This window comes from Marinifaba aquimaris (assembly GCF_013328345.1).
Lineage (GTDB): Bacteria > Pseudomonadota > Gammaproteobacteria > Enterobacterales > Alteromonadaceae > Marinifaba > Marinifaba aquimaris.
The window spans coordinates 1-57,671 of record NZ_JABULX010000014.1; the positions used below are offsets into that span (position 1 = coordinate 1).

General features: G+C 41.3%; 42 protein-coding genes and 1 rRNA gene (1 of these 43 running past the window's edge). 22 read left to right on the plus strand and 21 right to left on the minus strand.

From position 1 onward, the window contains the following. Positions 1-150: 150 nt before the first annotated feature. The 7 genes from rrf to HR060_RS10135 all read left to right on the plus strand — a co-directional run bounded on the left by rrf (position 151) and on the right by HR060_RS10135 (position 8,895). Positions 151-265, plus strand: a 5S ribosomal RNA gene (rrf, locus tag HR060_RS10105). A 398-nt stretch (positions 266-663) separates the two neighbouring features. Then, positions 664-1,140, plus strand: coding sequence for a hypothetical protein (locus tag HR060_RS10110; RefSeq protein WP_174200178.1), 477 nt, complete (start codon positions 664-666; stop codon positions 1,138-1,140). Between the two features lie 452 nt (positions 1,141-1,592). Continuing rightward, positions 1,593-2,111 (plus strand): diguanylate cyclase domain-containing protein, encoded by a 519-nt coding sequence (locus tag HR060_RS10115; protein ID WP_174200179.1) that lies wholly within the window; start codon positions 1,593-1,595, stop codon positions 2,109-2,111. Positions 2,112-2,340: 229 nt separating this feature from the next. Further along, positions 2,341-2,649 (plus strand): DUF3630 family protein, encoded by a 309-nt coding sequence (locus tag HR060_RS10120; RefSeq protein ID WP_174200180.1) that lies wholly within the window; start codon positions 2,341-2,343, stop codon positions 2,647-2,649. 139 nt (positions 2,650-2,788) lie between these two features. Continuing rightward, the gene (locus tag HR060_RS10125) at positions 2,789-5,671 is read left to right on the plus strand and encodes an EAL domain-containing protein (protein WP_174200181.1); all 2,883 of its coding nucleotides are present in this window, start codon (positions 2,789-2,791) and stop codon (positions 5,669-5,671) included. A gap of 97 nt (positions 5,672-5,768) precedes the next feature. Next, positions 5,769-8,180, plus strand: a complete 2,412-nt coding sequence (locus HR060_RS10130; protein ID WP_174200182.1) for a putative bifunctional diguanylate cyclase/phosphodiesterase — start codon at positions 5,769-5,771, stop codon at positions 8,178-8,180. Between the two features lie 61 nt (positions 8,181-8,241). Further along, positions 8,242-8,895 (plus strand): leucine-rich repeat domain-containing protein, encoded by a 654-nt coding sequence (locus HR060_RS10135; protein WP_174200183.1) that lies wholly within the window; start codon positions 8,242-8,244, stop codon positions 8,893-8,895. Positions 8,896-8,897: 2 nt separating this feature from the next. Here HR060_RS10135 and HR060_RS10140 read toward each other — a convergent pair whose 3' ends face one another. The 5 genes from HR060_RS10140 to rraA all read right to left on the minus strand — a co-directional run bounded on the left by HR060_RS10140 (position 8,898) and on the right by rraA (position 13,514). After that, complete coding sequence (locus HR060_RS10140; RefSeq protein ID WP_174200184.1) at positions 8,898-10,172, minus strand: alginate export family protein; 1,275 nt, start codon at positions 10,170-10,172, stop codon at positions 8,898-8,900. A gap of 2 nt (positions 10,173-10,174) precedes the next feature. Then, a complete protein-coding gene (locus HR060_RS10145) occupies positions 10,175-10,918 on the minus strand; it encodes an anti-sigma factor (protein WP_174200185.1) in 744 nt (247 codons plus the stop codon). Next, complete coding sequence (locus tag HR060_RS10150) at positions 10,903-11,472, minus strand: RNA polymerase sigma factor (protein ID WP_174200186.1); 570 nt, start codon at positions 11,470-11,472, stop codon at positions 10,903-10,905. Before HR060_RS10150 ends, HR060_RS10145 begins: the two co-directional genes overlap by 16 nt. Positions 11,473-11,595: 123 nt before the next feature. Continuing rightward, positions 11,596-12,876, minus strand: coding sequence for a COG4315 family predicted lipoprotein (locus tag HR060_RS10155; RefSeq protein WP_174200187.1), 1,281 nt, complete (start codon positions 12,874-12,876; stop codon positions 11,596-11,598). Between the two features lie 128 nt (positions 12,877-13,004). Continuing rightward, positions 13,005-13,514: a ribonuclease E activity regulator RraA gene (gene rraA, locus HR060_RS10160; protein WP_174200188.1), complete on the minus strand. Its 510-nt coding sequence runs from the start codon at positions 13,512-13,514 to the stop codon at positions 13,005-13,007. A gap of 176 nt (positions 13,515-13,690) precedes the next feature. Between rraA and HR060_RS10165 the strand changes: the two genes are divergently transcribed. Then, the gene (locus HR060_RS10165; RefSeq protein ID WP_174200189.1) at positions 13,691-14,194 is read left to right on the plus strand and encodes a phosphatase PAP2 family protein; all 504 of its coding nucleotides are present in this window, start codon (positions 13,691-13,693) and stop codon (positions 14,192-14,194) included. A gap of 22 nt (positions 14,195-14,216) precedes the next feature. After that, a complete protein-coding gene (locus HR060_RS10170) occupies positions 14,217-15,281 on the plus strand; it encodes an MJ1255/VC2487 family glycosyltransferase (protein ID WP_174200190.1) in 1,065 nt (354 codons plus the stop codon). Between the two features lie 85 nt (positions 15,282-15,366). Here HR060_RS10170 and gpsA read toward each other — a convergent pair whose 3' ends face one another. The 4 genes from gpsA to HR060_RS10190 are packed head-to-tail and all read right to left on the minus strand — an operon-like array spanning position 15,367 to position 17,615. Next, positions 15,367-16,380: an NAD(P)H-dependent glycerol-3-phosphate dehydrogenase gene (gene gpsA / locus HR060_RS10175; RefSeq protein WP_174200191.1), complete on the minus strand. Its 1,014-nt coding sequence runs from the start codon at positions 16,378-16,380 to the stop codon at positions 15,367-15,369. Further along, on the minus strand, positions 16,381-16,896 hold the full coding sequence (secB, locus tag HR060_RS10180) for a protein-export chaperone SecB (protein ID WP_174200192.1): 516 nt from the start codon (positions 16,894-16,896) through the stop codon (positions 16,381-16,383). A gap of 32 nt (positions 16,897-16,928) precedes the next feature. Continuing rightward, a complete protein-coding gene (gene grxC / locus HR060_RS10185) occupies positions 16,929-17,183 on the minus strand; it encodes a glutaredoxin 3 (RefSeq protein ID WP_174200193.1) in 255 nt (84 codons plus the stop codon). Positions 17,184-17,186: 3 nt separating this feature from the next. Continuing rightward, on the minus strand, positions 17,187-17,615 hold the full coding sequence (locus tag HR060_RS10190; protein WP_174200194.1) for a rhodanese-like domain-containing protein: 429 nt from the start codon (positions 17,613-17,615) through the stop codon (positions 17,187-17,189). A 255-nt stretch (positions 17,616-17,870) separates the two neighbouring features. Here HR060_RS10190 and gpmM point away from each other — a divergent pair, with 255 nt between their 5' ends. The 5 genes from gpmM to HR060_RS10215 all read left to right on the plus strand — a co-directional run bounded on the left by gpmM (position 17,871) and on the right by HR060_RS10215 (position 22,702). Further along, the gene (gene gpmM, locus HR060_RS10195; protein ID WP_174200195.1) at positions 17,871-19,421 is read left to right on the plus strand and encodes a 2,3-bisphosphoglycerate-independent phosphoglycerate mutase; all 1,551 of its coding nucleotides are present in this window, start codon (positions 17,871-17,873) and stop codon (positions 19,419-19,421) included. Positions 19,422-19,519: 98 nt separating this feature from the next. Then, positions 19,520-20,647 (plus strand): murein hydrolase activator EnvC family protein, encoded by a 1,128-nt coding sequence (locus HR060_RS10200; protein ID WP_174200196.1) that lies wholly within the window; start codon positions 19,520-19,522, stop codon positions 20,645-20,647. 131 nt (positions 20,648-20,778) lie between these two features. Further along, complete coding sequence (locus HR060_RS10205; RefSeq protein WP_174200197.1) at positions 20,779-21,318, plus strand: DUF4136 domain-containing protein; 540 nt, start codon at positions 20,779-20,781, stop codon at positions 21,316-21,318. A gap of 141 nt (positions 21,319-21,459) precedes the next feature. Further along, the gene (locus HR060_RS10210) at positions 21,460-22,230 is read left to right on the plus strand and encodes a divergent polysaccharide deacetylase family protein (RefSeq protein ID WP_174200198.1); all 771 of its coding nucleotides are present in this window, start codon (positions 21,460-21,462) and stop codon (positions 22,228-22,230) included. Positions 22,231-22,240: 10 nt separating this feature from the next. Beyond that, positions 22,241-22,702: an EVE domain-containing protein gene (locus HR060_RS10215; protein ID WP_174200199.1), complete on the plus strand. Its 462-nt coding sequence runs from the start codon at positions 22,241-22,243 to the stop codon at positions 22,700-22,702. Between the two features lie 2 nt (positions 22,703-22,704). Here HR060_RS10215 and HR060_RS10220 read toward each other — a convergent pair whose 3' ends face one another. From HR060_RS10220 to HR060_RS10235, 4 genes are all read right to left on the minus strand, one after another. Continuing rightward, entirely contained in the window at positions 22,705-24,990 is a 2,286-nt protein-coding gene (locus HR060_RS10220) for a putative bifunctional diguanylate cyclase/phosphodiesterase (protein WP_174200200.1), read from the minus strand. A 134-nt stretch (positions 24,991-25,124) separates the two neighbouring features. Beyond that, a complete protein-coding gene (locus HR060_RS10225; RefSeq protein ID WP_174200201.1) occupies positions 25,125-26,210 on the minus strand; it encodes a hypothetical protein in 1,086 nt (361 codons plus the stop codon). Between the two features lie 37 nt (positions 26,211-26,247). Next, positions 26,248-27,615, minus strand: coding sequence for an L-serine ammonia-lyase (locus HR060_RS10230; protein WP_174200202.1), 1,368 nt, complete (start codon positions 27,613-27,615; stop codon positions 26,248-26,250). A gap of 156 nt (positions 27,616-27,771) precedes the next feature. After that, positions 27,772-29,670: an alkaline phosphatase D family protein gene (locus HR060_RS10235; protein ID WP_174200203.1), complete on the minus strand. Its 1,899-nt coding sequence runs from the start codon at positions 29,668-29,670 to the stop codon at positions 27,772-27,774. A 382-nt stretch (positions 29,671-30,052) separates the two neighbouring features. On the opposite strand from HR060_RS10235, the gene HR060_RS10240 reads away from it, so the two are divergent. The 4 genes from HR060_RS10240 (at position 30,053) to HR060_RS10255 (ending at position 41,919) form a co-directional block, all read left to right on the plus strand. Continuing rightward, positions 30,053-30,979: an efflux RND transporter periplasmic adaptor subunit gene (locus HR060_RS10240; protein WP_174200256.1), complete on the plus strand. Its 927-nt coding sequence runs from the start codon at positions 30,053-30,055 to the stop codon at positions 30,977-30,979. A gap of 2 nt (positions 30,980-30,981) precedes the next feature. Then, positions 30,982-32,079: an efflux RND transporter periplasmic adaptor subunit gene (locus HR060_RS10245; RefSeq protein WP_174200204.1), complete on the plus strand. Its 1,098-nt coding sequence runs from the start codon at positions 30,982-30,984 to the stop codon at positions 32,077-32,079. A 2-nt stretch (positions 32,080-32,081) separates the two neighbouring features. Further along, on the plus strand, positions 32,082-35,159 hold the full coding sequence (locus tag HR060_RS10250; RefSeq protein ID WP_174200205.1) for an efflux RND transporter permease subunit: 3,078 nt from the start codon (positions 32,082-32,084) through the stop codon (positions 35,157-35,159). A 241-nt stretch (positions 35,160-35,400) separates the two neighbouring features. Then, on the plus strand, positions 35,401-41,919 hold the full coding sequence (locus tag HR060_RS10255) for a response regulator (protein ID WP_174200206.1): 6,519 nt from the start codon (positions 35,401-35,403) through the stop codon (positions 41,917-41,919). 72 nt (positions 41,920-41,991) lie between these two features. On the opposite strand, the gene HR060_RS10260 is transcribed toward HR060_RS10255, so the two are convergent. Both HR060_RS10260 and HR060_RS10265 read right to left on the minus strand, forming a co-directional pair. Continuing rightward, the gene (locus HR060_RS10260; protein WP_174200207.1) at positions 41,992-44,331 is read right to left on the minus strand and encodes a TonB-dependent receptor; all 2,340 of its coding nucleotides are present in this window, start codon (positions 44,329-44,331) and stop codon (positions 41,992-41,994) included. A 159-nt stretch (positions 44,332-44,490) separates the two neighbouring features. Then, complete coding sequence (locus HR060_RS10265; RefSeq protein ID WP_174200208.1) at positions 44,491-45,486, minus strand: CobW family GTP-binding protein; 996 nt, start codon at positions 45,484-45,486, stop codon at positions 44,491-44,493. Positions 45,487-45,798: 312 nt separating this feature from the next. Here HR060_RS10265 and HR060_RS10270 point away from each other — a divergent pair, with 312 nt between their 5' ends. Then, complete coding sequence (locus HR060_RS10270) at positions 45,799-47,202, plus strand: diguanylate cyclase domain-containing protein (RefSeq protein WP_174200209.1); 1,404 nt, start codon at positions 45,799-45,801, stop codon at positions 47,200-47,202. An 85-nt stretch (positions 47,203-47,287) separates the two neighbouring features. Here HR060_RS10270 and ssb read toward each other — a convergent pair whose 3' ends face one another. From ssb to HR060_RS10285, 3 genes are all read right to left on the minus strand, one after another. Beyond that, positions 47,288-47,968, minus strand: a complete 681-nt coding sequence (gene ssb, locus HR060_RS10275; RefSeq protein WP_174200210.1) for a single-stranded DNA-binding protein — start codon at positions 47,966-47,968, stop codon at positions 47,288-47,290. 98 nt (positions 47,969-48,066) lie between these two features. Next, the gene (locus HR060_RS10280) at positions 48,067-50,235 is read right to left on the minus strand and encodes a putative bifunctional diguanylate cyclase/phosphodiesterase (RefSeq protein ID WP_174200211.1); all 2,169 of its coding nucleotides are present in this window, start codon (positions 50,233-50,235) and stop codon (positions 48,067-48,069) included. A 131-nt stretch (positions 50,236-50,366) separates the two neighbouring features. After that, entirely contained in the window at positions 50,367-50,930 is a 564-nt protein-coding gene (locus HR060_RS10285; protein ID WP_174200212.1) for an NUDIX domain-containing protein, read from the minus strand. A 115-nt stretch (positions 50,931-51,045) separates the two neighbouring features. Between HR060_RS10285 and tesB the strand changes: the two genes are divergently transcribed. Beyond that, a complete protein-coding gene (gene tesB / locus HR060_RS10290) occupies positions 51,046-51,903 on the plus strand; it encodes an acyl-CoA thioesterase II (protein ID WP_174200213.1) in 858 nt (285 codons plus the stop codon). 119 nt (positions 51,904-52,022) lie between these two features. Then, on the plus strand, positions 52,023-54,731 hold the full coding sequence (locus HR060_RS10295; protein WP_174200214.1) for a CHASE domain-containing protein: 2,709 nt from the start codon (positions 52,023-52,025) through the stop codon (positions 54,729-54,731). Between the two features lies 1 nt (position 54,732). Here the strand turns inward: HR060_RS10295 and HR060_RS10300 are convergent, their stop codons facing one another. Beyond that, positions 54,733-55,581 (minus strand): DUF72 domain-containing protein, encoded by an 849-nt coding sequence (locus tag HR060_RS10300; RefSeq protein WP_174200215.1) that lies wholly within the window; start codon positions 55,579-55,581, stop codon positions 54,733-54,735. Between the two features lie 125 nt (positions 55,582-55,706). After that, positions 55,707-56,246, minus strand: coding sequence for a hypothetical protein (locus tag HR060_RS10305; protein WP_174200216.1), 540 nt, complete (start codon positions 56,244-56,246; stop codon positions 55,707-55,709). A gap of 270 nt (positions 56,247-56,516) precedes the next feature. On the opposite strand from HR060_RS10305, the gene HR060_RS10310 reads away from it, so the two are divergent. Next, positions 56,517-57,572 carry an RDD family protein gene (locus HR060_RS10310; protein ID WP_174200217.1) on the plus strand — a complete coding sequence of 352 codons (1,056 nt, stop codon included), beginning with the start codon at positions 56,517-56,519 and terminating at the stop codon, positions 57,570-57,572. 1 nt (position 57,573) lies between these two features. Here the strand turns inward: HR060_RS10310 and HR060_RS10315 are convergent, their stop codons facing one another. Continuing rightward, positions 57,574-57,671 carry the 3' end of a M28 family peptidase gene (locus HR060_RS10315; protein WP_174200218.1) on the minus strand. The gene runs 838 nt beyond the window's last position, so only the last 98 of its 936 coding nucleotides appear in the window; its start codon lies off the right edge, out of view; its stop codon occupies positions 57,574-57,576.

Genomic DNA, 57,671 nt, shown 5'->3' on the forward strand with positions numbered 1-57,671 from the left:
TCAGAAGTGAAACCTAATAGCGGCGATGGTAGTGTGGGAGGTCCCATGTGAGAGTAGCACACTGCCAGACTCCTATTTTGAAAACCTGACTTATGTCAGGTTTTCTTCGTTTAAGCGCTTTCATTTTTCTTAAACGAATTACAGTTTTTGTCTAGCGACCATAGCGTTAGGGTACCACCTGAATCCATCTCGAACTCAGAAGTGAAACCTAATAGCGGCGATGGTAGTGTGGGAGGTCCCATGTGAGAGTAGCACATTGCTAGACTCCTCTTCTAAAGCCCGGTACAGAGTACCGGGCTTTTTTGTTTTTACTTTCAGTATTAAATCTTCAAATTTTTAAGTAGCGTCTATCTTTAACTGGATAATTACTAGGACCGGATGCTTAATTTTGGTGTTATCAAACCTCAAGGCACTATTGAGCGATTTAAGGCTTTGGCTGCTTACCTTTGTTATCTTCATTGGCTTATCAATTACAGAATACTCACTGGAAAAGAGACATTTAGAGTCTGAGCTTAATAAGATGAGTGATGGGCTGATCACGGTCAGTAAATTCACTGAAAACCGTATGACTCAAATGAAAAATGGCGATTTTTTATTTAGAGAAATTGGCGCAACAGGACAGCTACCAATACAGGAACAAATTAAGTTCCAGCTAAACTCTAAGTGTATATTAGTCGACCAAGAAAAATCAATACAGAAAATGCTGCTAGCGTGCCAACGGTTCCTTTAATTGAGGTTGCTGCTTTGGGTATAGACGCTAAGTTAAGGTTATTAAACTACTGCCTAGCTATTAATGAATTAGCTGGACTTAAAAACGATTTTGCATTGATAGAACGTGATTTGTTTTTTGTCGTTAAGATCAATCATCCTGTTGCGCTTAAACAGAAGCTATCTGTACAGGATGATTATATTGCCGATCATTCTGGGCTAATGTTTTCCAGAATTGCCCCTGTACGCGCTTTGATTTCAGAGCAATTCACCTTAAGACGAGTCGGTAATGAGATCCATCCTGATATTAGTACTAATATCGTTTCGAGAGACAACTTGCTTTCCAATATTGACAGCTACTTTCCTTTAAACAATAAAAATGAAGTTTTCACTGGATTTGCTGTAAAGGATGCAACTATTGATGAGTTTTAGCCTTACGATCTGCAAATTAGAGATTTACTCGATAATGTCACTATTAATCGAGTCTGGTTGATTAAACAATCTGTTATCTATCTAGTATTAAGTTTGATTTCGGCTTTAATGCTTTCGAGAGTACTGAAGGTAATTAACAGTCACTTCGAGATAAGAAATAAGTTGTTTGAAAATGGCTTTTGTATCTTGCATCAGCGCAGTCAAAGTGAGCTACTTGAGTTAGCTGATTCCAATCTTTTTACTCATAGAAAGTTTAGCCAAGTTGAAATTACTTTGTTTAATCAAAACCTTCGAAAAAAATTTTGATTAAAAAATGCAGCTTTTTGCCGTATCAGTTTACTTAATCGAGAGTATATGTTTTTAATTACGTCTATTTCTCAGCCTAAGGTTTCCAATGAGTTTATTTCTGCTTTACTCATTCACGATACAACGGTGACAGAAACGGTTGTATCGTGAATGAAAAGATCTATAAGTATGATCAACTAACCGGTTTACCGAATAGAGTTGAAATTGAAGAACTGCTTAAAGAGTTACAAGAAGAAGATCGTTTGTATGTCTTTGCCAGTATCGAATTAGATCATTCTAAGACGCTTAACGATAATTTTGGCCACCAATTTGAAGATTTAGTACTGCAGACGTATTCTAACTTTCTACAAAATAATTTTGAGTTGAAAGAAAACGATAGGATCTTGCGTTTAGGTGGTGAGGAGTTTTTGCTGCTTCTAGAGTTAGATAACATTGTTGGCTATAACGCTTTTGCTGAGTCTATCGCACGTAGGTTGAATAGCTTCAACAAAGAAAGTATTTCTGCCAGTGCAGTTGTCATGGTTTGGGATACTAAAGATACTGGGTTTGACCAGCTATATCCTAAGGTTGACCAGTTGCTTTACAAAGCAAAAGAAGCAGGGCGAAAGCGTGTTTGTTACTTAGATAATGATGGCAATGAACAATTTGTGATAGCCGATTTATAGCCTGTACCGTCATTCAATTTATTCATCACTTAGTAGTCGCTGGTCACCGATTATATTGTGACAACCTCCAGCAAAACTGGCTTAATGACTCGACTGGCATAAAAATGGATTGTCTTCATTTATGTTAGTGTTCAAACGGATATCAATTGTTGATTATGAGTTAGCGCGATAAAGTATCTCCGAGTACAATCGACTATCCCATATCAAGGATAATTTAACCGGAGAATTCATGTCGCAGTTAATATTAAAAACCGACTCATTTTCACAATATCAAGGGGAAGATAACGCTTATCCAGAAGTATTATCTTTTGCATTTGAACAAGAAGTCGATTGGGATGAGGCTGAACTGCTGTTGAGTATCTGGTTAAGACAACAAGCATTCGAAGTTCAGGAGTTTATTCTAGGAGCAGATAGGCTCTGCTGGCGCTTAACTTTTGCAGGTTACGCGTGTTTATTTAATGCCGAACTTTTAACTCAATCATTTTGGTTTGAGTTTGAAGACAAGATCACACTTGAAGCATTTAAGATGGCGTTCTAAGTGACTTTAGTTCATTTTTTAACAGCTAATTTACCGTGTTTTGTTAGATAAAATTATGTAGATAAACACGTGAAAACAAGCACTTTTTTCTATGTTCAGCTATTTTTATTGAATAGACTTTTTTGAGGTGGTTTTATTGATGGTGAGAATATGCAAGTTTTCAGTTGTGCTATACACCATTATTACTTTATTCACCCTGCCTTTATTTGCTTCAGAGTTTAAGCCTGCAACGACGAGCCTTACATCAAACGAACAGCAGTTAATCGATAATGATTTTATCTATATTGAAACAGATAAAGATTTGTCTATTTCTGAAGTCATGTCCAATCGGCAATTAATTGATTGGCAAGATATCTCAGCAAACCAAGCACTGATGTTAGATCATCAACAAGCTTATTGGTTTGTTTTCAGGTTAAGCAATGCATCAGCGGAATCTCAATTTCGCTATTTAGTGCTCGCCGAAACCACCTTAGAGTTTGCTCAACTATATGGGCTAGACTTAACAAATCGACCAAGTTTGATTGCAGAAGCTGGTTTTTCACAATCGCTAGAACAAAGAGAGCTAGCTGACAGTAAGTTAACTTTTCCGATTTCATTGAAACCTGCCGAGAGTAAAACATTTTTACTTAGAGTCGAGCACGATGCCTTTTTTAAGACCGAATTAAGACTCTGGCAAGCAAAAGCGCTAATACAACACAACAGTATCTTAAATATTGCTGTGGGCTGCTTTTTAGGCGTGTTATTAATCATGAGTTTATATGCCCTCATGGTGTTCAAAGCCACACGTGATATTTGTTTTGTTTTTTACGCTGGGTTTTGTATTTGTTTTCTTGTTTTCTACGCCGGTTATTCTGGGGTAATTCAGCATTTATGGCCAACAAAAAGCCTTGTAGTATTGAAACAAGCAACCTTGGTTTGCTTGGCGTTAGCAGCCAGCTTAGTGTGTTGGTTCAACATTCATTTCCATCAAATCAAACCACAACAAATTTTATTACATAAGCTTTTTTCCGTGTTGGCGATAACAGGGATCTTGATGGCCTCTACTGTTTGGCTTTTCCCGCATGTAGTGCAACTTGGTATTTTAGTTTTCCTAGTGATTAGCTGTTGTTTGGTCTCGCTTTATGCCGCTTTATCTGCATGGAAAAATACCATAGAACACAGTCTTAATGTTGTTATTGCGTGGTCAATATTATTGTTTGTTGCTGTGGTGACATCTGCTGAGCTCAGTGGTTTAGCCGCGAATATCAAACGAGTTGATTATTTTATCGTACTTACTCACTTTGTTAGTTTCTCACTACTGTTCGGCAACTTGATGCACAGAGTGAAGAGCAGTCAGTTACAAAGCTTGACGGCTAAAGAAAAAGCGATGCAGCACTATCGTATGTTCCACGATATTTACCAGCATGCAGTAGAAGCACATTACACAACGACAGAACACGGTGAAATAGTAAGAGTTAATGCCGCATTTGTTGAGGTACTGGGCTATGACAGCTATCACCAGTTGGTTGATGAAAATCCAAACATCGCTGATTTCTATTTAGAACTCAAAGATAGAGAAGCATTATTAAAGCGTGCCAAGCAAGAACAGAAAGTCTTGGGTTACCAGTCTCAATGGCGTCGTCGCGATGGGCGAAATATCTGGGTCTCTATCAACCTTAGATACGAAGAAGGCACCATGGATGGAAATGTACTTATTGGCTCTTTTATGGATGTTACTGAAAGCAAACGCGCGGAACGTCAGTTAGAGTTTATGGCTACACACGACTCGCTAACTGGTTTGTTAAACAGACGAGAATTTGAAAAGCGTTTAAATGCCGCCTTAATCGATTGTGATGAAAACACCAGCCATACCTTGCTCTATATGGACCTAGATCAATTTAAAGTGGTGAATGATACCTGTGGCCACAAAGCTGGGGATATTTTATTAAGGCAACTTACCGAAGAACTGCGCGATGTAATGGATGATAAAAATACGATTGCTCGACTCGGCGGTGATGAGTTTGGTGTTCTGCTTTACGATATGGTTGATGATGAAGCCTTTGTTTATGCCTACAAGTTAAAACAAGTTGTGCAAGATTTTAGGTTTGTCTGGGATCGTCGCGTTTTTACTATAGGCATTAGTATAGGTATGGTTGAAATTAACGACGCATACCTGTCTATCGATGAGGTTTTAAGTATTGCTGATACTGCGTGTTTTACTGCTAAAGAAAAAGGCCGCAATCGGATTCACTCGTATTCTGAGTCAGATGAGGACGTTAAACGACACCACGCTGAAATGGAACGCGTCACGCAAATTAATCAGGCATTAGAAGCCAATGCTTTTTATCTTGAATACCAAACCATTTACTCTATTCACCATGTTGAAGGCTTACACTACGAGCTTTTAATCCGCATGAAAGGGCCTGATGGTTCTGTGGTATCGCCTGGCGAGTTCTTACCTGCTGCAGAGCGTTATAATTTAATGTCGCACATTGACCGTTGGGTTATAAATCATTACTTCAATTGGTTAGCGATGCATCCTGAACACATGGATAAATTAGATAAAGCATCGATTAATTTATCGGGTCCTTCTTTAGCTGATGAAGATATGCAGATGTATATTTTGCAAGCTTTTGAGCGTTACCACATTCCTTATAATAAGATCTGTTTTGAGATCACAGAAAGCTTGGCCATTACTCAGCTTGATCGCACTTTGAGCTTTATCAAAACTTTTAAAGGTTTGGGTTGTAAGTTCTCGTTAGATGATTTTGGTAGTGGCTTCTCATCCTATGGCTATTTGAAAAATTTACCAGTCGATTATTTAAAAATTGATGGTAGTTTTGTCAAAGACATGTTGCTTGATCCGATAGATAGAGCAATGGTGAAATCTATCAATGAAGTTGCTAAGGCGATAGGTATGGTGACCATAGCTGAGTTTGTTGAATCAGAGGAAATTCTGGCTGAATTAAAAGAAATTGGGGTCGATTATGCACAAGGTTATGTTATTAACCGACCTCAGGCATTGTCGAATCTCATTGAATAATGGACTAAATTCTCGCGGTGGTGAATTTTAGTGAGTTAGGGTTATTTAGATTTTTGAACTAGGCTTTATTCAAATAATAAATTGAATTCAGAGTCTTATGCTGTCCATCTCTAAGTTGATTTATCGACTGTCATTACTATTACTGACAATTTTTCTTGCTAGCTCACAACTTAGTGCTGCAGAACTACAGTGGCGGACGAATCCAACTGAAACCTGGCAGCCACTTCAATCTCAGCAGTTTCATCTTTCACACGAGCAGCCTATTGAACTTAAAGTGAGTTTAGAACGCGCTCGTTATTTTTTGATCGATAGTAACAAAGTACACATTCAAGACTTGAGCGAGCAAGTTGCTTTGCCTTTAGCAACTAATTCAGGGCAGGTGTATCAGTTAATTGCGCAACAAACTTACCACCTTAAACTAACTAGTTTGGTTCCTACCGAAGTAAGTATACAAATACTGACAACAGAGCAGCTGATTGCCTATCAAGGTCAGAGAACCTGGCTTTGGGCTGTTATGTGCTCAATTGTTGTTGTACTGGCGTTATATGCGGTGATCAGTGGACGACTGTGGCAAAGACAAAACCATTATTTATTTTTGGCTGTGGCTTTGGCGTTATTAGCCTTTTTGGGTTACGAGTCGGGATATTGGGCAAAACTGCTTAACATTCCAATGAGTGAAAATTCAGCATCAGGTTTTTCATTATTTGGCTTATTGCTGGCTGCAGCCTACCTGGCACTTCATCGAACCTTACTCGTTGGGCAAACATTTGAGCCTTGGTTAGATAAAATATTAACTTATAGTTTGGCCCTACCTCTGCTTGCTGCACTAGCTTGTTTGTTTTTACCTGCGAATGTGGCTTATCAAATGATGCTTTGGTTAATGCTAACCTGCCTTTTTATTGGTTTAGCATCGAGTTTATTGACCGCCCCAAAGAGTATTTCAGATGTTTCATTTCACGGCTATACAGCAAGTTGGGCAATCGTATTACTGGTTTGGCTGGTATTTATTGCCGAATCTTTATTGGCCGTCTTCTTAATTGATGATTATTGGTTGAGCTGCGCTTTTGTCATGCATGCGTTTGTCATGTTATTGATGTTGGCTGAGTGGCGTATGGGGCAAGTGAAAAAAACCATTGCTAAATATACAGCTCAGCACAACAAGCAGCAACAGAGTGTCTATGCTGCAACGCATGATCAACTCACGGGGTTACCTAGTCAGTTAGCCCTTGCTAACTATTTTGATACTTTAATTAGTAGAGATGATCACCAAGCGCTTAACTTGGTTGTCTTCAAAGTGAAAGACTTCCAACATATCAATCAAAGCCTAGGCTTTATTACAGGTGATACGGTATTAGTGCAAATTGCGAAACGGTTAAACCTGTTTTTAGCTGAGCGCAGTGATGTGGTTTGTATTGAAGCTCTGGAATACGATAATCAAGCTTTGGTTTCACTGGGCGGAGTGAGGTTCGCGTTTCTGGCTAAGGCTGAAAAAAATAGCCCGTTATTGAAAAGTTTAAATAAAAAAATCAATGCAATTTTACCTGAACCTATAGTGATCGAATCTCAAGTATTTGATTTTGATGGCTGCTTTGGCTGTGCTGAGTACCCTAAACAGGGGATTCAATTTGAGGATTTACTGCATAAGGCTAATACGGCTTTAGAGCATGCTGCACTGAACCATTTAGTCGTAGCGCAGTATCAAGATGAGTTAGAGTTGATCACAGCTTCACAAAGAGAACTGGTAATTAACCTAAAGCAAGCTATCGAAGCGGGGCAACTGAAACTGTTTATTCAGCCTATTTTTGATATCAACACTAAAGCCATTATTGCTGCCGAAGCGCTGATTCGATGGCGACACCCTGAACGTGGTTTAATTAAACCCGCTGAATTTATTGAATTAGCTGAGAAAAGCCAAGTTATTTATACCTTAACTCGCTGGGTCATGGCTCAGGCTGTTAAACGGGTTGCCACCTGGTTAAGCCAAGGCATTAAAATAAAAATATCGGTCAACTTATCGAGTAAAGATTTACTCCAGCCTGAAATTGTCGACTACATCAGCCAACAACTTGCCACAAATCAAGTGGCGCCAGAGTTACTCAATTTAGAAATAAAAGAAGCGGCACTACTTGAAGCGCCTGACAAAGCTTACCAAACTATCATACAACTCAATGAGTTAGGGGTAACAGTGGTCATTGATGATTTTGGACAAGGGTTATCTTCATTGGCCTATATTCGTAAGTTGCCGATTGCGGGTTTAAAAATCGACGCGCAAACCGTTGCTAGTCTATTCCAAGGTGATCGTTCACGCACGATAGTGGCGGTGATTATTGATATTGGAAGAAACCTTGAATTAGACGTGATTGCAGAAGGAGTAGAAGACAATGATGTGCAGCATAAATTGATGGAAATGGGTGTCACTCAAGCACAAGGCTTTTTATACAGTAAACCATTTGAAATTGAAGGTTTTATTGCTTGGTATAAACGCTGGAGTAGTGGCAGTTTAAGTTAAATATTGCTATCGATGTAAAATATAGTTAAAACAGTAGGATAATAATAAAAATAGATTTGCCATGAGATTTTACTTCTTTCAGTTCACGTTTTTTATTTTCGCCTTATTTTTCTGTTCACTCACTTTGGCTAAAGCTGTTCAAATAAGTGCTATTGCGGACCCTTCATTAGCAAAATGTATTCAAACTCAGCTAGGTAAGCAGAACGTTTCTGATTTGGCTTTGCTGACCAAACTAAAATGCCATAAAAAAGGTATCAAAAACCTAGCTGGTATCGAACAATTAGCAGCATTAAAAACACTGTCTCTGTTTGGCAATGACATTGAACAAGCCGATTTACGCCCTTTAGTGCAATTAGAACACCTTAATCTTGCGAATAATCAACTGAAAAAAGTGCAACTAACAGGTTTGGCAAAGCTGCAAAAACTCTACTTATTCAAGAATAAACTCACTACTGTCGACTTTACTAGCTTGGCTGAATTAACCCTGCTTAGAATGAATAATAACGCTTTAACGCACTTGTCTATTGAACCTTTGGTTGCTTTAAAAAAAGCTTATTTTTTTGATAACGAATTAGCTGACTTAAAGGTAGCGAATTTAAAAAAACTCACCTTCATCGATTTAAAGCACAACCCTATGCCAGATGAAGTCTATGACCGTTATGATGCCATCGAAGGCATTACCATCATTCACGATGGCAATGCTGATGATTGGTAGCCTTACTTTAATTGGTAACTGACGGTGGCATGCCAGCTAGTGATGTCCTCATCAGACCAAAAGCCGACTTTTTGTTGTACTTTGGCATTGAAGTCGACATAAGTGAGTTTAGCTTCCCAACGGCGATTGAATCGATAAGCTAGCTCTAAATCTAATTCGTTACCTAAATCTTGCCCTGTGGTGTAGCGCTGGATTTGATGGTAATTAGCGTGCCAGCGCCATTTTTTATAGCGACCCTTATAGCTGAAATATAAGTCTTCTAGATTCGTTTGATAAGCAAATGCATATGACCAACCAAAAAATTGGTTATCACCCAAACCTGTCATAAAACCGCCGCCGTCTTCGGCACTTAAGATATCGTGGTTGATGCTAAATTGGTGGCTTTTGTATTGAACTCCGGCAGATAGGAAACGAAACCAAGCGCTATAGTCCAGTGGGCTATTGTGAGCATCGGTTTGATAAGCCGCTTCAACGACATATTGATACTTGAGTTTACCTGGCTTGAACGTATCTTCTATTCTGATCCCTGTTGTTGTCGATGATAGCCAATCAACATCTTGGTTTTCCACATCATAGTAATATGCCGATAAACTGAGGTCTTGTTCGGTAATATAGTTTAGATTTAGCAAGTGGGCTGATATGTCATGTACGCCGAGTTCGAAAGGCGGCCTAACAGCATCGGGGTGATAACGAATATCGTCTTTGTCGAGCTTACGCCTTGCATCTCTACCCAGCACTCTGTGTACCTTGGTAGCGTAGGCATAATCTAGCTTAAAGTTTATTTGATTATTGTATTGCGCTGATACTGCTGAGAAAGTATGAGGTGTTTGCCAATAATCAACTGTGTCGATATGTCGACCATCGTTAAACTGAATGTTTTGTCTACCCAGTTTGAACTGCCAGTTGTCTAAACCTTTATAAGCGATAAAGCCCTGCGGTAAGTTAGCTCCCGGTGGATCTAAAATTGGGAACGTATCTCTAACAACCGTAATCGAGTTATAGTCATCTTCATTGTAGCTGTGAACATAATTGGGTTGCAGTAACAATTGCCAATCTTCTTCATCATCTAAATGCCAGCTAGAAGTGAGCCTAAACATAGTGGTAAAGGCTTGTGCATCCCCAAGCATTTTATTATCTATATCTTGGTAACGGGTACGCATAGTTAACTTGTGTTCACCAGCCACGTGTTCTGCTAATACTTGTTCGATTGGGTTAGCCAGTCCGGTTAAGGGCAGTAAAGCGCCCAAACTTAATATCGTTATTATTGTTTTTTTCATCGTTAACTTGGTTGTTGCCAATCTTGCAGTCTTACACATAATCCTTTGGATAGTACGTCTTCACTTGGTTCTCCAATAGCAGAACCACCTTCATCTTCAATAGTGATCACCAGTGAATGAGAGTCTTTTATCAATCGCCATTGTGCTTGTGTCAGTAGAATCTGGTGTAATTGTCCTTGCTGAGGAATAACACTCAAGCTCCTCGCTTGTTGGTCTGATTTCGAAATAGCCCATAGCTCCATCGTTTGGTCTGTATCTAATTCTGGCTGATTCACAATATTGAGTATCAGTTGTAAGTTTTCACCATAGGTGCTGGCAACGACATGGGCTTGCTCCTGTTCATCGGTTAATACTGCAACATAACTCAAGCTGGTTGGCTGTGTTGTTAATTGAGGGTAATAGAGCATACCGATAAATAGCATGGAAAAAGCAAATGCGTAAGCTAACTTGGCCTGACTAAATTGTTGATAAAGTCGTTTCCATATCGCTAATTTAGGGGCTTCAAATCCCAGTTGCTCAGAGCTATTTTGCCAAGTCTGAGGCTTAGGCTCGATTGCTTGAGTTTGTTGGTTAAGACCGATTAATCGGTTTTGCCAAAAGTGTATATTCTCTTCTAATACATCGACCTGTTTACGCAAAGTGTCAACTCTTTTACTCACGTGTGGTGTTAATGTCCCCAATACATAATTGCTGGCTAAGTGCTCAACAATGGCAGGGTGGCTGTAGCGGTTTATTGAGTTAGGCATAGTTTTAAACTCCCTAAACCACGACGAATCCAAGACTTAATTGTATTGACTGGGGCTTTAAAGTAATCAGATATTTCATCTCGGCTGCAGCCGTAAATATAAGCCATGATGATACTTTGGCTATGGTGATCGGATAATTGAGATAGGCAGCGATCGAGCTGCTTTTTATCGAGCTCTGCCAAGTTAAATGCGGCTGTTTGCGATACAGTAGGGCTGTCGTGAAACTCATCAAATGTCAGTGTATTGTGATTTTGCCTGCGTTCTAAATGTCTGAGTCTGTCATAAGCGCGATAGCGGACAATAGATGCTAACCAAGTAAAGGGCTCTCCTTTGTCTGCTCGGTATTGATGGCAGTTTTGCCATATTTGGATAAAGGCTTCTTGCAATACTTCATTGGCACAATCTAAATTTTGTGTGATCCGGTAAGCTATGCCGTTTAGCTGAGCTGAGGTTAATTGATAAAGTTGCTGAAATGCTTGTCGATCACCCAGTTGGCATTGGCCAATCAGTAAGGTTAACTGCTTAGCAAGATCGTGTTGCTCTGCTGAGTTCATACTGCTTATGTTCCTTCATATTGAGCTTGTTATTTTTATCATTGCTCAAAAACGAGTATCGCTTAAATGGCGGTGAAGAGCCACTTTTATTAACTGTGGCTCTTCTAGGGGCTTATAGGTGGGTTATGGACGCAATAACGACCAAACACCTAAGTAGTTTTCACCTGTTGTATCTTGTGCAGAGGTATCTGTGACAAAGAAATATAAAGGTTGTCCGTCATAAGCCCATTGCATATAGCCACCTGCTCGTTCAATGATTGAATAAGGCGCTTGCGCAACATCGTCTTCAGTGGCTAACAGTGGTGGCCAAGCAGCCGCACAGTCACCCGTACAAGCGCTGCGCCCATTGCCATCTAAGCCATAGTTATACAAAGCAAAACCTGTTTTGTCTTGTAGCTCAGGTTGGCCGTTAATAAGTACGCTGACCTCGCCTTGAACTGTGATTACCGTTTCATCTTCATAAGCTTCATTGATAAAAGCAGTGGTCGCACCCACTTCTACTTCTGTATCTGTTTCTGTCTCAGTAACTACTGGTGCTTCTTGAGCTTGTTCAGGGTTTTCAAACGCTTGTGTCCAAATATCATTAACTCTGTGACCAGTAGTATCGCCGGCTTGCTGATCGCCAATGAATAAATAGAGTGCTTTTCCTTGGTAAGCCCACTGATTCATACCATTATTCAGTTCAATAATACTGTATGGTTCTGAGGCAAGTGCGCCTGCTTCAGCTAAAATCGGAGGCCAAGCATTGATACAATCACCTTCACAAACTGATTCGCCAATTGGGTCAATATCGAAGGTGTAAAGCGTGAAACCATCTTGTGCAAGTCGAACCTGAGTTTGCTCGTCTCCAGCAACGGTGTAAGAGTATGTTGTGTAATTGCTCACTAAAGTCGACTGACCATTTACATCTGTAATTCTGATTGGCATAGGGCGAGCTAAATGCCAGATACCGTCTACTGCATCACCACTGATATCTCCTTGACTACTATCTGATTGGAAAGTGTAAAGCGCTTGACCGCGATAAGCCCATTGTTGTGTCCCATCATCTCGAACGATAATCGTCATATCAGAAGTCGCTTCAGCGCCATCACCCGCTAAAAGCGGTGGCCAAAACGTAGTACAGCTTGCAGTTGTGGTACAGTTTGAGCTACCCACAGTATCGTTCGCTAAAACGTAGAGTGAAAGACCAGATTCGGTAACAATGATTGAACCTTGTTCTGCTAATTCAATCACATTTGGAGCATTCGTTTGAATAGGGTAGTCGTCAGTGATGTTGTAATCATCTGTTGCGGTTTCGGTGTCTTGGGCAGAGCGAACCGTATTTCCGTTATTTGATGAGCCGCCACAAGCGGCTAATGTAGCTATTGATAATGCGCATAGCGAAAATTTGAGTGCTGTTTTCATCGGGTATTTCCTTATTGTTATTAATTGTTCAACAAGGATTACGCCGTTAAAAAAGAAAAGTTGCGGTCAAAAATAAAAAAAGATGCAAAAAGCATCTTTTTTTATTTTTTATCTGATTGGAAGACGAGTTACACGTCTTCTAAATCATCGTCTTCATCTAGCTCAAGTGGTTCTGGTGATAAAATCACACCTGTGCTATCAGCGTAAATATAATCGTCTGGTAAGAAGGTAACACCTGCAAAATTCACCGCTGCATCAATTACGCCAATACCATCTTGGGCTGCACCAACAGGGATTGACGCCAGCGCTAGAATACCTACTTCAGCTTCATCTAAATCATCAACATCGCGCACGGCACCGTTGCAGATAATACCACTCCAGTTGTTGGCAGATGCCATTTCAGCTAGCTCAACACTTATCAATGCACGGCGGATAGAACCTCCCCCATCAACAAGTAGCACTTGGCCAGTACCATCTTCAGACAGTACTTTTTCAATTAAGCTATTATCTTCAAAACATTTGACGGTGCGAATTTTCCCGAAAAAAGAAGAAATGCCCCCGTAGTGAGCGAAGATAGGTTCGAGTACATCTACTAAGTCTGTGTACTGATCGCAAAGGTCTGAGGTTGTGAAGTCCATATGTGCCACTCAATGATTGGTTTAAGCTCAGTATATATGATGTGAAGCTTGATACAACGGGCTAAGTTAAAAATCCTTCATTGTCACTAAGTTGCATAGAATTGGTCAAAAAAGCGTCATAATTGCCATCTAGAGTGTGCACCTGTATGAATGCGTAATATAGGTTGATGGACAGGATGAACTTTTTAGCCGCTACTGACAGCCAGCTGTTTACTTGGCTATTTTCACATACAAAGAACCGTTCTATCACTTGGGTCCGCTTGGTCTCAAAAACAGGTGATGGTCATTTGTATATAGCACTTGCAGTGCTCCTGTTATTGATTGCTGAACAAGGTCAAAACTTTCTTGTTTTAGGTTTGCTTGCTTTTGCTATTGAGTTGCCCCTTTACTTTGTACTCAAGCGCAGTTTAAAACGAGTTAGACCAAGTGATGCGATCATTTCTGCTCATATAACGCCTTCAGATAAATTTAGCTTGCCTTCAGGTCACACTGCAGCTGCCTTTGTAATGGCATTTACGCTCAGCCATTTCTATCCTGTATTAGCTCCCTATTTATATGCATGGGCGAGTCTAGTCGGGTTATCAAGGGTTTTACTTGGGGTTCATTACCCTGGGGATATCATTGCAGGTGCGTGTTTAGGGCTTGCTTCTGCCAGTTTGGCAGTCAATTTAGTAAGTTAATATTGTACAGTTTAGGTTGTAGATGAAAATTTTGTATGGAGTGCAAGGCACAGGGAATGGCCACATTAGCCGCGCACGTATTATGGCTAAATGCTTCAACAAGCTTGGTGTTGATGTCGATTACATCTTCTCTGGTCGAGCAAGTGATAAATATTTTGATATGCAAGAATTTGGAAATTATCGCAATTTCCAAGGCATGTCTTTTTCGAGTAAAAGTGGTGAAGTAAAGGTCTTCGATACGCTGAGGCAAGTTAAGTTAGGCCAGTTTTGGCAAGACGTTAATAACTTAGACCTATCCCAATATGATGTTGTCTTAAATGATTTTGAGCCAGTGACGGCTTGGGCAGCGAGGCGTCAAAATAAGGCCAGTATTGCGATTTCTCACCAAGCGTCTTTTAACTATCCGGTACCTATGCAAGGCGCGAAGTGGACAGATAAACAACTATTGCGTTATTTCGCCCCGGCAAATGTGCACTTAGGTGTGCACTGGTATCATTTCGGTCATACCATTATGCCGCCGTTTATTGAACCATTTGAAGCGAGTGCCAACAAGCAAAATAAAATCTTGGTTTACCTGCCATTTGAATCGTTAAATCAAGTGACACAATTATTAACCGCTTACAGTGATTACGAGTTCTATTGTTATCACCCTGATGCCGATGATCACACTTTTGATAACGTGCATTATCGCGCGCTATCTCGTGATGGCTTTAAACGCGATTTAACCGACTGTGCTGGCATTATTGCCAACGCGGGGTTTGAATTATCAAGTGAAGCCATTTTCTTAGGTAAGCGCTTATTGTTAAAACCGCTGAATGGCCAATTTGAGCAAAGCAGTAATGCTCATACGTTAGATATGTTGGGTTTGGCGACAACGATGGAAAGCTTAGACTCAGAATCAGTTGATTTGTTTTTACAAGGCGGTGAGTCCGGCAAAGTGATATTCCCGAGTGATCCCAAGCCTGTGGTTGATTGGTTGCATCAAGGTGATTGGTATTCGCCCAATAGCTTGGTTAATGAGTTATGGCAACAAGTTGAGTTTCCAACTCAAGTCAGTGATAGATTGAAACGCCTTAAGTTTGGATAGTATTGACTGGTGCTTTTACCAGCGAAAAAGAAAAAAGCCGTGATAGATGATCACGGCTTTTTAGTATCTGGCATCGAGAGATAAATTACTCAGATGTTTGTTCACGCCCAAGCAAGGCTAATGCCGCTGCTTGTGGTGGTTTATCTTGGTAAAGTACTTGAAAAATTTGCTCGACAATTGGCATTTCAACACCTGCTCGCTGAGCGAGTAAGTAAACTTCTTTGGTGTTGCGGTAGCCTTCGACGACCTGACCAATATCGGCGATGGCTTTCTCAACTGAGTTACCTTTACCTAAAGCAAGGCCAAAACGGCGGTTGCGAGATTGATTATCGGTACAGGTTAATACTAAATCGCCCAAACCAGCCATACCCATAAAGCTAGACTGTTCAGCGCCAAGTGCAGCACCAAGGCGGCACATCTCAGCAAGGCCTCGAGTGATTAATGCGGTTCTAGCATTAGCACCAAAGCCAATACCGTCTGCCATGCCCGCTCCAATTGCGATTACATTTTTGACTGCGCCACCGAGTTGAACACTAACAAAATCTTGGTTGGTGTAGACACGGAAGCTCTTTTCACAATGCAGTAAGTTGGAAAGGGTTTTGGCAAAGTCATCATCAGTAGCGGAGATTGAAATTGCAGTAGGTAGACCTACGGCCATCTCTTTAGCAAAAGTTGGGCCCGATACAACCGCTAAAGCCGTTTCTTCACCCAGCTTTTCACGAGCAACTTCTTGCAATAAACGACCTGTTTCCGGCTCTAAGCCTTTAGTTGCCCATGCAATATGAGCATTTGCACGCAAGCTTGTTTTACTTTGTTCTAAAACATCGGCAAAAGCGTGGCTCGGAACGACGACTAAAACGTTATCACTTTGTGATACGGCATCAGACAGGTCGTCGGTCAAACTTAGGCTGGCTGGAAATTTTGCGCCAGCAAGGTAACGCTCGTTTTCTCCGGCTTGTTGCATTTGAGCGACATGCTCACTATTGCGTCCCCATAATAAAACTTGATGGCCATTTCGGGCGATACAAATAGCGAGCGCGGTGCCATAAGACCCCGCGCCCAATACTACAACATCAAAACTGTTTGATGACTGTGTCATTTATGAATCCAATTTTTCTGGAGCTTCAGCCTGTGCTTGTTGAACTTGAGCTGCACGTTGCTGTAAGTACTGAGCAAACATTGCATCGAAGTTAACTGGAGCTAAGTTAAGCGCAGGGAAAGTACCGCGGTTAACTAAGTTTGAAACCGCTTCACGAGCATATGGGAATAACGTGTTAGGACATAAAGAACCTAAAGCGTGAGCTAAAGCTTGCTCGTTGAAGTTAGCGATACCAAATAAACCAGCTTGTTGAACTTCAGCCAAGAATGCAACGTTTTCACCTAATTTAGCTGTTACCGTTACTGATAAAACTACTTCGTAGTTGTTGTCATCAATCTTGTTGCTCTTAGTGTCTAAGTCTAAGCTCACTTCAGGCTTCCACTCTTGTGTGAAAACTGTTGGTGTATTTGGTGATTCAAAAGAAATATCTTTTACGTAGATACGTTGAATGTTGAATACAGGCGCTTGAGCTTGTTCTTCAGTTGCTGCTGCATTTTCTGGTGTTTGATCAGTCATAATCTTACCTTTTAATTTTTAATTATTGTTATTTAACTATTGAGTAATGGCTCAAGTTCACCTTGTGATTCTAAGGCAAATAAATCATCGCAACCGCCAATGTGGCGATTGTTAATAAAAATTTGTGGCACAGTTTGTCGACCACTTAATGAGACCATCTCTGCTCTTAACTCGGGCTTAGCTTCAATATCTATATTTTTGAAGCGGGTTCCTTTACTCGCCAATAACTGCTTAGCGCGTTTACAAAAGGGACACCAATCTTTGCTGTAGATCGTGACCTTAGCCATATCTTAACCTTTAGCTACGGGGAGGTTAGCACTGGTCCATGCTGTCATACCACCGTCTAAAATGTTTACTTGTTCAAATCCAGATTGAGCAAGCTTAGTTGCTGATTTACCAGCAGTCATACCTGTTTGGCAAACAACAATAATTGGGTTTTGTTTTGATTTTTCAAGCCCTTTGAGTGTTTCTTGCTCAATTTGTTGCGGACTCAGTAATTTTGCACCTGTAATGTGCCCTTTTTTGTAGTCTGCATCTGGGCGGATATCAACAACAACTGCATCTTGTTTGTTGATAAGTTGAGTGAGCTGTTGGGTATTCACTCGGCCAAAAGCGGCAAACTTGCTTTGCATTAAGTTGTAAATCAGCGCAAAGAAAAGTACTAACCAGATACCCATCATGATTGGGTGATTGGCGAAAAAGGTTAAGTATTCGTTCATTTTAACTACCGTAAATTGCTAAATTGTGGCGATTATACAATGAAAAACTGCAAAATAACCCCAGATTCATGGTTAACTTTTAATTCGCCGCTTTTTTACCATCAATTAACCAACAAAAAGCCACTTTTCTAGTCAAAAACAGTGTAAAATGTTCGGCAATTTTTATGAATTTGTACGCTTAGATTGACGCCATGAGTTATATTTTCATATGGGCTCGCGACAATCAGCAAATCACTTATTAGATGGGGATGTTAGATGTCTAACGCAAAGAAACCTTTAGTATTAATCATTATGGATGGTTGGGGTTACCGTGAAGCCTCAGAATCAAACGCAATTCTCGCTGCTAAAACGCCCGTTTTAGACAAGTTATGGCAAGATTATCCAAGTACATTAATTTCAGGTTCAGGCCTAGATGTAGGTTTACCTGATGGTCAAATGGGTAACTCAGAAGTAGGTCACGTTAACTTAGGTGCAGGTCGTATCGTTTATCAAGATTTCACTCGCATCACTAAAGATATCCAAGATGGCGGTTTCTTTGAAAACCCAACATTAGTTAATGCAATTGATAAAGCCGTTTCTGCAGGTAAAGCCGTGCACCTAATGGGCTTATTGTCACCGGGTGGTGTTCACTCTCACGAAGAGCATATCCAAGCTGCAATTGAGCTAGCGACGAAACGCGGTGCAAAAGAAGTATACGTTCACGCATTTTTAGATGGTCGTGATACACCACCTCGAAGTGCTGAAGCGCCACTTACTGCGCTTGATAAGCAATTTGCCCAAACGGGTAACGGTCGAGTTGCTAGTTTAATTGGTCGTTACTACGCAATGGACCGTGATAACCGTTGGGATCGCGTTCAATCTGCTTATGACTTATTAACGTCAGGTAAGGCTGAACACAGCTTTGCAACAACGGCTGAAGGTTTAGCAGCTGCTTATGCTCGTGACGAAAACGATGAATTTGTTGCTGCAACTGTTATTACTGATGACCAAGGCCAAGCTGCAACTGTCAATGACGGTGATGCGTTAATTTTCTTAAACTTCCGTGCCGATCGCGCACGTGAAATTACGCGTGCTTTTGTTGATAGCGACTTTGATGGTTTTGACAAAGAAAAAGCGCCTGCACTTGCTGAATTTGTCATGCTGACACAGTACGCAGCAGATATTGAAGCACCTTCTGCTTATCCACCAGAAGATTTGGTCAATACGTTCCCAGATTGGTTAGCGCAAAATAATAAAACGCAATTGCGCATCTCTGAAACAGAGAAGTACGCTCACGTGACTTTCTTTTTCAGTGGTGGTCGCGAAGACTTATATGAGGGTGAAGAGCGTGAATTAATTCCTTCACCGCAAGTGGCGACATACGACTTACAACCTGAAATGAATTCAGAAATGTTGACGGATAAGCTATGTGAAGCGATTCGCAGCCAGAAATTTGATGCCATTATTTGTAACTATCCAAATGGTGACATGGTTGGTCATACCGGTGTTTACGATGCGGCAGTCAAAGCGTGTGAAGCGGTCGATGCATGTATCGGTCGTGTTGTTGAGGCATTAGAAGAAGTGGGCGGTGAATGTTTAATTACGGCTGACCACGGTAATGCTGAACAAATGGTTAATCCACAAACTGGACAAACACATACTGCACATACAAGTGAGCCAGTGCCTTTCATTTACTTCGGTCGTAATGCTAAAGTTATGACTGAAGCAGGTAAATTAAGTGATGTTGCACCAACTATGCTCCACCTTATGGGTATGGAGCAGCCTGAAGAAATGACAGGCAGCAGTATCATGCAGTTAGCAGATTAAAGAGGCAGGCTATTAAGCTTTTCGCTCATTTTTTTGGCGTGTTAAGCGCTAAATACCAATCAATACCCCGAGACATTTTTTTGCTCGGGGTTTTGTTATTGGGCTTGTGTAGTTTTGCTGCACATGCCAATGACAAGGATGAAAAAGAGCGCAAGCAGCAACAAACGGAAAAGAAATTATCGCAAGTGCAGGCGCAAATTAAAAAAAAGCATGCACAAATTAGCAAGCAAACAACAGAGCAGGGCAAGATTGAAAAAGCCCTCAAGCAGACTGATTTACAAATTGGTCAAACCGCTAAATCTTTACGCGAAACTCGAGCAAAATTGGCTGATGTTAAACTCAAATTAAAAACGCTCGAAAGTAAAAAAGTTGAATTAGAAGAAGAAAAATCTCAACAGTTAGAAGTCTTATCCGCACAAGTCAAAAGCGCTTATCAAGTGGGCCACCACGATTATTTGATGATGCTGCTTAATCAAGAGTCCCCCGGTAAATTAGAGCGCGTACTGAGCTACTACCAATACTTAAACAAAGCTAGAGTGGGCATTGTTGAATCACTAAAAGCTACAATCACTGAGTTAGATGCAATAAAGCTTGAATTAGATGGGCGCCGAGAACAATTGGCAGAGCTGTTAACGGAACAATTAACTCAAGAAACTGAGCTCAACACTTACAAACAAAAACAGAAAAAAGCACTGGCTCGATTGAAAAAAGTACTTCACGATGAAAGTCGTAAACTCGCCCGTTTAAAAGAAAGTGAAACTGCGCTCACCGAGACGATTAATGAGCTTGCCGAAGCAATTGCTCAATTGCCTACTGTTGTTGAGTTGACTGGCTTAGCAAAATATATGGGTAAACTAGCTTGGCCCGCGGAAGGTAAAGTCAGACAGTTATTTGGCAAGCGAAAACGCGGTCCATTGCGTTGGAAAGGTAACCGAATCGACACCAAACTCGGCAGCGCGGTAAATGCAATTCACGCTGGTCAGGTCATTTTCTCTGATTGGATGAAAGGCGTTGGCTTAGTGATGGTTATTGACCACGGTGAAGGCTATATGAGTCTTTATGGGCATAACCAAACACTGTTAAAAGATGTTGGCGAGATGGTTGAGCCTGGTGAGCCTATTGCTTTGGTTGGTCAATCTGGTGGCCAAAACTTCCCTAACCTGTATTTTGAGATCCGCCACAAAGGTAAGCCCGTAGATCCTAAAAAGTGGTGCCGCAGTTACTAACCTGAGTTAACAGCTTAAAACTGCTGCGATATAGCGTTAGATAAACCACAAAACTGAACTTATCTGTGTTAAGTTTGCCCTAAAGACATATATTTGTCTGACAACCAAAGACTTAGGATGAGAGTTTAACCATGAACATGATCAAATTAGCATTTATCTGTTTGCTCGCTATTGCGTTATCAGCTTGTCAAACCACCTACAACCCAGAAACGGATGCCAGCCCTAGCTACAATTTTGCCAAAGTAAAAACATTTGCCATTGTTGGTGATGAAGACAATAAAAATATCTTACTCAGTGATATAGATCGAGAGCGAATTAATAGTGCGATTGTTCAATCTTTAACAAACGCAGGTAAGCGTCAAGTTGATGAAAAAGATGCAGACGTGCTGATTGCATACTTTGTTTACACCAAGGATAAAACACGTGTTTACTCAACGGGTGTCACAGCGACTTATTGTTACCACTGTATATATCGACCTGCGCCGACTGTTCATGTCAGAAATTACACAGAAGGTACCTTGATTGTCGATATGATAGACAGAGAAACTGATAAGAGTATCTGGCGTAGTTCGCTGAGTAAATCAGTGAAGAAGACAGATAATGCTCAAGAAAAACAGCAAAAAATTCAAGCAATTATCGATAGCATGATCAAGCAGTTACCGCAGGCTTAGTCAGACGTTAATTTAACAATCTAATTTTTCTGTTTAAAGGCGATCTCTTGATCGCCTTTTTTATTGCAAAAAGATGAAATAGTGATTGGGGTACTAACAACATTTTGCTAACATCTGAGACGATAATAATAAGGATAAATTATGACTCGTTTCATCAGCGCTGCCTTCTGTTTTCTCGCGCTATTAATAACATCCGTAAACGCCGCTGAAATAGCCGTTATCATTGATGATATCGGGTATAAAAAGAGCGATGTTCAAGTTTTAGCGCTACCGCAAGAAGTCACTATTGCGGTATTGCCTCATACCCCTCACGGTAACGATATTGCGCGAAAAGCGGCAGTACAAGGTCGTGAAGTCATGTTACATATCCCCATGGAATCTTTGGCCGGTTTGAAGCTCGGTCCAGGTGGCCTAGTCAGCGACATGTCTGAACAGGCGATGCGCCAACAAATTGCTTTGAATATTGAATCTTTGCCTTTTGTTGTTGGGGTTAACAACCATATGGGCAGCAAGCTGACCCAGATGTATCAACCAATGAAAGTGCTGATGCAAGAGTTGGCTAAAAATGATTTATATTTTGTTGATAGTCGCACTACGCGATTCACCTTAGCAGAAGGTGTTGCAAAAGAGTTTGGTATCAAACATTGGCGACGAGATGTCTTTTTAGATGCTGAGCAAACTGAAGCGTTTGTCCGCAAGCAGTTTGCTCAATTGCTAAGAACTGCAAAACGCACAGGGTTTGCTGTTGCTATTGGTCATCCATATCCAGAGACGATTAAAGTTCTCACCGAAGAATTTGCCAAGTTAGATCAACAAATTTCCATTGCCCGTGTTTCAAAATTACCAGTGTTAAAAGCGACAGAGCGCTATGCTTTGTTACCTTCTAACGCACAGCAAGTGATTGCAGACTAGGTTTTTGGCTATGGCATATTGGTTGATGAAAAGTGAACCCGATGCATTTAGTATTGATGACTTAGCAAGTCGTCCAGAGCAAACTGAGCACTGGGATGGCGTGCGAAATTATCAAGCGCGCAATATGATGCGAGACCAAATGAAAATGGGTGACCGCATATTTTTCTACCACTCGGGCTGTAAAGTGCCTGCAATTGTTGGGGTTGCTGAAGTCGTTAAAGAATCGTATCCAGACTTTACTGCATTTGATGCCAGCAGCAAATATTACGACCCAAAATCGACTGAAGAGAACCCGCGTTGGTTTATGGTTGATGTCAAATTTGTTGAGAAGTTTAAGCGTGCAATCCCATTGAAACAGCTTAAAACTATGCCCGAACTAAATGAATTAGCACTTGTTAAAAAAGGCTGTCGTTTGTCTATCATGCCCGTTGCTGATCACGAGTGGCAAGCCATCAGTAAGCTAAATCAGTAACGTTAGCTACCTAACTCGCCTACTTCGGTTGCTGAGAATTCAGCTACAAAATCAATAAACTGCTGCGCTGGCATAGGTTTGGCAAACCAGTAACCTTGAATTTCATGGCAGCCAATATTTTTCAAATATTGTTTGTGCTCTATTAACTCCACCCCTTCAGCAATTAACGTCAGCGATAAGTTATTACCCAGTTCAACTATTGTGTTAACAATCGCGCGTTCCGTTTCGCTATGATGCATGGTCTTAATGAACGCTTGGTCTATTTTCAGTTTATCTATCGGAAACTGGCTTAAATAGCTCAATGATGAGTAGCCTGTACCAAAGTCATCAATCGATAACATTACACCTAAAGCTCTGAGTTTATTGAGCTCTTCAATGGTATCTCGCTCATTTCCTAAAATCACGCCTTCTGTTATCTCTAGCTCTAGATGTTTGGCATCTAGCCCTGTACTTACGAGTGTTTGTTTTACTTGCTCGATAAATTGAGGATGCTTGAATTGTCTTGGCGAGATATTAACGGCCACAACTAAATCACTATAGCCCTGTTGGTGCCAGCGTTGAGTGAGCTGACAAGCTTGATGCAATATCCATTCACCCAATGGAATGATTAACCCGGATTGTTCTGCGATTGGGATAAACTCAACGGGTGAGATCCATTCGTCTTGATGTTGCCAACGGATCAAGGTTTCCATGCCGATAATGCGGTTGCGTTGAATATCGAGCTGAGGCTGAAAATGTAACGCTAAACTTTGCTCCGCAATCGCGTGTTTTAATGCTTTGGTTAAATACATTTGCCTGTCGAGTTGGGCACCTAAATCATCGCAGTAAATGACGAATGAGCTGTGAGGGTTTTTAATGGCACTGTCCAGCGCAGAGCGAGCGTGTTTGACTAGGGTATTTTTATCTTTGCCGTGAATGGGGAAGCAACTTAGACCAAAATCAAGTTCGACTAATAAATCACCAAACTTGGTTTCTAGTGGTTGCTCTACATGTTTAGCGAGTGCCTGATAAAAGCTTTGCAATGCTTCTTTTTCTTGTTCATAACAAGTAATAATGCTGAATGTGTGCTCGGCAAGGTGGAATAGATGAACCTTGTGATCGGTTTGTTGCTCAATAAATTGCGTTAGCCTTCTTGCTAATGCTTTGATCGTTGCCGTAGAGCAGTCTACACCCTGACTTGAAACGAGACGCGAAAAATCTCGAACTTCAATCAATGACAAACTAAATTTTTGCTCAGCACTGATCAACTCAGATATAAATTCGAGTTGTTTGTAGCTGTTGGCCAATTTAGTTGTTTGATCGTGATACGCTTGAAAACTGAGCTTCTGCTTAGCCCGCTTTTCACCAGTAATATCTCGGATATGTAAATCAAAGGCATTTTCATGCTCTAACCAATGTACCTCAGCTGATAAATGCAGGGGCTCGATATCGTATTCTACTTTGTCAAAGTGCTTTTCATGGTTGCGTAAACGCTTCGTTAATATACTCAATTCAGGTGGCAAAATATCCGAGAGTTGACTGTCTTCGCGTTTTAAACGCTTGAGTAAGATATGAGACGCTGGGTTTGAATAAACGATATCGAGTGATTCATTTAAACTCAAAATAGGGTTGGGGTTGGCCGTGGTAAACAATGCAAGGCGACGACTTTTAGCCGATGCCATCAAATAAGCTTGGCTGGTTTTAGCCATAAAAAAGGTCAGTATAACGATAGAAATACTGTAGATGAAAACCACTAACAAGCTATTGGCAAGCTGTTGTTTATTGTCTGCCTTAGCGCTGTCGACTTGTTCACTAACGAGAGTATACAAGTCATCTACTAGAGGCTTGGCTTGATTTCTTAGCTTGGCTATTTCACTTAAGGTCTCACGAGCTAAATCCCAGTCGGTTCTCGGAGAGGCCATATTTTCATGTAGCGCCAGAGCATGTTCATATAACTGCTCTTGAATATTGCTCAAAGACATAATGGCCGGAGTTTGTGGAAAATACATAGCCAAACGTTCGATTAACTTGGTAGACGCAGAGCATTGTTCTAAAAAGCTGATGGTATAAAGTCTAGGGTCATCACTGGCGTAATATTCGTACAATAAGCGCTCTTGCTCAATAAGGCTTGCTGTGAGCTGCTGCATCACTAAATAACGGGGGATTTGTTTGTCGACGAGTTCGGTTGTGGAGCGACTGACTGCATCGGTGGAGTAATAAACATAGCTAGAAAAGATAAAACCCAGCAGTAAAACAAGGCTGAATACTATGCGTGTCTTGTATTTGATTTTGCTGATAACTGCATCCATGTGAAGAGAAACCTTAGCTATTATCTAGAGTAGATAGGGTAATGAGAAAAAATCTTTCACTACAGCAGGTATAAACCAGAAAAAGCAGTTTTTCCAACCGATTAAGTAACAAACATTAAGTCTTTCTCAGCGCTTTATTGCACCAGTTCGGGTATTGCTTTTTGCCAGCGTTTCAACCAAGTATGCTGGGACTGTATCCAAGCGATAGCGGATGCTTGTTGCTGGTTATATTGCTCTGCGCTAAGGGCGTGAATGGCTTCAGGTTGAATGAAAAAATCATCACACTCTTGAGCTAAATAATCAAGGTTGATGCCAGAAATTAAGGTGCCCATTGCATAGGGTTCAACTACCCGTTCGTGCAAGCCTTTAGCAAAACCTGGTGAGTTGTGAATAACAAGTTTGGCTTGCTTTATACGCTGCTGTAAATCAGTAAACTCCATCGCAGGTAAATACTGGTGAGAGGGGGCAATATCTTGATACTGTTCACTGTTTCTACCCACAACTGTCAAAGACGTACCTTGCTCTTCGAAGTAGCTGAGGGTTTGAATGCGTTGTTTTGCTCTTAGATAAAAGTCTACCGTAAAGCAGACTCGGCGAATATTTTCATCGAGTTGCAAACTTGCAGGGCGGTTGCCTCGTGGTAATACACCGAGTAGTTGCATGAAATCTGTGATGTTTTGTGCACGCTCAACCAAAGGGCCAATCTGATTCCAAACAGGGTTGAGCTTTTCTCGCCAGCTAGTTGGATCAAAAAAAGATACTGGGAAGATAATTTCATCTGATTTTTCTTGGTACGGGATAGCATTTTGGGCAGAAACGCTTTTTGCAGAGACCGCATGGGGAAAAAACTCAGCTTTAATGCCACATAAGCGGCAAAAGCCGACGTGCTCTTGGTCGACACATAACACGATGATATTCAGCCCGATAAATCGCCTCATTAAGTGAATTGGGTGATCAACCGTGTAGATATAAAAGGGCTTTTGTTTGGCATATTCAGCAACTGAATAGCCAGGTGCTGCAATATCACTGGCTACAGCGTTAAAGCTGACAATAAAATCATATTCGAGCAAAGGACTAAATTGCTTACTGAGGTCGTTTTCTTTCGAGATAACAACGAGTTCAACAGCAACGCCAAGCGAGGTTAAATCCTTTTCCATTCCTGTGGCGAATTGGCTCAGTACCCCGTATTGATTATCGCCAACCATAAGTAATGCACGCATGAAAACCGTCCTTAGTGTGTCCAAATACTCAGCTAGCTTAACACTGGGTTATGTAAATGGCTAAACCTCCTTTTGAGGTTTCCTTGTATTTGTTTTGCATGTCTTTGCCCGTTTCCATCATGGTTTGTATCACTTTATCGAGTGATACCTTAGGTTCATAATCCGCTTTAAGTGCCATTCTTGATGCGTTAATCGCTTTAATCGCACCCATCGCATTGCGCTCTATACATGGAATTTGTACTAAGCCACCAACTGGATCGCAGGTCATCCCTAAATGATGCTCCATGCCTATTTCTGCGGCATTTTCTATTTGTGCTAAGTTACCTCCCATCATTGCAGTTAAGGCACCTGCAGCCATAGAACAGGCCACGCCAACCTCGCCCTGACAACCCACTTCTGCTCCTGAGATTGAAGCATTGCGCTTGTAAAGTGAGGCGATAGCTGCAGCTGTAGCAAAAAAGGTTTGCGCTTTTTCTTCGTCTATCGGGCTGATAAATTTGTTGAAATAACACAAAACAGCCGGGATAACTCCCGCTGCACCATTAGTGGGTGCGGTGACAACCCTTCCGCCTGCGGCGTTTTCTTCACTGGCTGCTAAGGCGAATAAATTAACCCAGTCCATCACATCCAAAGGATCTGACATTTGATTAAGCGACAGTTTTAAATGTAAGGCTGGTGCCCGCCTTTTAATATTCAGGCCGCCGGGTAATTCCCCCTGAGCCTTGAGACCGCGCTCAACACTCTTACGCATCACTTGCCAAATGTCGTGACAAGCGTGTGCGACATTCTCTTCTTTGGCAAAATAGGCTTCATTTTTTGTGATCAGCTCTGATATGTTCAGTTGGTGCTGCTGACATTGGTGCTTTAATTGCTCAAAGCTATGAAAGGCGTATGGCAAACTTTGATCGGGTTGCTGACTCTGGACTTGGTTGAGCTCATCATCGCGCAGTATAAAGCCGCCACCAATTGAATAGTAAATTTCGCTCAGTAAAACAACGTCATCTTGGGCCTTTGCTTTGATTTGCATAGCATTGGCATGACCTGGCAAGGTTTTATGTTGATGATAGGTGATCGCTTTGCTCGGTAAAAACGCAATATCATGAGTATCTGCGAGGCGAAGCTGTTGTTCTTGCTCAACTTGTTGAATAAAAGGTTCGGTATTATCTGGATCAAACGTTTCGGGTAGTTGCCCCATCAAGCCCAAGATCACGGCCGTCCCGGTGCCATGTCCTACACCTGTACTGCCAAGCGACCCAAATAACTCACACTCAATTGTCACAACCTGATTGAGCAATTGCTTTTGCACAAGTGATTCTGTAAAGCGTTTTGCTGCTCGCATTGGGCCCACAGTATGAGAGCTAGATGGACCTATACCAACAGAAAAAATATCAAAAATACTGAACATAAAAAGCCAATTAAACTTACCTAAACCTTATAAACTTGCCTTAAAAGTATAGGAAATGCCAACCCGTTCGCGACAACAGCTTGGCAACAGGAATTGTCAGTTGGCTAGTTAAATTGACACTCGTCTCCAAACGCTCGTAATTTGAAATATGGTTGGTTAATCAAACTCTATTTCGCGACCATCACTGGTATGAACCTTGACCACCACATCATCAATTTCATCAGCTAATATAATCTCACCGATCCCTGCGTGATTAAAGAGCACCGCTCCTTTTTGGACGTGGCCTTTTTCGATGATCTGCCGACGCTTAACTTTCATGTGGCGGCGTTTGGTAAACCAGTTGAGAAAAGAACTGTGGCTGAATAAAAAGCGGTTCAACCTATCTAACCAGCTGAGGAGTTTATCTGGAAATGCATTCTTGATGCCGCTGGCTGTCACTTGTAGCACACGCGGACTGTCTTTTTTATTTCTCAATGTGACATCATAGGCAAATGAGTAATGAACATCGCCTGATAGAATGATGAAGTTAGGCGGTGTTTGTTTGTGATGAAAGATATTTAATATCACATTGGCAGAGCCAGGATGTGCCATCCAGTTTTCAGCATCGACCATCAGCGGTTTGCCAAAAAAGGTAAAAATGTGCTGAATTACTTCAATCAGTTTGACGCCAAATACAGGTGCGGGTGAGACCATGATAACGGCTTTTTCGCCCACTAACTCTTGTTGTAGTTCAGAAAGCGTTTCCCAGTCCATCAAGCCAGATGGCTTATTAGCACTGTTTTCAGAACGCCACCTGTGGGTACGTGTATCTAAGACAACAACCTTGGGTTGGGTATCCAATACATAATGCCATTGCTGCCAATCAAACATTTGCTGAACTAAATCGTCGTGTTCAGTGACGACATCAGTTTTGAAGTAATGAGGTACTTTATCCGCCCATTGTTTAAAGTGTTTAGGCATATTGCCCCAGCCCTGACAAAGCCAATAAGCGATAAGTGCATTACCTATGATGCGCTTGGAATACGGGTTGTTATAAGCCGCTTCTTCCCAACCGCGTGTTAAATTCCAATCATCGGTGACATCGTGATCATCAAAGATCATATAAGTTGGAATATGTGCCAATGCGCGTCTTACTTTTGGCAGGCTAGATGCAAAGGCATCAATGCTGGACAACTCGTGCTGATATTTGTCTTGTTGTTTGCTGTCGAGCTGGGGCGGCATCTTATCTAGTTCAAGCCACTGCCAAGGTGTATCGGACCAAACCAATAAATACATGGCGATAATTTCAGATAAACAAATTAGATGATTTTGCGCACCTACCGAGGTAAAGATGGGCTTTCTGGCACCTCTGAAAACACTATCGAGCATGGCCTGACTTGCTTTGTCATCGGGTAACAAAGACTCTCGTAAGTAGTAACACTGTTTACTCGATAACAGCTCTTCTGTGTTGTTAACGTCCGTTCCTTGCCAAGACTCGTTGAATAACCCGAGTTTATTCATGACTTGGTGGATAGCGTGCAGCATGGGACCTGCTACGTCATCAGCGTAGATTTGATCGCCAGACATCATCAGCATGGCTGGGTAATCTGCAGGGTTTTGCATACTTGCTTGTAGCTTGTCATCGAGAATGGCCAGTGCGTCATCTTGGTGATGATGTGGCTTTCGGCACGAGCCGTGATACATATTGTCGACGTGTGAACGCAAACAAAATCGGGGTTTATCAAAGCCTGGGTAGCACAAAGCAGGTACTAATGTGTTCAGTGATTGCTCTGTTTCTAGGTCGAAAATTAGATCATAAAAGTAAAATTGATCGGCCTGTAGTGGCGTGTCTAAGGTTAATTCAACAAGGTGAATAAAGCAGTGCGTACCAACTTGAACTGTATGGCAGTTATCTTTATTTAAATCTTTTTGAACTATTGCCTGACCTTGGTGGTCTGTAATGAGAAGTTGAGTTGTGACCGCTTGTTGCGTAACCAACCACAAGGTGAAAGCCGAAGGGCTCACATGCCTGAGAATAGGCCCGGCAATGAGAAAATCTTGCTTATCTGCCTGCATCCAAAATCTCTTCTTTATTTATGTTATTAGAAACTAGCTTAAGTCAGATGAAGAATTATGTCAGTAGTAGACGCGACTAATACACGTGTCTGCGAGCCCGATGTGGCGTATAGATTAAATTACTTTTGCTGAGCTGCCTCTGTATTAAATAAAGACGCTTGTTGCATAACTTTTATATAACTGTTGTTAAATTGAGCTATGATAGAAAAAATCAAAAAATTCAGTCCAATGGATAGCCCAAAGGGAATTTATTACTATGTTTTTTAATAAAAAAATAATATTTGTGCTGACACTTGGTTTACTCAGTGCGTGTAGCGAAAAAACTGAGCAAGTGGAGAAAAAAGACGTTGTTCGCCCGGTTATGATGCTATAAGTCGACCTACTGAAAACCAAAGAACACGCTTTCCCAGGAAAAGTAGAAGCGAGCCGCCAGGCTAACCTTTCTTTTCGCGTACCGGGAGAAATTAAGCAATACCATGTGAAATCAGGCCAACAAGTTAAAGCTGGTCAGTTATTAGCAGAATTAATTCCGACAGATTATCAAGCGATAGAATATGCCAAAAAAGCGAGCTTTGAATTAGCAAAAGTGCAGCACGAACGTTCAAAAGCACTCGTTAAAGACTTTTTAATTTCTCAAGATAAATTCGATTCGACCAAAACACAGCTATTGGTGTCGCAAAATGAATTAGATAATGCAACGACCAATCTGAAATACACTAAACTCTATGCGCCTTATGATGGCATCATTGCGGCTACTTATCTCAATGATCACGAGTATGCACAAGCTTTGCAGCCTATCATGTCGCTCCAGTCTGAAGATGCTATCGATGTGGTAATGGCGGTGCCTGAGCGTTTAATTGGTGCGATTCGTCGTTCGCATTTAAAAGAAAACAAACCCAATGTCACTTTTGCGGTTGCGCCTGAAAAAACTTATACCCTAACGTTTAAAGAAGTTGAGACAACTGCTGACCGAGAATCAGGCGCGTTTAACGTCACACTAACCATGCCAAGACCAGATGATTTAAAGCTGTACCCTGGGATGGCCGCCACGGTTAATGCCCAGTTGGTATTGGATTCCAACGTCATGATTCAAAAAATACCAGCTAGTGCAACATGGCAAGAACAAGGCAAGCACTGGGTGTGGGTAGTCAATGACAACCAAGTATTAGATAAAGTATCGATTGAGCTTAGCTCTCAAGGTGAGTTGATCACAGGGCTTGCCGATGGCGACCAAATTGTTGCATCAGGTGTGACAGAGCTCAAAGCGGGTCAAAAGGTAAAACAGTGGGTCAAGGAAAGAGGGTTATAGTCATGTCATTTAAGCAATTTTTCGCAGCGACATTGGCTGTAACTTGTATTTCATTGGTGGCATGTACTCCCGCGCCAACTCCCCAAGTCAGCCAAGTGCATGTTGCTGTGCACCAAGTACCAGAAGTGATGAGTCAAAAAGTTCGTCATTTCCCCGCGGTTATTCAAGCAAGCCAATACACTAACCTGAGTTTTCAGCTCAATGGCGAGCTCAGTGAGCTGATTGCCCGTGAAGGTTTAAGAGTCAAAAAAGGTGATTTATTAGCTAAGCTCGATGACACGCAACTAAAGCTGACCGTTAACGAGAAAAAAGCTAAATCTGATCTTCTGAAGGTACAGGCATCACGTGCTAAGCAAATGGTCGATAAAGGCAATATGGCGAAAAGTACGTATGATGAATTAGCCGCGCAATACAAGATGGCATTGGCCGATTATGCTTATGCCAAAATCCAATTGGGCTATGTGGAATTAAGAGCGCCATTTGACGGCATTATTGCCAATGTAGCAATTGAAAATTACCAAGCTGCAAGTGTTGGTCAGCCTGTTGTTTCTATACACAGGGAAGACCAAGTTGAAATTACCGTCGACTTACCGGATTCACTGGTCTCATCGATTGATGATAAAAAAGTTAAACCGCAACGCGAAGAAATTAATGTGCGGTTAGACGCTTACCCAGATCATATCTTTAAAGCTAAATACAAAGAGCATACGGCAGAGCAAAGCGATGAAGATCGCAGTTTCACCTTGGTGTTACAAATGCCGTTTGATAAAGCTAAACCAGCTCTACAAGGTATGCCGGGCAGTGTGGAACTGGATTTGGCAAAAATTGAACGCGATCAAGCTTATTATGCAGTGGTACCACTTGAAGCGGTTACTTTACCCGATAGCATGCCGATCGATAGCTTTAAGCGCCTAGTTTGGCGTGTTGTTGATGGTAAAGCCAATGCGGTTGAAATCAGTATGGGGCGTGTTGTCAATATCAGTCATGTTGAAGTGATTGGCAATATCAAGGCGGGTGATTTAGTGGTGACAAAAGGCTTGCAGTATTTACGTGAAGGTCTGCCTGTTGAAGTCGTAAATAACAATAATAAGGACATGTAATTATGAACATCGCAGAATATTTCATTAAAAACAAAGTCATAAGCTGGATGTTCACTTTGATCCTGCTAATTGGTGGTACGCATGCTTATTTTGGTTTAGGTCAGTTGGAAGACCCTGCTTTTACCATTAAAGATGCGTTGATAAATACGTCTTATCCGGGGGCCTCACCGTTACAAGTTGAAGAAGAAGTCTCTTATGTGATTGAAAAGCAACTGATGACGTTGCCATACATAGATGAGATCACATCAATCAATAGCCGTGGTTTGTCACAAATTACCGTGACAATGAAAAACATCTATGGTCCCAACGAGCTGCCGCAAATTTGGGATGAGCTCAGGCGCAAAGTCAATGACTTAAAACCCAATTTACCACCAGGGGTGAATGAGCCAAAAGTGATCGATGATTTTGGTGATGTTTACGGCATTATGTGGGCGATTACTGGTGATGGCTTTAGTTATCAAGAGTTAATGGATTATGTCGACTTTTTAAAGCGCGATATTGAATTAGTTGAAGGCGTTTCAAAAGTTGCGGTTGCAGGCCAGCAGCAAGAGATGGTTTATCTGGAGATTTCTTCTAACAAGCTGGCGAGTTTAGGTGTTGCGCCTACTTCTATTTACAATGTGTTAAGTACTCAAAATACCGTGCAAAGTTCAGGTGCTTTCACCACAGGTAATGAATACATCTATATTCACCCAACGGGCGAATTTAAGTCGGTTAAGCAACTAGAAGATTTGATTATCTCAAGTCCAGGTTCGAAAAAACTCATTTACTTAAAAGACGTTGCCACTATTTCTAAAGGTTTCCAAGAAGTACCGTCTAACCTGATTAACTTTGACGGTAAAGAAGCCATCAATATAGGTATCTCTTTTGCTGACGGTGTCAACGTGGTTGATGTGGGTAAACGCATTGCTCAACGCATTGAAGAATTAGAAGAATATCGCCCAGCTGGCATGGTCATAGGGGAGATTTACAATCAACCAAAAGAAGTAGATAAATCAGTTGCGGCTTTCATGTTAAGCCTAATTGAAGCAGTTGTGATTGTTGTTGTCGTCTTACTTGTTTTTATGGGATTAAAATCGGGCCTGCTAATTGGTTGGATCTTATTGCTGACGGTTTTAGGTTCATTCCTCATCATGAAATTTTACGGCATCGACTTACAGCGGATTTCGCTGGGTGCATTAATCATTGCGCTGGGGATGTTAGTTGATAATGCCATTGTTATTGTCGAAGGGATATTGATAGGGCAAGCCAGAGGGCAGAGTAAACTTGAAGCGGCTAAAGGGATCGTAAAACAAACGATTTGGCCATTACTCGGCGCTACTATTATTGCTATCGCGGCATTTGCACCTATTGGCTTATCACCCGATTCTACAGGTGAATTTGCCGGCAGTTTATTCTGGGTGTTATTTATTTCATTGTTTATGAGTTGGATAACCGCCATCAGTTTGACGCCATTCTTTGCGCATATGATCTTCAAAGAGACGCCAAAGTCACTGACGGGCAAAGAAGGTGAGGAGCCTGCAGACCCATATAAGGGTGCAGTTTTTGTCTTCTACAAAGCCTTTTTAAACATTTGTCTTAAGTACAAAGGCCTGACAGTCGCTGCTGTTATTGGTATTTTCATTGCCTCGATTGTTGGTTTTGGGGCGGTTAAGCAGTCATTCTTCCCGCCATCGACAACACCTATGTTCTTGATTGATGTTTGGATGCCTGAAGGTACAGATATTCGTCACACTTATAAGATCACCAAAGAAATCGAGCAAGAGATATTAGAGTACGATGTGGTTGAGCACGTCACATCAACAACTGGTCGTGGTGCGCAGCGCTTTATGTTGACGTATAACTCAGAGCGCAGTTATGCCAGTTACGCTCAGATTATGGTGCGTACTGATAATTTTGAATCCGTCATTCCATCGATGGAAAAAACGCAAAAGTACTTAGACCAAAAATATCCAGAAGTATTAACTAAGTTTAAGCGTTTAGAGATTGGCCCATCTCCAGCTGCAAAAGTAGCAGTAGAAATTACAGGTGCTGATCCTGATGTTTTACGCGGCTTGGCTGACCAAGCAATCCGTGTTTTTCGCGATGCGGGGGGCACGGTTAATGTCCGTCATGATTGGCGAGAGCGAACTAAAGTGGTTGAGCCTATCTTTAACGAAACACAGGCGCGTCGTTTAGGTATTACTAAAGCCGATGTCGACAGTACTATTCAAATGAATATGTCTGGTTTGAATATCGGTCTTTACCGCGAAGGAACGTCACTATTACCGATTACCGCTCGCGTACCTGAAGATGAACGTGCAACGGCTGCTACTAGCATTCAAATTTGGTCTCCTATCTACAATCAACTTGTACCTATTAACCAGGTCATTGATGGTGTAAACATTCGCTATGAAGATCCGCTCATTATGCGCAAAGACCGAAAGCGCATGATCACTGTGATGATGGATCCAGACTTTAAAACGGATGAAACGGCTAATTCATTGCGTAATCGCGTGTTAGATGACATTAACAAAATTGAACTACCTGCCGGCTATAAGTTGGAGTGGGGCGGTGAATACGCTGATTCTCAAAAAGCATCGACCGCTATTTTTGCATCACTGCCAATGGGCTATTTGTTTATGCTCTTAATTACCGTATTTTTATTTAATGCGGTGAAAAAACCGTTGGTTATTTGGGCATGTGTACCATTAGCTTTAATTGGTATTGTGGCTGGCTTATTAATTCTCAATAAACCGTTTGGCTTTATGGCTTTATTGGGGATGCTGAGTCTATCAGGGATGTTATTGAAAAACGGCATCGTATTACTCGATCAGATCAATACCGAATTGGAAGCAGGTGTTGAGCCATACAAAGCGGTATTTGACTCAGCCGTTAGCCGTGTTAGACCAGTAAGCATGGCGGCTATCACGACCATCTTAGGCATGATGCCGTTATTGGTTGATGCCTTTTTTGAATCAATGGCTGCTGTGGTCATGTTTGGTTTAGGTGTTGCCACAATACTGACTTTAATTGTTGTCCCCGTCTTATATTGCTTGTTCCACGGTATTAAATACCGTCCACTGGAAGAGTTAAAATAAGATGATTGAGAAAAGAGGCGAAAGCCTCTTTTCTATTTTATTTATCCATTTTGCATCGGTTTAATTCAATTGCACCTACACTCGTACTATATTTTTAGAACAATAATATAGTGGCGTGTTAACTCATCTTTCACCAAAAATCATCACGCGACTGTCGACTAAATGGAAACGCTGTTGTGATAGCTAAGTAGGATGCTTTTAAGCTCACAAAGCGGTTAGTTAACTTGCAGAGATATAATTAATGATAGGAAATATCATCACGCGCTTTTCGTTGTTTTTGACCTTGTTACTATTACCTTTGACATGGATATATGCCACCGCATCAGACAACAACAACCGCCTAAAAATAGCGATTATCCCGCCTAGCCATGATGCATTTTGGCAGCAGTCCTTAAATATTGCTCACCAAGCCTCTGAAGACTTAGATGTGGAGTTAAAGGTCTTTTTACCTGAGCAAAGTCAGCAAAGTTATATCGAATTAGTCGAATCAGCCAGTGAATGGGCTGATGGTATATTGTTTCACGACTTCTCGGGGGCAGGTGAAACCGTGCTTCAGCGCTTAGACGAAAAACACGTGCCGAGTATTTTAGTTAATTCAGTCTTAAGCCATAAAAACATCTTACCAAGACAAAAATACCCTAACTGGATAGGCAGTGTGATGCCTGATGATGAGTTAGCGGGGCGGATTTTGATTCAGCAGTTGATGAGCAAAAGTCGTTATGCCAAAGATAAGCTGCACATCTTGGCCTTAGGTGGTCCTGTTGATTCGACGGCTGGTAAGTTAAGAGAAAGTGGCTTAAATCAATTTATCGAGCCACTAAATATTGCTTCTTACCAATTTTTTGCTGCTGATTGGCAGGCTGAGCGCGCCAAAATTGCCTTTGAAAACGCGATTAAAGCTAACCCTAAAATTAATATGGTGTGGTGTGCGAATGATGTGATGGCGCTGGCGGTAATAGAGACGATTGAAGAACTAGGCTTGACCGGACAAATATCGGTAGGTGGTGTTGATTGGCAACCTCAAGCGTTAAGACATATCGAACAAGGTCAATTGGCGGTATCTGTTGGTGGTCATATCTTTGATGCGGCTATCGCTTTGGTCTTGATGCATGACTACTTAATGGGCGCTGATTTTGAAAGACAAGGGCTGTCATATAAAACCAGTATGTTGGCGGTATCTGGCCAGCAAAGCGACTTACTCGATAAGTTAATTACTATGGAGTCGTTATCACTCGATTTTTCAAAGCTATCACTTTTTTTAAACCCGGAAATTTACTCTTATGACTTTTCCATCGCTAGTATTTTTAATACCAGTAAAACACAGCATCAAAAGGCCGCACAAAATGGCCTTAAAATTGATTTTGGAATGCATGGTTGGTTAGTGGCACTGGCTGTTCTTGCTGTTATCTATGCCGGTGGTTTTTATCTGTTTAAGTTGTTTAGAAAAAGCCGAATAGACCCATTGCATTACCAGTTTAGCTCAAAGAAAACACGACTTATTGTGATGGCGGGTATTACCAGCGTGGCATCGATATTTTTTGTTGTGGCCTTTGTTTTTCTTGGGGTGTTAAAAGACAAAATTAAAACTGAGTATCAAGGCTCGATTGAGGCGGTTAGAGATGGTGCGCAATTAACATTAAACCTTTGGGCTAATTACAAAAAAGATGAAATAGAAAATATTGCCGCTAGTCCTGAAATTTTAAATTTTTCTCAGCAGTTAACGCAACTTCCCTACAACAAAACGGCTTTAACAGAAGACTTAGCCCAACAAGCACTACGAGATTATGTTGCGCAATATGTGCCTTCACTAAAACTTGGGTACTTTGTGATCTCGCCGAACTACATTAGTTTGGCTTCGCGCCGAGATCAAAATATCGGCAGTTACAATGTCATTGCGCAAAACTATCCCGATTTAATCGACCAAGTATTCCAACAAGGTAAAACGTTATTTATTCCGCCTGCTGTTTCTAAAGTCAGTGATACGGGGTATTCCACCGCTTTTTTTGTCGCACCAGTTAAAAATACTCAAGGTCATGTCATTGCGGCGCTATCAATGCGCATTGACCCTCATGCGGTATTTTCTAAGATTTTATCGACAGGACGCTTTGGCTACAGTGGTGAAACCTATGCTGTGGATAGTAATGGCCTGATGGTTAGTCATAGTCGGTTCTTGGGATTTGATGATGCACAGGAGCAGTCTATTTCGACTCAAGCAGGGCTAATTGCCGCACGGGTACCGAAAGAGCACACATCATCGACACCGTTTACGCTAATGGCTGAATCAGTCTCCAAAGGCAATAAATCGGGTAACTTTGACGGTTATCTCGATTACAGAGGCATCCCTGTTATTGGCTCTTGGGTTTGGGATCAAAATCTTAATATAGGTATAGCCTCTGAAATTGATTATGACGAAGCCTTTGCCTCTTTTTATCAAATCCGCTTTGTCATCATCGCCATGCTCAGCGTGTTTTTAATGATCACTGTTGGTGGTGTCATTGTCATTATGGTGATTGGTGATGCGGCTAATCGCAGTTTATTAAAAGCGAAAAAAGGGCTTGAGCAAGAAGTTGATAAACGAACAGAAGAATTGAGTCAACGAGAGAGTAAATTCCGAGGTTTATTTGAATCATCACGCGATGCGTTACTGATTTTCAGGAATCAAGAATTTATCGATTGTAACCAAGCTACGCTTAATTTATTTGGCTTTGACGATAAGTTTCAGTTTTTATCTTTCTCTCCTGTTGTGCTGTCACCACGTACTCAACTTGATGGTTCTAGCTCAATTGATGCGATGACAGATTATATTGCACAGGCTGAGCGAGATGGCTCTGTCGTGTTTGAATGGGAGTATTTACGCGACAATATTGATAGCTTCATTTGTGAAACCTTGATTCAAGTTATCGAGTGGGAGGGGTGTACGGCACTGATGTTTGGTTTGCGCGATATCACTGCTAAAAAGCAAACTGAGCTTGAAATAAGGCAAAATGACATTCGCTTGCAACTGGTTACCCAAGCGGCTGAGCTAGCCGATTGGCAGTGGGACCCTCATACACAGCAGCTGACCGGCTCTAAATTACTGAAGAAAATAACCGGACTAGAGTCTGGCTATCTCGATCTTAAAAAAGACCTATTTAATCGTATTAAACGCAGTGATTTACTCGCCATCACTCCGCAAATAGAGCACTTTATGAACTCAGATGAACCTATGTGTGTCATCGAGTTTCGAATTCAACCTCAAGATGATGGTTACCGCTGGATTAATACGACCTTATTAAAATCCAAAGATGATGATGTCATTGTTGGGGTGTGTCAGGACATCTCAAAAATTAAAGCCGCAGAGCAACTTGCCAACGAAAGCCGTCACCAATTAACGATGGCACTGCAAGGTGCAAAAGCAGGGACTTGGCAATGGAGTACCGTTTCCGAACATTTTGAAACTGATAAAACTTGGGCAGAATTGCTCGGCTATCAGGTTGACGAATTGCTATTGGCACATGGCATGGGTTTAGAAAGGTGGTTTGGCCTAGTTCATGAGGAAGACGTTGAGCAGGTTAAAGCTAATTTCCAAGCGTTTTTAGCGGGCACAGAGAATGAGTATAAACAAGATTGCCGAATGTTTAGTAAGTCAGGCGAAACCTTGTGGGTAAGTATTTCTGGTAGTGCACTCACGAGGGATAGCAAAGGCCGAGTTGAAACGGTGTCAGGCTTATTGCTCAACGTAACTGAAAATATGTTGCTACAAATTGAGCTTGAGCAGTCGATGATGCTATCTGAAATGGCCTCTGCCGAAAAAGCCTTATTGATTAATAACATCCCAGGTATCGTTTACACCTGTTTACTCGATGCTGACTGGACGATGTTATTTATCAGTGACATGGTGGAATCTGTACTTCAGGTTAAAGCTGAAACCTTTATTCAAGGTGACAAAACGTTTGCCAGTATGGTGCATCCAGATGATTTAGCTGAAGTGGACGCTACCGTTAACAAGGCGGTAGAAGATAAAACCGTTTATACCATTGAATACCGAATGATCAGGCAAGATGGGACGGAATGCTGGGTTTATGAGCGCGGTCAGGCATCATATGATGAAAACGGGGTTCCTCAAGTTTTACACGGTACTATTTTAGATATCACCGACCGCAAAGAGAGCGAAAAGCAGTTTCAGGCGTTGATGGAATCAGCACCTGAATGCATGATTGTGGTCAACCCAGAATCTGAAATTGTATTGGTCAATGCGTTAACTGAAACCTTATTTGGCTATAAAAAACATGAGCTTGTTGGGCAAAAGATAGAAATCCTATTACCCGAGAGCAAGCGTAGTCATCATTCAGAGTTTGTCCGTCAGTACTTCGCTAACCCGAGTGTACGAATGATGGGCAGTGGTATGGAGCTGCTAGCTTGCCATAAAAATGATTTTGATTTTCCAGTGGAGGTCAGTTTAAGTCCACTCGAAACTGCACAAGGAATACTCGTTTGTGCCGCTGTTCGCGACATTACGGAACGCAAGCTTTCTGAGCAAGAGTTATTGGAAGCAAAAGAAGCAGCAGAATTAGCGACGCAGGCAAAATCTGATTTCTTGGCGAACATGTCACATGAAATCCGAACTCCAATGAATGCCATTATCGGTATGAGCCACCTTGCACTTCAGCAAGAATTGAATAACAAAGCGCGTAATTATGTCGATAAGGTACACCTTAGTGCGCAATCTTTGTTGGGGATTATCAATGACATTCTCGACTTTTCTAAAATTGAAGCCGGCAAGTTAAGTATTGAAGCGGTCAGCTTCACACTTGATGAATTGTTAGATCACTTCAGCAATATGCTCAGCCTAAAAGCGTCACAAAATGATATTGAACTGCTGATTGATGTACCTGCTAATATTCCCAATAACCTGATTGGTGACCCGTTGCGCTTAAAACAAGTGTTAATTAACCTAGGCTCGAATGCGGTGAAATTCACTGAACACGGTGAAGTGAGGCTCAAGGTGCGCGTTATTGAAACACGTGATAAACGCATTATGCTGCAATTTGAAGTCAAGGACTCTGGTATTGGTATGAATCCGAAACAGCAAAAATCACTATTCCAAGCTTTCTCTCAAGCGGATAGTTCAACTACACGCAAATATGGCGGTACGGGTTTAGGATTAGCCATTTCTAAAACACTGGTCGAGTTGATGGGCGGTAAAATTAGAGTTGAAAGTGCTGTAGGAGAAGGTTCTAACTTTATCTTTACCTGTGATTTAGGGTTAGCTGAACAAACCGAATCTCAGCGCTTAGTACTGCCCGCTCAGTTATCTGACTTAAGCGTGTTAGTTGTTGATGATAATGAAAGCGCACGCGATATTTTTAAAGAAATCCTACAAAGCTTTGGTTATCAAGTCAGGTTGGCCAGCTCAGGTGCTGATGCGCTCAGCCATATTAATCAAGCCGAGCAGGCTTTTGATGTCTTGCTGATTGATTGGATGATGCCAGAGATGAGCGGTTTGCAATTGTTAGAAGCCATTCACCAAAGACAACTTGCCGCTGATAGTAAGTTAGTCATGATGACGGCGTATGACGCGCAAGAAATGGCACAAACTGCCAATAAACAAGGGTTAGCTTACGATGCCATCTTAAACAAACCGACAAACGCCTCGCATTTATATGAGGCCATTGTTGAAGCATATGGCCGTGTCATTGTCAGTGACCAGCCCATTGCAGCTAATAATGATGGTGATTGGGGTCACTTAGCTGGTAAACAAATTTTATTGGTCGAAGATAATGAATTTAACCAAGAATTGGCTACCGATTTATTGGAGTCTGAAGGTTTGATTGTGACGCTAGCAGAGAATGGCCAAGAAGCGGTAGATATCCTAGAGCAACAGCGCTTTGATTTGGTCTTAATGGATTGCCAAATGCCTGTTATGGACGGTTTTGCCGCCACTGAAAAATTAAGAGAGCGACCAGAATTGGATGACTTGCCCATCATAGCTATGACGGCCAATGTGATGGCGTCTGATATTGAAAAAACGGCTAAAGCGGGTATGAACGATCACATCGGCAAACCGATTGATGTCAATGTGCTCTTTTCTACTATGGCAAAATGGTTGCCAGCCAACGAGCACGCGAATCAAAAAGCGCAAACACAAGTGCGAGATATGACAAAACGCATCCCTGTGTTTACTCGCTTAGATGTCGACAGAGCATTGACTATTGTCGGGGGTAAGTTGGCTCTATATGAAAAGCTATTGAAACGTTTTGTGGACAGTAATGAAAATTGGTTTGATGACTATCAAGTTGCTGATGTTGAAACTAAAACCCGTATCGCACATTCAATTAAAGGCATCGCAGGAAATTTAGGAGCCAAAGACGTTCAGCGTTTAGCTGGTGAATTAGAAGCACTTTGGGATTCACACAATGCTTCTGCAGGTTCACCAGATAGTGATGCAAAAACTACAGAAGTGGAGCATGCATTGGTTGCTGAAATTAGTTTGGTGATAGGCGAAATAAAAGCTCACTTTAATCAATTAGAGGCTGAGCATAACCCAGCAGCTGACGGTACAGAGGTGCCTAAAGAAGTATTGATTAAACAGGTCAATGAGTTAATTGTATTAATCGATGATTTTGATTCCAAAGCAATGGATATGCTTGAAGAATTAGCTGCCCATATGCGAGGTGAGGCCCATCATCAAGCCTTGGTTGATGCCAATGATAAATTACAAAGCTTTGAATATGATGAGGCACTTGAGGTATTAAAAGACTTATTAGTAAAGCTGGATTAATACCCTTGTTCAACCAAGATAAAAGCCGCTAAAAAGCGGCTTTTATCTTACTATTATTAAGCGTTATTCTGATTAGAACTCTGCTGTAATACTCAAGCTAGCTTGGCGAGCTGAGCCTAATTGGTGCTGGCCATAGCTTGTCATCATGCCAAGGTCATCTGGGTTATTAAAGTAAGTTGAAATGTACTCGTCGTCTAATAAGTTCTTCACATCTAGACGAATTGTATATTTGTCATCCCACACATAACCAACTGCTGTATTGATAATAAAACGCGCGTCATTTTCAGGGTTTGGCTCGTATTGAGACGGTTGCAATGATAACTCTGGGTCTAAATAGGCACGAGAGCTATCGACATAACTTGCAGCAAGGTTTGCAAATAAACCTGAATCAAACTCGTAGTTAGCCGTTAAATTGGCTGTTAACTCCGGAGAGTCGGTAAATGCTTGGCCTGCGTAATCTTTAATGGAGCCATCGGCTGCGACATACTCAAACTTTTTAAATTCGGTATCGGCATAACCAATACCAGCCACAATCGATAATTGATTTGTTGGATAGTAGAAAGCTTCTATTTCAAAACCTTTTAACTCCGACTCGCCGCTATTTACCACTTCAGTATCGAAGTTACCTGCGTCACCTTGAACTGAAATTTGTTGATCTGTCCAATCAATAAAGTAGACGTTGGTATTTAGCATGAGTTCGCCATCTAACCAGACTGAACGCAAAGAAAATTCATAGTTGTTCGTGTATTCTGGTTCATAGCTGTAGTTATAACCTTTAGCTGTGTTGTAGCCAACACCACCAGAGCGATATGCTTTTTGGAAGACAAAACTAGCATTGAGATCTTCACTCACGTTGTAAGTTACACCTAACTTAGGTAGCCAAGCATCAAAATCTTCACTCTCTGGTACAATAGTTGAAGTAGCAGCACTTGCGAGCCCTACTAACCTACCATTAATCCCTTGAATAATGGCATTGATCGGTGTTGGGAAATCAGCTGCGTTAGGCAGTTGGTTATTAATTGAATAAACACTCGAATTACCATTTTCTTGCTCTTCTTGATCGTGTCTAAGGCCTGCCAATAAATCCCATTGCTCATTGATAGACCATTTCATATCTGCATAAATTGCCATAGTTTCTGAACCTTGCTCTTGGCTCGTTTCAAAACCTAGTTTAACCGGGTCAATATCAGGGTAAAGCGGTACTACCATGGCGGCAATTTCTGCTGGCAAGCCAAAGCCTCCCATTTCTGCTGGTGCTGTTAGCAATACATCTATCGGCGGTAACCCCAAGCCAGCAAAGGTGATTAAACGCTCACCCGTTGCCTTGTCATCTTTTAAATCTAATTCTGAATAATAGATACCTGAAACGAGTTCTAACTCATCATTTTCATAAACTAAGCGCAATTCTTGGCTCACGGTTTCTGAGGTCGTGACATAGGCATTATCAGCTGTGATCGTGGTAGGTTGCATATCACCATCCCAGTTGTAGCTGTAATCAGAGTCGTTGTATGTGGTAATCGATTGAACTGATAAGTTAGGCGTAATTTGCCAATCGAGTTCTAGGTTGAAAATATCGGTTTCGGTTTTTTCCCAAATATCCGAGTTAAACTGTGTTTTGCGATCAAATGGATCTTCACCGAAATTGTATTGAACGTACTGAAAACCAACTTCGTGATCAGTTGAGTTGACTGTTAACAAAGCAGAAAAATCATCAGATGGTTCAAACAATAATTTAAAGCGCGCAGTTTGACCATCTTGATCATTCGACTTTTCATTACGCGTAATATTCTCAATATCGCCGTCTAAGTTTTTATCTTCCAGTGATACGCGAAAAGCTAACTTGTCTTCAACTAGTTCACCACCGCCAGCAATTGCAAACTCTTGTTGGCCATTTTCACCTAAGGTGATCTTGGCTTTACCGCCCCATTCATAAGTAGGGTCTTGGGTGCGAAGCATGATGGCACCAGCAAGCGAGTTTTGGCCTTGCATTGTTGATTGTGCACCACGGAAAACTTCAACTTGAGCTAAATCCCAAACTGATTGCGTGCCCATTTTTACCACACGAAAAGGCATAGGAGCGCCATCAACATAGATACTGGTCAGTACACCTGTGCCGCCGCCTGATACGTTTGAATAGTTAATACCGCGAATGCTAAAACCTTGGTTTAAATCACCAGAGATATTTGGTACTAGTGTGTATAAATCATTGATGTTTTGGATATTTTGAACTTCAATATCTTTGCCTGACACTATGCCTACACTGTTTGCGGTTTCGTGTAAGCTGCGATCAATTTTTTGACCGTAAACGACGATATTTTCGATTTTTTCAACGTCGTCATCTGCCATGACAAAAGGAGACTGCATAGCACAGGCAAGGCCAAGCGCTATCTTACTAATTTTCATTGGTTTCATAATTATACTTTTAGATGTGATTGGAATTAAATTGAAATACTATTGTTATTCTAAATAATAATCACTATCGTTTGCAATGATGGGGTTTTGTGCTACGGGGTAAGGGATGTCTGGCAAACCAGTAAAGTAATACACTGGTTTGCTACTTGGATGTGGGTTTTAAGAGGTGAGTTGGCAGCTAAATAATGCGTCTTGCCAATTGTCGCTGGCTGTTTTGGCAATGATTTCAATTCGGCTTTCAGCAGCTTCATCTAGTTCATATTCGGTTAAGCCATCTTTATCTTTGTTGTAGCCAAAAATACCATCTGAGGTGATAAAAACGGCTTTTATGCGCTCTGCCTGCAATTCAAATAGCCACTTTTGTAGGGCATGACGATGAAATATAAAGCTGGGATTAAAACGCCAACCTGAACTGAAGAAGCCTTCACCTTCATTATCTAAACGCAAAAAACCACTCTCTGGTAATGCTGCTTCATCAACTGATTCAGTCGTTTGTTGTTGATTAGATGCTTGGTTGAGCGCAAGCTTTTTGCGTTTGATAAATGCCGACGTTTGATTAATTTGGCTGAAGTCGATTTGGCCGTGGTCAGTAAATATTAATTGTTTGTCGCCAAAGCGTTTGAGGTAATCTTCGAGTGCTTGATTGTCACTGGGCTGATACAAATCAGCTTTGTGGCCTATGATGATATCTGCGATGTCTATTTGTTGATTGAAAATCTCGTGTTGGGTATAGCGTTCATCTGCTAAATTACGGGCGTCAACCAGAGTGACAGTGCTTTGTAGCTTAAGAATTCCTTGGTAGTAGTCGTTGGTCAGTTTATCCAACACTTCTATTGGGTGGCCTAAACCACTGGGTTCAATCAGTAAGCGGTCGGGTTTAGCTTCAGATAAAAGCTGGTTAAGCGCTATTTGCATAGGCAAACCAGATACACAACACATGCAGCCACCGGGTACTTCTCGCATGTAAATTTGTTGCCCTGATGTTTGCCCACTTATCAATGCCCCATCTACACCTACTTGACCAAATTCATTGACCAATACTGCCCAGTTCTCATTTTCTGGTTTATTTTTTAATAAAGCGAGAATAGCAGTGGTTTTTCCTGAGCCTAAAAAGCCAGTAATGATATGGGTAGGGATTGGGCGACTTATCTTCATTTTAATACTCAGAAGTTTAAAATGTTACATTGTAACATTTTGTTTAATTTCTGCTAATGCAACATAAGCATTAGTATATCTTTTCATAGCTCTTTTTTACTCAAAATTTTGGTGGACAGTATTGTTTACATTCTGTGGGTAAGAAAACTGTCTGTGCAATAATGTGGCAGGTATTGTTTGCTAAACTTTTATTTCGCATTAAGGTTTTAGGTTTGGCAGGCATAAGTTTTGAAGTCACGGAAGCAAGTACATAAAGATGATCGGCTCAAGTATTGCTATTTCATCTGGTTTCACTTGTTGCTTTGTTGTCTTGTGATATCTCCTACCTCTGCAAACCCTTCTGATATTGTTCTTGAACCCCCTCCTATTACAACTCAGCCTGATAAGCTAATCGTAGTTAATTCTAAAGCGTGGAAGCCTTATTCTTATCTAACCGCTGATGGCGAACCTGCCGGTATTTTAGTTGATTTTTGGCGTGAATATGGGCGCTTACACAATGTTGATATCGAGTTTTATCTGACCGATTGGCATGAATCGCTACAAGCGGTCAAGGTAGGAAAAGCCGATGTTCATGCCGGGCTTGTTTATTCTGAACCTAGAGATCAGTTTTTGGATTTTGGCTCGGCAATTATGGCATTAGAGACTGAAATTTACCTCAGCAAGCATGCGGTGACGGTGAATGTTAGCCAAGCGCTATTGGGTGAAAACAAAGCTGAAGTTGGTGTAGTACGTGACTCGTTTGAAGCGTACAAGATGAATAAAATTTACCCTAATGCCAAAATCAAAAGCTTCGACAATAACGAACTCATGTTTCAAGCCGTCACACAAAAGCAAATAGAGCTTTTTGTAGCAGATAGCCTAGTGGCTAACTTCTATTTGAGTTTGACTGAGAATCGCGATTACTACTTTCCCGTACAACATTTATATGACCAAGATATTCGAATCGCGGTGAGCGACAATAGTCATCATTCCATTGAATTGATATCAGAGCGCTTCGATCAAATTAGTGACGCAGAAAGAGAGCGTATTCACTATCGCTGGAGTCAAGTTGAAACGGTTTATCCTAAGTTTTTTATTCCTTTATCGATATTACTGTTTTTAGTGGCGGTGTTTTATCACGTTCGATCGCTTAAACGTACGGTGATTTTAAAAACGCAGCAGCTCAAATTAGCAAATGAACAACTAAAAGAGTTAAGCCTGACCGATCCGTTAACTCAGGTACACAACAGGCGGTTTTTTATGGAGCAGCTAGCTAAAAACGACTACTGCCAGTATTCGTTAACTGTGATGATTTTAGATTTGGATGACTTTAAGAGTATTAACGATCATTACGGGCATTGTTTTGGCGATCATGTATTACGGTCAGTTGCACAAACGTTGAAATCAGTCTTACCTGAGCAAGCTACTTTGGCGAGGATAGGCGGAGAAGAGTTTGCCGTCATCATCAGCCACCTCAATGAAAATACAAGCCGTCAACTGGCTGAGAAAGTTTGTCGCACTGTTAATCAAGTCCATATCAAACAGCAAGAAATAGAGCTTGTTGTGAGCTGTAGTTTAGGCTGCGTTTTTTATTCGAGCTTAAATTGTTCTGCCGAAATTAATGATGCTGATCAGTTGATGTACCGAGCAAAAAGCCAAGGGAAAAACCAAGTGTGTTTTAGTCACGCAATGGCCACAAAGGAGCTACAGCAAGGTATTCCTGAGCGTGCATTGTAAATAACGATGATTTTATTAATGGATAAAAAGCATAAAGGCCTGTGAAAACAGGCCTTTATCATTATGAATTTTGTTAAAGCTAAGCTTAGAACGGGATATCGTCGTCGAAGTCTAAGTTAGGCTCTGGTGCTGCTGGTTTTTGCTGTGGAGCTTGGTTAAAACCGCCACCTTGTGGAGCTGACTGCTGAGGCGCTTGATTGAAGCCGCCGCTTTGAGGCGCAGACTGCTGAGGTGCTTGATTGAAACCACCGCCTTGTGGCGCTGATTGCTGTGGCGCTTGATTAAAACCACCACCTTGTGGCGCTGATTGTTGAGGTGCTTGGTTAAAGCCACCTGCAGCTGGTGCTTGGTTAAAACCACCCCCCTGAGGAGCTTGATTAAAGCCACCAGCAGATTGACCACCTTGGAAGCCGCCTTCTTGACCTTGGCCACGACCACCTAACATTTGCATTTGATCAGCAACGATTTCAGTTGTGTATCTGTCTTGACCGTTTTGATCCTGCCACTTACGCGTTTGCAATTTACCTTCTAAGTAAACTTGTGAACCTTTACGTAGGTATTCGCCAGCAATTTCTGCTAAACGACGGAACATAACTATGCGGTGCCATTCAGTTTTTTCTTGCATTTGACCGCTTTGATCTTTCCAGCTTTCACTTGTTGCTACTGAAATATTGGTCACTGCATTGCCGTTAGGCATGTATTTAACTTCAGGATCTTGACCTAAGTTACCGACAATAATTACTTTGTTTACACCTTTAGATGCCATTTGTTTGTTCCGTTTCTGAGCGTGAAAATAATCAGGAAATCATAACACCTGTCTGTACCTTCAACCAGTAGTGACGAATATAAAATTTTCTTAAATGCTTATATCGAAAATAGGCATGTCTGAGGGTTTTGGTAGCTAAAATGCGCGAGAAAATCAGGGATCTGCTTTTCGCTCAGAGGCTTAGAAAAGTAGAAACCTTGAATATAGTCACAACCTAGGGTGCTGAGTATTTGCAGCTGCTCTGGTAGCTCCACACCTTCAGCAACCACTTTTATGCCCAAAGCTTTGGCCATCGCTATGATGGTCGCTACCATAGTCCGATCATCAGGATTGTGTTGCATGTCTTTGATAAAAGTGCGATCGATTTTTAATTGATCGACAGGAAAGCGTCTTAAGTAATTTAGTGATGAGTAGCCTGTACCGAAGTCATCTAAGGCGATGGCACAACCTGCTGTTTTTAACGTGTCGAGCAGAGCAATATTATTGTTTAATTCAGGTGCTAGGGCGCTTTCGGTTAATTCAAAGCAGATATCTTTTGCTGTTAGTCCTGCTTCAGTAATGGTTTTAAGCCATAAAGTATTGTGTTTATCACTGCTGGGAAACTCTTCTAAAGATCGGTTTATATTAAAAACAAGATCGCTATACCCCTGACTTTTTAATCGCTTCAGCGTTTGGCACGCCTGTGTTAATACCGCTTCGCCTAATTGTTTAATCAAGCCAAACTCTTCTGCGATGGGGATAAATTCTGCAGGCGATACCCAAGTTCCGTTGTGTTTCCAACGAACCAAGGCTTCGAATTTAGAGATTTTGTGATTGTTAATATCAACTATGGGCTGGAAAACTAAGTTGAGTCTTTGTTGTTTGATTGCTTCAACCAGTGCGTTTTTCAGTTCAATTTTGTATTGCGCATTTGCCTGCATATGTGATGCGAAAAAACAAAAGCCATTTCTGCCTTTATTTTTAACTTCGTACATGGCATGAGATGCATTTTTAACTAATTCTTCGGCGCTCAGTCCATCATTCGGGTAAAGTGCAATGCCAGCAGTCAGCGTACACATGACTTTGGTATTGTTGATTAATACAGGTTGGTTAAATGCTGCAATGATTCTATCGACTACTGCTTCTGACTCTGTCGCCAATTGCGGGTCGGTCAGTAATACGGCAAATGAGTCACCACCAATTTTAGCGACTAATGAATCCGTACTTACCAATGATTTTAGCTTGTGTGCCGCGCGAATTAAAAATTCGTCGCCGAATTTAATCCCATATGACTCATTGATGCTTTTAAACATATCTAAATCGAGCACTATGGTTGCAATGGAGGATTGCTGTTTGTTTTGTCGGATGGCTTGGTTGAGGTCGTTGATGAATAATTGACGATTGGCCAAGTCTGTTAAAGGATCAAAATTAGCCTGTTTGAATATGGTTTCTTGAGCTTTTTTCGATTCAGTAATATCGGTAAAAAAGCACACATAGTGGGTAATTTTTCCTTGATCATTACAGATACTGTTTATCGATAAACGCTCGGGGAAAATACTGCCGTCTTTACGTTTATTGTATAGTTCACCGCTCCAGTGACCCCGGTTGATAATGGCTTGCCACATATCCTGATAAAATTGTGGTTCGTTCAAGCCTGCACTTAATATTTTGGGGTTTTGACCTTTTACATCATCGGCCTGGTATCCGGTTGTCGTAGTAAACGCCTGGTTGGTATAAATGATTTCGTTTTTAGCGTTTGTGATCAATATTGCTTCATGACTGTTTTCAATCACGGTTTGGGTCAGCTTTAGCTTATTGATATAAGCGTGTTTTTCTAATTCTTTATTAATGAGTCCAGCAAATAAGTTAAATAAGGTCTCGATTGTTTGCTGATGCGTTATCTGTTGAGTAAATAACGCAACCAAAATGGCATGGGTTTCATCTTGATCGTTTTGCAATGAAATACCGACATAACCTTCTATACCCATTTGTACGAGTAATTCATCTTCAGGGTAAAGCGGTTGAATACCACATGTGTGAGTACACAACCCGCCTTCACTGACATTTTCACAGGGCGTACCAGCTAGTTCATAGGTAAAATTATCTAGTAGCTGAGTTTGGTTGGCTAAACTGATGGTCGTTGCATGTGTTTTGGCTTTGTTTAAGTTAGCAATAAACACATAATCGGCTTGGATGTTTTGGGCAAGTGCTAAGCAAATCGCACCAAAAAAACCATCTCCCTTAGCTGTAGCTAAACTTTTAACTACAGATTCAACTTTTGTATCCATCAATTTTCTCTCGATACTTAGACATTATGTCCGTTGGGTATTCTAAATCATTGTGCCTTCAGACATATTGATACTGGGGTTACGCTTGATCTGAGTCAAGCTCACATGAACAAGTTTAGGGGATTATTTTGTTATGTGTTAGCGAGTGCTCCAGATAGTTTGAGAACGTGTACTTTGAGCAATGCGGCAACGCTAATGGCATCGGTAATTTGACTACTATGCACCATTTCAATGGCTTCGTCTAAAGCAAGCTTTTTGATTTTGATGTCTTCTGTTTCATCAAAGTTGGTTTGACCTTGGCTCAGTTCAGTCGCAATAAAGACATGTGCAACTTCATCACTACAAGAGTTTGATAAGTGCATGGTCATCAGTGGGGTTAGCTTGTTGGCGATTAAACCGGTTTCTTCGGTTAACTCTCTGTGCGCACAACTTTCTGCTGTTTCACCTTCAGGGCAACCACCTTCTGGGATTTCCCAACTGTATTGCTCGAGTGGATATCGATATTGCCCAACTAAAATTGTATTACCGTCTTTATCGATGGGAATGACGCCAATTGCGCGATTTTGAAATTCAACCACACCATAGATACCCTGAGTACCTGCAGGTGTAATGACCTTATCTTCTCTGACTTTTATCCATGGGTTTTGGTATATTTTCTGCGTTGATAAGGTTTGCCAAGGTGACTTATTAAGCATATTTTATCCTTCGTGATTTGATGCTTTTTTCTTGTAAATACAAGGCGTTTACCTTGCTTTAAGCTAGGCTTTAATTTAACAGATAAAACAATTTTAATTGATTTGAGGATAGAAAATGAGTCAGCCATTAACTGAGTTAGTCAAGTTGCTCAGTTTAGAACCCATAGAGCAGGGGATATTACGCGGTGCCAGTCAAGATTTAGGCTTTGGCGCTGTATTTGGTGGCCAAGTATTAGGGCAAGCTCTAGCGGCAGCGCAATCTAGTGTCAGTGATGAAATGTCAGTGCACTCTTTCCATTCTTATTTCTTGCGACCTGGCGATGTAAAACTGCCTATTGTTTATCAAGTTGAAAATATCCGAGATGGTAAAAGCTTTTCGACCCGTCGGGTGGAGGCTATTCAAAAAGGTAAAAGTATCTTTTATCTAACGGCTTCTTTTCAATTACCTGAACAAGGCATGGACCACCAGATAGATGCGCCTGATGTCAAAGGGCCAGAAGGTTTAATGTCTGAGCTGGAATATGCCAGAGCCAACAAAGATAAAATTCCTTTACCGCTGCGTGATAAGTTTACTTGTGAACGACCAATTGAAGTGCGCCATGTTGAATGGGTAGATCCACTCAAGCCTGAGCAACATATACCAATTCGACATGTTTGGCTAAAAGCGAATGGCCAGCTACCAGACGATCATAACTTGCATAAATATCTACTTTCTTATGCTTCAGACTTCAATTTTCTACCTACGGCTTTATTGCCTCATGGGCAAGCTTTTTGGCAGGCTAACCTACAAATAGCAACCATTGATCACGCTATGTGGTTCCACCGCCCATTTCGATTTGATGAATGGCTGTTGTATAAAATGGAAAGCCCTTCTGCATCTGGGGCTAGGGGATTTGTCAAAGGGCAAATCTTTAATCAGCAAGGTCAATTAGTGGCGAGCGCAGTCCAAGAAGGGGTGATCAGACTGAGATAAGGGTTTGAGTTAAATGACAGAACTTATGAACGGTTTTTCAAGCATTGTTTAGGTCAAATTCAGCTGTTTTCACGAGATCTGTGCTAGGCTTTTTTTTCTACTAAATTTTTAGGAGCAGCATGACTAACGTCGCCCAGGATCAAAAACTTAATTTTGTTGGCGTTATTGGCATTACTGCTGGCTATTTCATACTTGGTCTGTTCGGCGGGCTATTCACTATTGACCCTGGTTTTGCCAGCGCAATTTGGCCAGCAGCAGGTTTTGCTATTGCTGTGGTGCTTAAATATGGCTGGAAAGCCACTCCTTGGTTATTCCTAGGCTCGTTGGCCGCTAATAGTTACACCTCAGGTGTCGATCTCCTCTCGTTGTTATCTACTGACTGGTTGGGTAATGCTGTGCGTAGCTTGGGGTCTGTGTTGCAAGTGAGTGTGGCGTATATCGCACTTAGGACGGTTTATCGAGGCTGGATTGATCTCGGCTCATTCAAACACTTGATACTGAGTTTGTTTATTGCAGGGCCTATAAGTTGCGTTATTTCATCTAGTATTGGAGCCTACTCTTTACTGATTCAGGGGTTCATTACTGAACCGAGTTTACCTTTTGTTTGGTTTACTTGGTGGGTTGGTGACAGCGTAGGGGTATTGTTTTTTATGCCATTGACATTGGCGTTTATCAAAGCCGATAAAGTATTGGAAATAAAAAACAGGCCACAAATTCTGATTTCTGCTTTGATCATGTTTGCCGTGGTGAGTTTGACGTTTAACTACTCAAAAATGGTGCATATTCGCGACCAAAAACAAACCTTTTCGACCATTACAGAGTTACAGCTGACAAGTTTCAAACTCATAAAAAGTCAAATCAATCATAAACTGCGTGCCTTATCAGCGTTATTTATCACACAAAAGTTTATCTCAAGGGATGAATTTAAAGCCTATATAGAAGAAGTCCGTTCAGAGATTGGCATATTCAGGGCGGTTGGTTGGGTTGATCGAATCACCCATGCTGAATTAGAAGCTTGGTACAACCAGATGCAAGCTCAAGATTTAGGTCAGTTTAACATCAAAAAATGGACGCCTAACGGCTTACAACCCATTCAAAAGCAAGATGAATATTGGCCTATTACGTACACTGAACCCTTTGAGTTTAATCAAACGGCGATTGGTTTAGATATATACAGCCATCCGTTTGCTGGTTTATCAGCCAGACAATCACTTAAAGCCAGAACACCACAAGCGACGCAACCTATCCAACTCGCGCAGCAAGGTAATAAGTTCACTGGCAATGTCGTTTATTACCCTGTGTTGCGTGGACAAGAGTTGATGGGCTTCGTTGAAGTCGTGGTTGAATTAGACTTAATGATTGAAGATTTACTGACATCTGAGGATGTCAGTAAACTTTATAATTTTAAGGTTTATGATAAAAATTCATTAGAAGATGCCTTTGCCGATTCAGGCTATAGCCACGATGCATTACATGTTGCTTACTATGAATTTGAATGGTTTGGCCGTCAATGGCAGTTATCGTTTAGCAGTACTCCTGAATTTGAGAATGAACGAAAAGACTGGCTTAGTTGGTTAACTTTAGTTGTTGGGCTTATTATCGCTTCTTTAGGCATGGCCTTTGTCATGGTGTTAACGAGCTTTAATGCGCAATTAAAAAATCGGGTAGAGCAGCAAACAAAGCAGTTAACTGACTTAGTTGCTAATTTAGAAGCGGCGAATGAAGCAAAAAGTACCTTTTTAGCGAATATGAGCCATGAGCTGCGCACCCCTCTAAATGCTATTATCGGCTTTGTTACTTTAGGTCGAGAAAAGACCGAAGAAAGGCTTGCTCAGCGTTACTTTAAAGAAATTCAAGACGCATCAGAGCTACTGCTTAATAGTATTAATCAGGTGTTAGATTTATCTAAAATTGAAGCGGGTAAATTGCAATTAGACTTACACAATTACTCATTGCGTCAAAGTTTGGAGCGGCTGACCAGTGTTTTCAATTCTTCTTGTCGAGAAAAAGGCTTAGATTTCAGAGTCGATAACGATACATCGCTGCCGTGGGTATGTGCAGATCAAGCCCGCATTGAGCAAATCATTACTAACCTATTAGGCAACGCGGTTAAATTTACTGAAAGAGGCGAAATTCAATTAACCTTTAAAATTCAAAATGATGATTTGGTTATTAAAGTCAAAGATACCGGCATAGGTATCAATGAAGTTGCTCTGCAAAGCCTATTTGATGAATTTGAACAGGCCGATACTTCGACAACTCGCAAATACGGAGGAACCGGTTTAGGTTTGGCCATTTGTGCACAACTGGTTGAGTTGATGAATGGCGATATACATGTGACTAGCGAAATTGGTAAAGGCAGTGAGTTTAGCGTGGTGATTCCAATCCAAGTTGTTAGCCCTCCCGTTAAAGCTGAACCCGAGACTAAAGTTGAAGAATTAAACCAAGCCTTTAATGTTTTATTGGTCGAAGATCAAATGGTAAACCAAGTTGTTGCGACTGAAATGCTCAAATTAATGGGGGCAACGGTGACGACTGTTAACAATGGTAAAGAGGCAATAGATAAATTAGCGGGTTGGAGTACTGATGAGCTGCCTGATGTTATCTTAATGGATATTCAAATGCCTGTTATGGATGGCTTTACCGCGACCAAACGAATTAAAGCAAACCCTGATTGGCAAGGTATACCTCTGATTGGTTTATCAGCTAATGCGACAACGGAAGATCTCAATAAAGCAGAACGTTTGGGGATGCAGGCTTACCTAACTAAGCCAATTGATAAAGTTCAGTTAACCTCTGCTTTGAAGACACATTTAAAACCGGCTTAAACTAAAATAAGCTGGTTTGTTGCACCTTTTCACTGGCAAACCCATTGTCGTAAAATAATGTGTGCTCTTGATCTTGCTGCAATAAACTTAGCCACAGTCGGCTGAGCTGATGAATACTTGCATTATCTGCCGTGTGAATAAACAAATAGGGTGTTCGCCCCTCGGCAACCCAGTCCCTTACTTTCTTTATCCAAGGTTGTATAAAAGCAATATTCGCGTTTAGATCCGTTTGCCCAACATAGCGAATAATTGGGCTAGCTGAGGTTGCGATAGCATGCACCGGTACTTTGGGTTTTTTCTTTTGTGCATCTATGATGGCTTCAGTTGTTGGTGCTTGACTGTGCACAGCTCGAGTATCCATCAATACTCGGTTAACCTGAGTGTTGATAAGCATACGATTAAAATCGCGTTCAGCATCTTGTTTGGCAAAAAAATCTGGATGTCTGACTTCAACAGACAGTTGTACCTGTTTGGCAAATTGCTGAATAAAATCATTTAGCTCCCCGAGCCGCCTTGCAGAAAAACTCGCGGGTAATTGCAACATGAGTTGCCCCAGTTTATTCGTATCAATAATCGGTTTTAATAACGTCAAAAAAGCTTGCATGGCTTCGATACTTTGAGCTTGGTTGAGTATCATTTCATGGCTGATCGTCTTTGGTACTTTAAAGCAAAACTTGAAGTCGCTTGGTACTTGTTCTGACCAATGTTGTACTTTTTCTTCACTTGGCAAAGCATAAAATGTGGTGTTGCCTTCAACAGTGGTATAAAACTGACTGTATTGATTGAGCTGTTCTGATGGCTTGATGTCTGAGGTAAAAAACTGACCTTTCCAATCTTTATGTCCCCACATAGGAGCACCTAGATAAAGTTGGTTTTGCATAGTGAAAATAAACGTTGATTAAATGACTGAAGATGTAGCAGGCATAAAAAAAGCGCAACTATAAAGCTGCGCCTTAATTTGGAGAACTGTTTAAATTACTTAGCGCGACGGCGAAGTACTAAACCACCTGCTAATAAAGCAAACATCGCTGCTGTAGCTGGTGCTGAAACTGGTACTGTTTGTGAGAAGAACTCAACGCGTGCTAACTCAGCATCTTGTAAATCGATGAAGAAAACACCTGTATATGTGCCAAGCGTAGTCGTTAACGTTGCTTGAGTACCTACTAAATCTTTACCTTCAACTGTGATGCTACGACCGTTGTCTAAGTCAGCCGTGAAAGAAGAAAATAAGCTGTTTGTGAAACCAGAAACAAAATCTACAACTAGAGTAGACGTGTTAGGGATAAGCGCATTGCTGTTAATACCAACACCTGCATCATGAGCGAATTCGCTTGAATCAAATGTAAATGGCGTAGCATCGATAGATAAAGATTCGATTGCTTCAGCTGGGCTTAAGTTAGTTAAAGTGAAAGGGTTGTCTAGTGTGTCACCTTTTACTTCAAGAGTTGCAATTAATGCTGCAGATGCGGCATTAGTGAAAAACGTTAATACTGCTAATAAAAATAAACGCTTCATACAAAAAATTTCCTTGTAAAAACTAAGTAATTCAATTTTTGTTTCGTAACTGAATTATAACTGTATGCGATTTTTATGCCAGCTATTTCTCGCCTTGATTTATAAGGGTTTTTCTAATTCCCTGATCAGCTAGTGTAAAATAAGTTGACAAAATTTAACCATCTTTGATCGCAAATCATAGATAGTGAAACAATATGATTGATCAAATACATGTCTTCAGTCTAGCCAAAAACTTGTTAATATGCGCGCTTTTTGCCGGAAGTGAGGACTATGTCACAAGCCGAGAATCGAAATATCGTCACCCCTTATGCATTCGGTGTCGATGATAAGTTGCTAGGAACCCCGCTTGCCTCTCCAAAGCGCCGGATGTGTGCTCAGGTAATTGATGCAATAGCGATCGCCATTCTAGCCAGTACGAGTGCTTTATTTTCAGTGATGCTGGTTATTTGGTTAGTGTTCTTCAGTCAATTGAAAGATGAATTTAAGACCAGCACTAAAACAAAGCGTGTTTTTGCAAAATCCATAGTCGTGACGGCTATCTTATTTTTGAGCGCTAATACCAATCACACCATTACGGCTATCCCACAAGTGATGACAGAGGAAGGTTTTGCTATTCCTGTATTGGACTTTTTTAAGGTCATTCCCTTTGCGACCGAGCATATTCACAAACCTGAGTATTACCAAACTCAAGTTAAGCTTGAGAAATGTAATGAAGTAAAAGCCTGTATCAATATAAGTAAAAATCAATTCATGCAGGCTTTAGCAGACAGTGAATTTACCGAAGAAATTAAACTTGCGCTGGTTCGCAGTTTTGTTGAGGAACTAGCGCCCATTTTGGATCAAGGCAGTGCAATATCGATGAAACAATCCATGATTGAGGAGCTGACTTTAGAGAAGGTTGCTGAGCGTACCGCTGGAATGGAAAACCCACTACTTAAAGTTGTTCCTGAAGAAGAAAGCAGCTTTGGTTCGGCTTTTACACGAGTCGCAGAGGCGTTTGGTTTAGGCCTAGGCTGGACTGTCTTATATTTTACAGTTTTTACTGCTTGGCGTGATGGGCAAACCTTGGGTAAAAGCACAATGGCAATCAAAGTGATTAAAATTGATGGCACAGGGCTGACATTATGGGAAAGTTTTGGCCGAGCAGGTGGCTATAGCGCGGGTTTTGCGACCGGTATCTTAGGTTTCTTGCAAATTTATTGGGACTCTAATCGCCAAGCGATTCAAGACAAAATTGCAGAAACTATTGTTATTAAAGAGCAAAAGCAACAAGTGGAAAACACCGAAAAAGAACCGGTCACAACCGCTGCTGAACTGACGAGTTAGCTCAGTTTAGTGCGTTTAGTTCAATTTTTGTTAACTGATCGATTTGTTCGACAAGTTGTAAAACACTGTCAGATACTTGGCTGTAGAACGTCAAATCCA

Bases quoted from the DNA above. Each gene is read 5' to 3' on its own strand.
- rraA (WP_174200188.1), bottom strand. From the start codon at position 13,514: ATGGACTTCACAACCTCAGACCTTTGCGATCAGTACACAGACTTAGTA.
- HR060_RS10220 (WP_174200200.1), bottom strand. From the start codon at position 24,990: ATGGATGCAGTTATCAGCAAAATCAAATACAAGACACGCATAGTATTC.
- HR060_RS10280 (WP_174200211.1), bottom strand. From the start codon at position 50,235: ATGGATACAAAAGTTGAATCTGTAGTTAAAAGTTTAGCTACAGCTAAG.
- tesB (WP_174200213.1), top strand. From the start codon at position 51,046: ATGAGTCAGCCATTAACTGAGTTAGTCAAGTTGCTCAGTTTAGAACCC.
- HR060_RS10140 (WP_174200184.1), bottom strand. From the start codon at position 10,172: ATGAAAAAAACAATAATAACGATATTAAGTTTGGGCGCTTTACTGCCC.
- secB (WP_174200192.1), bottom strand. From the start codon at position 16,896: ATGACTGATCAAACACCAGAAAATGCAGCAGCAACTGAAGAACAAGCT.
- HR060_RS10165 (WP_174200189.1), top strand. From the start codon at position 13,691: ATGAACTTTTTAGCCGCTACTGACAGCCAGCTGTTTACTTGGCTATTT.
- HR060_RS10210 (WP_174200198.1), top strand. From the start codon at position 21,460: ATGACTCGTTTCATCAGCGCTGCCTTCTGTTTTCTCGCGCTATTAATA.
- HR060_RS10130 (WP_174200182.1), top strand. From the start codon at position 5,769: ATGCTGTCCATCTCTAAGTTGATTTATCGACTGTCATTACTATTACTG.
- HR060_RS10245 (WP_174200204.1), top strand. From the start codon at position 30,982: ATGTCATTTAAGCAATTTTTCGCAGCGACATTGGCTGTAACTTGTATT.
- HR060_RS10230 (WP_174200202.1), bottom strand. From the start codon at position 27,615: ATGTTCAGTATTTTTGATATTTTTTCTGTTGGTATAGGTCCATCTAGC.
- HR060_RS10310 (WP_174200217.1), top strand. From the start codon at position 56,517: ATGTCACAAGCCGAGAATCGAAATATCGTCACCCCTTATGCATTCGGT.
- HR060_RS10255 (WP_174200206.1), top strand. From the start codon at position 35,401: ATGATAGGAAATATCATCACGCGCTTTTCGTTGTTTTTGACCTTGTTA.
- HR060_RS10205 (WP_174200197.1), top strand. From the start codon at position 20,779: ATGAACATGATCAAATTAGCATTTATCTGTTTGCTCGCTATTGCGTTA.
- HR060_RS10300 (WP_174200215.1), bottom strand. From the start codon at position 55,581: ATGTGGGGACATAAAGATTGGAAAGGTCAGTTTTTTACCTCAGACATC.
- HR060_RS10150 (WP_174200186.1), bottom strand. From the start codon at position 11,472: ATGAACTCAGCAGAGCAACACGATCTTGCTAAGCAGTTAACCTTACTG.
- HR060_RS10235 (WP_174200203.1), bottom strand. From the start codon at position 29,670: ATGCAGGCAGATAAGCAAGATTTTCTCATTGCCGGGCCTATTCTCAGG.
- HR060_RS10225 (WP_174200201.1), bottom strand. From the start codon at position 26,210: ATGCGTGCATTACTTATGGTTGGCGATAATCAATACGGGGTACTGAGC.
- HR060_RS10135 (WP_174200183.1), top strand. From the start codon at position 8,242: ATGAGATTTTACTTCTTTCAGTTCACGTTTTTTATTTTCGCCTTATTT.
- grxC (WP_174200193.1), bottom strand. From the start codon at position 17,183: ATGGCTAAGGTCACGATCTACAGCAAAGATTGGTGTCCCTTTTGTAAA.
- ssb (WP_174200210.1), bottom strand. From the start codon at position 47,968: ATGGCATCTAAAGGTGTAAACAAAGTAATTATTGTCGGTAACTTAGGT.
- HR060_RS10295 (WP_174200214.1), top strand. From the start codon at position 52,023: ATGACTAACGTCGCCCAGGATCAAAAACTTAATTTTGTTGGCGTTATT.
- HR060_RS10170 (WP_174200190.1), top strand. From the start codon at position 14,217: ATGAAAATTTTGTATGGAGTGCAAGGCACAGGGAATGGCCACATTAGC.
- HR060_RS10155 (WP_174200187.1), bottom strand. From the start codon at position 12,876: ATGAAAACAGCACTCAAATTTTCGCTATGCGCATTATCAATAGCTACA.
- HR060_RS10250 (WP_174200205.1), top strand. From the start codon at position 32,082: ATGAACATCGCAGAATATTTCATTAAAAACAAAGTCATAAGCTGGATG.
- HR060_RS10120 (WP_174200180.1), top strand. From the start codon at position 2,341: ATGTCGCAGTTAATATTAAAAACCGACTCATTTTCACAATATCAAGGG.
- HR060_RS10305 (WP_174200216.1), bottom strand. From the start codon at position 56,246: ATGAAGCGTTTATTTTTATTAGCAGTATTAACGTTTTTCACTAATGCC.
- HR060_RS10145 (WP_174200185.1), bottom strand. From the start codon at position 10,918: ATGCCTAACTCAATAAACCGCTACAGCCACCCTGCCATTGTTGAGCAC.
- gpsA (WP_174200191.1), bottom strand. From the start codon at position 16,380: ATGACACAGTCATCAAACAGTTTTGATGTTGTAGTATTGGGCGCGGGG.
- HR060_RS10190 (WP_174200194.1), bottom strand. From the start codon at position 17,615: ATGAACGAATACTTAACCTTTTTCGCCAATCACCCAATCATGATGGGT.
- HR060_RS10125 (WP_174200181.1), top strand. From the start codon at position 2,789: ATGGTGAGAATATGCAAGTTTTCAGTTGTGCTATACACCATTATTACT.
- HR060_RS10265 (WP_174200208.1), bottom strand. From the start codon at position 45,486: ATGAAGATAAGTCGCCCAATCCCTACCCATATCATTACTGGCTTTTTA.
- HR060_RS10260 (WP_174200207.1), bottom strand. From the start codon at position 44,331: ATGAAACCAATGAAAATTAGTAAGATAGCGCTTGGCCTTGCCTGTGCT.
- gpmM (WP_174200195.1), top strand. From the start codon at position 17,871: ATGTCTAACGCAAAGAAACCTTTAGTATTAATCATTATGGATGGTTGG.
- HR060_RS10285 (WP_174200212.1), bottom strand. From the start codon at position 50,930: ATGCTTAATAAGTCACCTTGGCAAACCTTATCAACGCAGAAAATATAC.
- HR060_RS10215 (WP_174200199.1), top strand. From the start codon at position 22,241: ATGGCATATTGGTTGATGAAAAGTGAACCCGATGCATTTAGTATTGAT.